General features: G+C 63.8%; 53 protein-coding genes (2 of these 53 cut by a window edge). 18 read left to right on the top strand and 35 right to left on the bottom strand.

What is annotated here, in order from left to right:
* The 5 genes from plsB to GEV39_RS05160 all read left to right on the top strand — a co-directional run.
* Positions 1-1515 carry the 3' portion of a glycerol-3-phosphate 1-O-acyltransferase PlsB gene (plsB, locus tag GEV39_RS05180; protein WP_054912882.1) on the top strand. The gene continues 972 nt to the left of window position 1, outside the view, so 1515 of the gene's 2487 nt are visible here — the last part of the coding sequence; the start codon falls outside the window, past its left edge; it ends in the stop codon at positions 1513-1515.
* Positions 1516-1587: 72 nt separating this feature from the next.
* Complete coding sequence (locus GEV39_RS05175; protein ID WP_173887779.1) at positions 1588-1947, top strand: YbaY family lipoprotein; 360 nt, start codon at positions 1588-1590, stop codon at positions 1945-1947.
* A gap of 66 nt (positions 1948-2013) precedes the next feature.
* Positions 2014-2412: a YbaY family lipoprotein gene (locus tag GEV39_RS05170; RefSeq protein WP_173887778.1), complete on the top strand. Its 399-nt coding sequence runs from the start codon at positions 2014-2016 to the stop codon at positions 2410-2412.
* A gap of 33 nt (positions 2413-2445) precedes the next feature.
* Positions 2446-3132: a DUF4197 domain-containing protein gene (locus GEV39_RS05165; RefSeq protein ID WP_173887777.1), complete on the top strand. Its 687-nt coding sequence runs from the start codon at positions 2446-2448 to the stop codon at positions 3130-3132.
* Positions 3133-3273: 141 nt separating this feature from the next.
* Positions 3274-3675 carry a hypothetical protein gene (locus GEV39_RS05160; RefSeq protein WP_173887776.1) on the top strand — a complete coding sequence of 134 codons (402 nt, stop codon included), beginning with the start codon at positions 3274-3276 and terminating at the stop codon, positions 3673-3675.
* A 57-nt stretch (positions 3676-3732) separates the two neighbouring features.
* Here the strand turns inward: GEV39_RS05160 and GEV39_RS05155 are convergent, their stop codons facing one another.
* Together GEV39_RS05155 and GEV39_RS05150 are read right to left on the bottom strand one after the other, a co-directional pair.
* Positions 3733-6789: an efflux RND transporter permease subunit gene (locus tag GEV39_RS05155; RefSeq protein WP_173887775.1), complete on the bottom strand. Its 3057-nt coding sequence runs from the start codon at positions 6787-6789 to the stop codon at positions 3733-3735.
* 6 nt (positions 6790-6795) lie between these two features.
* Positions 6796-7896 (bottom strand): efflux RND transporter periplasmic adaptor subunit, encoded by a 1101-nt coding sequence (locus tag GEV39_RS05150; protein WP_173887774.1) that lies wholly within the window; start codon positions 7894-7896, stop codon positions 6796-6798.
* A 164-nt stretch (positions 7897-8060) separates the two neighbouring features.
* Between GEV39_RS05150 and GEV39_RS05145 the strand changes: the two genes are divergently transcribed.
* Positions 8061-8702 carry a TetR/AcrR family transcriptional regulator gene (locus GEV39_RS05145; RefSeq protein ID WP_173887773.1) on the top strand — a complete coding sequence of 214 codons (642 nt, stop codon included), beginning with the start codon at positions 8061-8063 and terminating at the stop codon, positions 8700-8702.
* A 178-nt stretch (positions 8703-8880) separates the two neighbouring features.
* On the opposite strand, the gene GEV39_RS05140 is transcribed toward GEV39_RS05145, so the two are convergent.
* The gene (locus GEV39_RS05140; RefSeq protein ID WP_173887772.1) at positions 8881-9657 is read right to left on the bottom strand and encodes a class I SAM-dependent methyltransferase; all 777 of its coding nucleotides are present in this window, start codon (positions 9655-9657) and stop codon (positions 8881-8883) included.
* 103 nt (positions 9658-9760) lie between these two features.
* Between GEV39_RS05140 and GEV39_RS05135 the strand changes: the two genes are divergently transcribed.
* A complete protein-coding gene (locus GEV39_RS05135; protein WP_173887771.1) occupies positions 9761-10381 on the top strand; it encodes an energy transducer TonB in 621 nt (206 codons plus the stop codon).
* Between the two features lie 2 nt (positions 10382-10383).
* On the opposite strand, the gene GEV39_RS05130 is transcribed toward GEV39_RS05135, so the two are convergent.
* The 7 genes from GEV39_RS05130 to ppc all read right to left on the bottom strand — a co-directional run bounded on the left by GEV39_RS05130 (position 10384) and on the right by ppc (position 17661).
* Positions 10384-11070 (bottom strand): extensin-like domain-containing protein, encoded by a 687-nt coding sequence (locus tag GEV39_RS05130; RefSeq protein ID WP_173887770.1) that lies wholly within the window; start codon positions 11068-11070, stop codon positions 10384-10386.
* Complete coding sequence (locus GEV39_RS05125) at positions 11070-11900, bottom strand: isocitrate lyase/PEP mutase family protein (RefSeq protein WP_173887769.1); 831 nt, start codon at positions 11898-11900, stop codon at positions 11070-11072. The genes GEV39_RS05130 and GEV39_RS05125 overlap by 1 nt, the downstream gene beginning before the upstream one ends.
* 28 nt (positions 11901-11928) lie before the next feature.
* Positions 11929-12798: a DUF72 domain-containing protein gene (locus GEV39_RS05120; RefSeq protein WP_173887768.1), complete on the bottom strand. Its 870-nt coding sequence runs from the start codon at positions 12796-12798 to the stop codon at positions 11929-11931.
* A 3-nt stretch (positions 12799-12801) separates the two neighbouring features.
* Positions 12802-13089, bottom strand: coding sequence for a hypothetical protein (locus GEV39_RS05115; RefSeq protein ID WP_173887767.1), 288 nt, complete (start codon positions 13087-13089; stop codon positions 12802-12804).
* Between the two features lie 130 nt (positions 13090-13219).
* Positions 13220-13894 carry a tRNA (adenosine(37)-N6)-threonylcarbamoyltransferase complex dimerization subunit type 1 TsaB gene (gene tsaB / locus GEV39_RS05110; RefSeq protein ID WP_173887766.1) on the bottom strand — a complete coding sequence of 225 codons (675 nt, stop codon included), beginning with the start codon at positions 13892-13894 and terminating at the stop codon, positions 13220-13222.
* 231 nt (positions 13895-14125) lie between these two features.
* Positions 14126-14776: an adenylate kinase gene (gene adk, locus GEV39_RS05105; protein ID WP_029885102.1), complete on the bottom strand. Its 651-nt coding sequence runs from the start codon at positions 14774-14776 to the stop codon at positions 14126-14128.
* Between the two features lie 257 nt (positions 14777-15033).
* Positions 15034-17661 carry a phosphoenolpyruvate carboxylase gene (gene ppc / locus GEV39_RS05100; protein WP_054890345.1) on the bottom strand — a complete coding sequence of 876 codons (2628 nt, stop codon included), beginning with the start codon at positions 17659-17661 and terminating at the stop codon, positions 15034-15036.
* A gap of 262 nt (positions 17662-17923) precedes the next feature.
* Between ppc and GEV39_RS05095 the strand changes: the two genes are divergently transcribed.
* The 3 genes from GEV39_RS05095 (at position 17924) to lptF (ending at position 19832) form a co-directional block, all read left to right on the top strand.
* Positions 17924-18271, top strand: a complete 348-nt coding sequence (locus GEV39_RS05095) for a hypothetical protein (RefSeq protein WP_009686990.1) — start codon at positions 17924-17926, stop codon at positions 18269-18271.
* A 305-nt stretch (positions 18272-18576) separates the two neighbouring features.
* Positions 18577-18990, top strand: a complete 414-nt coding sequence (locus GEV39_RS05090; protein ID WP_009686991.1) for a DUF4398 domain-containing protein — start codon at positions 18577-18579, stop codon at positions 18988-18990.
* A 50-nt stretch (positions 18991-19040) separates the two neighbouring features.
* Positions 19041-19832, top strand: a complete 792-nt coding sequence (gene lptF / locus GEV39_RS05085; protein WP_173887765.1) for a lipotoxin F family OmpA-related lipoprotein LptF — start codon at positions 19041-19043, stop codon at positions 19830-19832.
* 64 nt (positions 19833-19896) lie between these two features.
* Here lptF and GEV39_RS05080 read toward each other — a convergent pair whose 3' ends face one another.
* From GEV39_RS05080 to GEV39_RS05010, 15 genes are all read right to left on the bottom strand, one after another.
* On the bottom strand, positions 19897-20223 hold the full coding sequence (locus GEV39_RS05080) for a PA3694 family proteiin (RefSeq protein WP_009686993.1): 327 nt from the start codon (positions 20221-20223) through the stop codon (positions 19897-19899).
* On the bottom strand, positions 20220-21143 hold the full coding sequence (locus tag GEV39_RS05075; protein ID WP_173887764.1) for an alpha/beta hydrolase: 924 nt from the start codon (positions 21141-21143) through the stop codon (positions 20220-20222). The genes GEV39_RS05080 and GEV39_RS05075 overlap by 4 nt, the downstream gene beginning before the upstream one ends.
* Positions 21115-22434 (bottom strand): flavohemoglobin expression-modulating QEGLA motif protein, encoded by a 1320-nt coding sequence (locus GEV39_RS05070; RefSeq protein ID WP_154211460.1) that lies wholly within the window; start codon positions 22432-22434, stop codon positions 21115-21117. The genes GEV39_RS05075 and GEV39_RS05070 overlap by 29 nt, the downstream gene beginning before the upstream one ends.
* Before the next feature lie 84 nt (positions 22435-22518).
* Positions 22519-23067, bottom strand: coding sequence for a hypothetical protein (locus GEV39_RS05065; protein WP_173887763.1), 549 nt, complete (start codon positions 23065-23067; stop codon positions 22519-22521).
* A 28-nt stretch (positions 23068-23095) separates the two neighbouring features.
* Complete coding sequence (locus GEV39_RS05060; protein ID WP_029888049.1) at positions 23096-23812, bottom strand: TetR/AcrR family transcriptional regulator; 717 nt, start codon at positions 23810-23812, stop codon at positions 23096-23098.
* A 150-nt stretch (positions 23813-23962) separates the two neighbouring features.
* Positions 23963-25465 carry a lysine--tRNA ligase gene (lysS, locus tag GEV39_RS05055; protein WP_173887762.1) on the bottom strand — a complete coding sequence of 501 codons (1503 nt, stop codon included), beginning with the start codon at positions 25463-25465 and terminating at the stop codon, positions 23963-23965.
* Positions 25466-25557: 92 nt separating this feature from the next.
* Positions 25558-26653, bottom strand: a protein-coding gene (gene prfB, locus GEV39_RS05050) for a peptide chain release factor 2 (protein WP_110678858.1) whose coding sequence is annotated in 2 segments (ribosomal slippage) — positions 25558-26580 and positions 26582-26653 — 1095 coding nt in all. Because the reading frame shifts where the segments join, the coding sequence is not laid out codon by codon here.
* Positions 26654-26781: 128 nt separating this feature from the next.
* Positions 26782-27786, bottom strand: coding sequence for a Wsp signal transduction system regulator diguanylate cyclase WspR (gene wspR / locus GEV39_RS05045; RefSeq protein ID WP_054890349.1), 1005 nt, complete (start codon positions 27784-27786; stop codon positions 26782-26784).
* 51 nt (positions 27787-27837) lie between these two features.
* Entirely contained in the window at positions 27838-28851 is a 1014-nt protein-coding gene (locus GEV39_RS05040; protein ID WP_110678860.1) for a chemotaxis response regulator protein-glutamate methylesterase, read from the bottom strand.
* Positions 28848-31160, bottom strand: coding sequence for a hybrid sensor histidine kinase/response regulator (locus GEV39_RS05035; protein ID WP_173887761.1), 2313 nt, complete (start codon positions 31158-31160; stop codon positions 28848-28850). Before GEV39_RS05035 ends, GEV39_RS05040 begins: the two co-directional genes overlap by 4 nt.
* On the bottom strand, positions 31157-31822 hold the full coding sequence (locus GEV39_RS05030) for a chemotaxis protein CheW (protein WP_173887760.1): 666 nt from the start codon (positions 31820-31822) through the stop codon (positions 31157-31159). Before GEV39_RS05030 ends, GEV39_RS05035 begins: the two co-directional genes overlap by 4 nt.
* Positions 31819-33093 carry a CheR family methyltransferase gene (locus tag GEV39_RS05025; protein WP_173887759.1) on the bottom strand — a complete coding sequence of 425 codons (1275 nt, stop codon included), beginning with the start codon at positions 33091-33093 and terminating at the stop codon, positions 31819-31821. The genes GEV39_RS05030 and GEV39_RS05025 overlap by 4 nt, the downstream gene beginning before the upstream one ends.
* Positions 33090-33596, bottom strand: a complete 507-nt coding sequence (locus GEV39_RS05020; RefSeq protein ID WP_173887758.1) for a chemotaxis protein CheW — start codon at positions 33594-33596, stop codon at positions 33090-33092. The genes GEV39_RS05025 and GEV39_RS05020 overlap by 4 nt, the downstream gene beginning before the upstream one ends.
* A gap of 5 nt (positions 33597-33601) precedes the next feature.
* On the bottom strand, positions 33602-35164 hold the full coding sequence (locus tag GEV39_RS05015; RefSeq protein WP_392509054.1) for a methyl-accepting chemotaxis protein: 1563 nt from the start codon (positions 35162-35164) through the stop codon (positions 33602-33604).
* 216 nt (positions 35165-35380) lie between these two features.
* On the bottom strand, positions 35381-36061 hold the full coding sequence (locus tag GEV39_RS05010) for a tellurite resistance TerB family protein (protein ID WP_173887756.1): 681 nt from the start codon (positions 36059-36061) through the stop codon (positions 35381-35383).
* 157 nt (positions 36062-36218) lie between these two features.
* Between GEV39_RS05010 and ydcS the strand changes: the two genes are divergently transcribed.
* The 6 genes from ydcS (at position 36219) to GEV39_RS04980 (ending at position 43094) form a co-directional block, all read left to right on the top strand.
* A complete protein-coding gene (gene ydcS / locus GEV39_RS05005) occupies positions 36219-37370 on the top strand; it encodes a putative ABC transporter substrate-binding protein YdcS (protein ID WP_173887755.1) in 1152 nt (383 codons plus the stop codon).
* A 102-nt stretch (positions 37371-37472) separates the two neighbouring features.
* Positions 37473-38510: an ABC transporter ATP-binding protein gene (locus GEV39_RS05000; protein ID WP_173887754.1), complete on the top strand. Its 1038-nt coding sequence runs from the start codon at positions 37473-37475 to the stop codon at positions 38508-38510.
* Complete coding sequence (locus tag GEV39_RS04995; protein ID WP_173887753.1) at positions 38507-39418, top strand: ABC transporter permease; 912 nt, start codon at positions 38507-38509, stop codon at positions 39416-39418. The genes GEV39_RS05000 and GEV39_RS04995 overlap by 4 nt, the downstream gene beginning before the upstream one ends.
* Positions 39408-40214 (top strand): ABC transporter permease, encoded by an 807-nt coding sequence (locus GEV39_RS04990; RefSeq protein ID WP_173887752.1) that lies wholly within the window; start codon positions 39408-39410, stop codon positions 40212-40214. Before GEV39_RS04995 ends, GEV39_RS04990 begins: the two co-directional genes overlap by 11 nt.
* A 17-nt stretch (positions 40215-40231) precedes the next feature.
* Complete coding sequence (locus GEV39_RS04985) at positions 40232-41656, top strand: gamma-aminobutyraldehyde dehydrogenase (RefSeq protein ID WP_173887751.1); 1425 nt, start codon at positions 40232-40234, stop codon at positions 41654-41656.
* Positions 41657-42035: 379 nt separating this feature from the next.
* Positions 42036-43094, top strand: a complete 1059-nt coding sequence (locus tag GEV39_RS04980) for an IS110 family RNA-guided transposase (RefSeq protein WP_173891654.1) — start codon at positions 42036-42038, stop codon at positions 43092-43094.
* Positions 43095-44416: 1322 nt separating this feature from the next.
* On the opposite strand, the gene GEV39_RS04975 is transcribed toward GEV39_RS04980, so the two are convergent.
* The 3 genes from GEV39_RS04975 to GEV39_RS04965 all read right to left on the bottom strand — a co-directional run bounded on the left by GEV39_RS04975 (position 44417) and on the right by GEV39_RS04965 (position 47978).
* A complete protein-coding gene (locus GEV39_RS04975) occupies positions 44417-45523 on the bottom strand; it encodes an NADH:flavin oxidoreductase/NADH oxidase (protein ID WP_173887750.1) in 1107 nt (368 codons plus the stop codon).
* Positions 45524-45717: 194 nt separating this feature from the next.
* Positions 45718-47427 (bottom strand): single-stranded-DNA-specific exonuclease RecJ, encoded by a 1710-nt coding sequence (recJ, locus tag GEV39_RS04970; RefSeq protein ID WP_173887749.1) that lies wholly within the window; start codon positions 47425-47427, stop codon positions 45718-45720.
* An 8-nt stretch (positions 47428-47435) separates the two neighbouring features.
* A complete protein-coding gene (locus GEV39_RS04965) occupies positions 47436-47978 on the bottom strand; it encodes a YaeQ family protein (protein ID WP_173887748.1) in 543 nt (180 codons plus the stop codon).
* A gap of 131 nt (positions 47979-48109) precedes the next feature.
* On the opposite strand from GEV39_RS04965, the gene GEV39_RS04960 reads away from it, so the two are divergent.
* Together GEV39_RS04960 and GEV39_RS04955 are read left to right on the top strand one after the other, a co-directional pair.
* Positions 48110-49309: a CaiB/BaiF CoA transferase family protein gene (locus tag GEV39_RS04960; protein ID WP_173887747.1), complete on the top strand. Its 1200-nt coding sequence runs from the start codon at positions 48110-48112 to the stop codon at positions 49307-49309.
* Between the two features lie 20 nt (positions 49310-49329).
* Positions 49330-50205, top strand: a complete 876-nt coding sequence (locus GEV39_RS04955) for a TIGR02285 family protein (protein WP_173887746.1) — start codon at positions 49330-49332, stop codon at positions 50203-50205.
* A gap of 103 nt (positions 50206-50308) precedes the next feature.
* Here GEV39_RS04955 and GEV39_RS04950 read toward each other — a convergent pair.
* The 7 genes from GEV39_RS04950 to xerD all read right to left on the bottom strand — a co-directional run.
* Positions 50309-51669, bottom strand: a protein-coding gene (locus GEV39_RS04950) for an IS3 family transposase (RefSeq protein ID WP_238706607.1) whose coding sequence is annotated in 2 segments (ribosomal slippage) — positions 50309-51201 and positions 51201-51669 — 1362 coding nt in all. Because the reading frame shifts where the segments join, the coding sequence is not laid out codon by codon here.
* Positions 51670-51998: 329 nt separating this feature from the next.
* Positions 51999-52280 carry a DUF3509 domain-containing protein gene (locus tag GEV39_RS04945; protein WP_009683450.1) on the bottom strand — a complete coding sequence of 94 codons (282 nt, stop codon included), beginning with the start codon at positions 52278-52280 and terminating at the stop codon, positions 51999-52001.
* Between the two features lie 94 nt (positions 52281-52374).
* Positions 52375-52752 carry a response regulator gene (locus GEV39_RS04940; RefSeq protein ID WP_173887745.1) on the bottom strand — a complete coding sequence of 126 codons (378 nt, stop codon included), beginning with the start codon at positions 52750-52752 and terminating at the stop codon, positions 52375-52377.
* Positions 52753-52929: 177 nt separating this feature from the next.
* Positions 52930-54339 (bottom strand): threonine synthase, encoded by a 1410-nt coding sequence (gene thrC, locus GEV39_RS04935; RefSeq protein ID WP_009683448.1) that lies wholly within the window; start codon positions 54337-54339, stop codon positions 52930-52932.
* Between the two features lie 168 nt (positions 54340-54507).
* Positions 54508-55812, bottom strand: a complete 1305-nt coding sequence (locus GEV39_RS04930; protein ID WP_009683447.1) for a homoserine dehydrogenase — start codon at positions 55810-55812, stop codon at positions 54508-54510.
* An 82-nt stretch (positions 55813-55894) separates the two neighbouring features.
* Complete coding sequence (locus GEV39_RS04925; RefSeq protein WP_029888038.1) at positions 55895-56638, bottom strand: DsbC family protein; 744 nt, start codon at positions 56636-56638, stop codon at positions 55895-55897.
* A gap of 152 nt (positions 56639-56790) precedes the next feature.
* Positions 56791-56889, bottom strand: the final stretch of a protein-coding gene (xerD, locus tag GEV39_RS04920; RefSeq protein WP_173887744.1) for a site-specific tyrosine recombinase XerD. Its footprint extends 798 nt past the window's final position; the window shows 99 of its 897 coding nt (coding positions 799-897); its start codon lies beyond the right edge, outside the window; it ends in the stop codon at positions 56791-56793.

Raw genomic sequence — 56889 nt, 5'->3', positions numbered from 1 at the left:
CGCAACGGCCTCACGCCACCGCACGTGGCCGCGGGCATCAACCTCAACATGCCGGTGGTCGGCAACCTGCTGCGCCGTGGCGGGGCGTTCTTCATGCGCCGCACCTTCAAGGGCAACCCACTCTACACCGCGGTGTTCAACGAATACCTGCACACCCTGTTCACCAAGGGGTTCCCGGTGGAGTACTTCGTCGAAGGCGGCCGTTCCCGTACCGGCCGCATGCTGCAACCGCGCACCGGGATGCTGGCCATTACCCTGCGCAGCTTCCTGCGTTCGTCGCGCACGCCCATCGTGTTCGTGCCGGTCTACATCGGCTATGAACGCGTGCTAGAAGGCCGCACCTACCTGGGCGAGCTACGCGGTGCCAGCAAGAAGAAAGAGTCGGTATTCGATATCTTCAAGGTGTTCGGCGCGCTGAGGCAGCGCTTTGGCCAGGTGTCGGTCAACTTCGGCGAGCCGATCCGCCTGGCCGGTTTCCTCGACCAGCAACAGCCCGGCTGGCGTGAGCAGGAGCATGGCCCGCAATACCGCCCGGATTGGCTCAACGCCACAACCCATCGCCTGGGTGAGACCGTGGCCCGCCACCTCAACGAGGCGGCGGCCATCAACCCGGTCAACCTGGTGGCCATGGCATTGCTGTCCACCAGCCGCCTGGCCCTGGATGAACGCGCCCTGGTCCGCGTGCTCGACCTGTACCTGGCCCTGCTGCGCCAGGTGCCCTACTCGCCGCACATCACCCTGCCCGAGGGTGACGGCCAGGCCTTGATCGAACACGTGCGCAGCATGAACCTGGTCGCCGAGCAGAAGGACGCCCTGGGCCGCATCCTGTACCTGGACGAAGGCAATGCGGTGCTGATGACCTACTACCGCAACAACGTGCTGCACATCTTCGCCCTGCCGGCGCTGCTGGCCAGCTTCTTCCTCAGCAGCTCGCGCATGAGCCGCGAACTGTTGGGGCAATATGTGCACGCGCTGTACCCGTATTTGCAGGCCGAACTGTTCCTGCGCTGGGCGCCGCAGCAATTGGACGACGTCATCGACCAGTGGCTGGCGGCGCTGGTCGAGCAAGGCCTGCTGCGCCAGGACAACGACATCTATGTGCGCCCGCCGCCGAGCTCGCGGCAGTTCGTGCTGCTGACCCTGCTCGCCCGTACCATCACCCAGACGCTGCAGCGTTTCTACATGGCCACGTCCTTGCTGCTCAATAGCGGGCAGAACAGCCTCAGCGCCGAAGCGCTGGAAGACCTGTGCGTGATGATGGCCCAGCGCCTGTCGATCCTGCATGGCTTGAACGCCCCGGAGTTTTTCGACAAGACGCTGTTCCGCCACTTCATCCAGACCTTGCTCCAGCAAGGCGTGCTGCATGCCGATGCCCAAGGCAAGCTGGGTTACCACGACAAGCTCGGCGAACTGGCCGAAGGCGTGGCCAAGCGCGTGCTGTCGGCCGAGCTGCGCCTGTCCATCCGCCAGGTGGCGCTGCATCGCGACGAGCCTTCAGACGTGGTGCAAGGGTAGCTTTTCTGTCTGCCGCCAGGCCTTGAGAGGGGACAGCATCGCCATGCTTTCCCCCTCTCAAGGAGTACCACCATGAACCAGATCAAATCGATCGACGTCGAAATCGTTTCTTCCAGCGACAACTACCTGCCAGCCTCCGCCCAGGTGCAACTGAGCCTGCTCGACGTGTCCCATGCCGACGCGCCGGCCGTCAGCCAGGCAGAGCTGCGCCTTCAGTGCGCCGGTGTAATGCCGATCAAGCTGCAACTGGCCTGCGACCTCAGCCAGCTCGACCCGCGCGGCAGCTACGTGCTGGCCGTGCGCATCGAGCAGAACGGGCAACTGCAGTTCATCAACACCACCCACCACGCCGTAAACCCTCACACCTTGTCTGGCACCGAACGCGTGGTGGTCGATAACGTGGCGACGCCCACGGTCGTACTCCATGATTGATTAGGGAAAATCCGCTAAAGTCCCTGGGGTTGGCCACAAGCCGGCTCCAAGGACAACGGAGATTCCATGAAAAAGCTCTTTATGCTGTGTTGCGCATCCCTGCTCGCAGCCTGCTCCAGCCAAACCCCGCCCGCCCAGGCCAGCCTGGATGGCGAAGTCTTCTACCTGCAGCGCATTGCCCTGCCGCCGGCCGCCACCCTGAGCGTCGAACTGCAGGACGTGTCGTTGATGGACGCCCCGGCCGTGACCCTGGCCCGCCAGGCAGGCCCGATCAAAGGCAACGTGCCGCTGCCGTTCCACCTCACCTACGATCCGCGCCAGGTCAAACCCGGCCACCGCTATGCGCTGAGCGCGCGCATCGAGCTGGGCGGCAAACTGCTGTTCATCAATACCGAACACCATGGCGTGCTGCTCGACGGCACCGCCCCGCAACCCCTGCGCGTCAAGCTCGACCAGGTTCGCTGATACCCGTATTCATCTGTTTACAAGGAACGCTTCATGATCCGCACTTCCCTGCGCTTCACCACTCTGTGCGCCGGCCTGCTGCTGTCGGCCAGCGCGCTGGCCCTGTCGCTGGGCGACTTGAGCCAGAAGGACGCCACCGGCGGCCTGAAAGATGCCCTCACCCAAGGCGCGCAACTGGCGGTCAAGCAACTGAGCGCCCCAGGCGGCTTCAGCAATAACCCGGACGTGCGTATCGAACTGCCGGGCAACCTGGGCAAGGCCGCCAAAGCGATGAAGATGTTCGGCAAGGGCGAGCAGGTCGAAACCCTGGAAACCAGCATGAACAAGGCCGCCGAAAAGGCCGTGCCGCAGGCTCAGGCGATTCTGGTAGATGCCGTGAAGAACATGAGCGTGACCGACGCCAAGGGCATTCTCAGCGGCGGTGACGACTCCGCCACCCAGTACCTGAACAAGAGCAGCCGCGAGCAGATTCGGGCCAAGTTCCTGCCGATCGTAAAGCAGGCCACCGACCAGGTTGGCGTGGCTCAGCAGTACAACGCCTTCGCCGCGCAGGCCAAAGGCCTGGGGCTGGTCAAGGATGACGCCAACATCGAGAACTACGTGACCGAGAAGGCGCTGGACGGCCTGTTCGAGATGATCGGCAAGCAAGAGCAGAACATTCGCCAGAACCCGGCCGCCGCAGCTACCAGCCTGGCCAAGAAGGTCTTCGGCACGCTCTGAACGCGTGGTGCCACGCCAGCGGCCTGCGTGAACCCGCGCGGCCGCTGCCTCTGCGTCGTTTTGCCTGTACCGCCTTTCCCCGCTCCCTCGGCCAACAGCAAGGTGCAGGATGGCGGCTCTTTTCGACGAGGAGTTTCCGCTATGCCCTGCACCCCACATTTCCAGATCTTCATCGACTGCGAAAGCCAAGACCGGATTACACCGGACGCTTCGGCGGGTTACGTATTGGTGCTGAGTGAAAAACTGGAGGGCTTCGGCGCTGCCAAAGGCAGTTCCGTCCTGCAGCCCGTGCTGACCATCGAGCAGCAAGGCGAACTGGCGCTGCCCCAGACCTTCAGTTTCATGATCGATGGGGCAACGCTCAAGGAAGGCCATGCTTACCAGGTGAGCCTGCGCTACCAGGCCACCAACGGTAACCCGCACGGCAAGCGCCTGGCCTGGAAAGAGACTTTCGTCGCTCAGGACCAGGCCCGCATTGCACCTGCCGCCGTCAGCGGCCATGGCCCGTGCAAAGGCCGCACCAACAGCTGCCTGAGCTGGTAAGGGCCGGCGCCTTCAACACCCAGGGCGCAAGCTGCCTGCATGCTCGCGCCTGGGTCTTCAACGCTGCTTTACCCTGAACCAGGCCGCGTACAACGCCGGCAGGAACAACAACGTCAGCACCGTGGCCACGATCAGGCCACCCATGATCGCAACCGCCATCGGCCCGTAGAATACGCTACGCGACAGCGGGATCATGGCCAGCACCGCGGCCAGGGCGGTCAGCACGATCGGCCGGAAGCGCCGCACCGTGGCCTCGATGATCGCTTGCCAGCGGTCCATCCCTGCCGCAATGTCCTGCTCGATCTGGTCAACCAGAATTACCGAGTTGCGCATGATCATCCCCGCTAGGGCAATGGTGCCGAGCATGGCGACAAAGCCGAACGGCTGGCCGAACACCAGCAGGAACAGCGTCACGCCGATCAACCCCAGCGGCGCGGTCAGGAACACCATCAGCGTGCGCGAGAAGCTGCGCAGCTGGATCATCAGCAAGCTCAACACCACCACGATGAACAGCGGCATGCCAGCGTTCACCGATTTCTGCCCGCGCTCGGCATCTTCCACTGTGCCGCCCACTTCCAGCAGGTAACCGTCGGGCAGCTTGGCGCGGATGCCCTGCAAAGAAGGCAGAATCTGCTTCACCAGTGTCGCAGGTTGCGCCTTGTCGTAGATGTCTGCCCGCACGGTCACTGTCGGCAAGCGGTTACGGTGCCAGATGATGCCCTCCTCAAAGCCATACTCCAGGGTCGCGACCTGCGACAGCGCCACGCTCTGGCCGTTGTCGGTCGGCAACGCCAGGCTGCCCAGGTTGCCCAGCTCGCTGCGCTCCTGGAGCGTACCGCGCAGCAGTATCTCGATCAGCTCGTTGTCTTCGCGGTACTGGCTGGCGGTGGTGCCGGTCAGCGAACTTTGCAGGAAACTCGCCAGGTGCGCGGTGCTCACGCCCAGCGCACGGGCACGGTCCTGGTCAATACTCAGAAACACCGCCTTGCTCGGTTCCTCCCAGTCCAGGTGCACATTCACCACATGTGGGTTCTCGCGAACCTTGGCCGCCACCTCACGGGCCAGTGCCCGCGCCTTCTCGATATGCTCGCCCGTGACCCGGAACTGCACCGGGTAACCCACGGGCGGGCCGTTTTCCAGGCGGGTGACCCGGGCGCGCAACTCGGGGAACTGCTGGTCCACCGTGGCGATCAGCCAGCTGCGCAGGCGCTCGCGGTCGTCCATCGACTTGGCCAGCACCACGAACTGGGCGAAGCTGGCGGCCGGCAACTGCTGGTCCAGTGGCAGGTAGAAGCGCGGCGAACCGGTGCCCACGTAGGCCACATAGTTGTCGATGCCATCCTGCTGCGCGAGCAGCGCCTCCAATTGCTTGACGCGCTCGGCGGTATTGGCCAGCGATGCACCTTCGGCCAGCTTCAGGTCGACCATCAGTTCCGGGCGCCCGGACGCCGGGAAGAACTGCTGGGGCACGAAGCGGAACAGCAGGATGCTGCCGATGAAAGCCGCGATGGTCAGCAGGATCACCGTTTTGCGGCGCCGTACACACCACGCCACAACCCGCCGCACACGCTGGTAGAACGGCGTGGCATAAGGGTCTGGCGCCTGGCCATGACGGGCGGCGTGCAGTCGGGCCAGGTCGGGCAACAGGCGCTCGCCCAGGTAAGGCACGAACACCACGGCGACCAGCCACGATGCCAGCAAGGCAATGGTCACCACCTGGAAGATCGAGCGGGTGTATTCGCCGGTGCTTGAGGCCGCCGTAGCGATGGGCAAGAAGCCTGCTGCGGTGATCAGGGTGCCGGTGAGCATCGGGAACGCCGTGCTGCTCCAGGCGTAACTGGCCGCCTTGAGGCGGTCGTAGCCCTGCTCCATCTTGATCGCCATCATTTCCACGGCAATGATCGCATCGTCTACCAGCAAGCCCAGGGCCAGTACCAGCGCCCCCAGCGAGATCTTGTGCAGGCCGATGCCAAAGTAATGCATGGCCGCGAAGGTCATGGCCAGCACCAGGGGGATGGCCAGCGCCACCACCAGGCCGGTCCGCAGGCCCAGGGAGAAGAAGCTGACCAGCAGCACGATGACCAGCGCCTCGGCCAGCACCTGAACGAACTCGCCCACACCGGCCTTGACCGCCGCGGGCTGGTCCGAAACCTTGCGCAATTCCATGCCGGCCGGCAGGTTGTGCGCCAGGCGTTCGAACTCGCTTTCCAGCGCCTTGCCGAGCACCAGGATGTCGCCGCCATCCTTCATCGACACCGCCAGGCCAATGGCCTCTTCGCCCATGAAGCGCATGCGCGGTGCGGGTGGGTCATTGAAGCCACGGTACACTTCGGCGACATCGCCTATGCGGAAAGTGCGGTCGCCCACCCGAATCGGGAACTGGCGAATCTGCTCGACGCTGTCGAAGCGACCGCTTACCCGCAGTTGCAGGCGCTCGCTGGGGGTTTCGAAGAAGCCGGCGGTGCTGACTGCATTCTGTTCGCGCAGGGCGTTCTGCACCGCTTGCAGCGGCACCCCCAGGGTGGCCAGCTTGAGGTTGGACAGTTCGATCCAGACTTTCTCGTCCTGCAAGCCGATCAGCTCGACCTTGCCCACGTCCTTGACCCGCTGCAGCTGGATCTGGATCCGGTCGGCATAGTCCTTGAGCACGGCGTAGTCGAAGCCCTTGCCGGTCAGTGCATAGATATTGCCGAAGGTAGTGCCGAATTCGTCGTTGAAGAAGGGGCCCTGGATTTCCGGCGGCAAGGTATGGCGAATGTCCGCGACCTTCTTGCGGATCTGATACCACAGCTCGGGAATGTCCTTGGAGTGCAGCGAGTCGCGGGCCATGAACGTGACCTGCGATTCGCCAGGCCGGGAAAACGAGACAATCCGCTCGTACTCACCGGTTTCCATCAGCTTTTTCTCGATGCGCTCGGTTACCTGGCGCGACACTTCCTCGGCCGTGGCACCGGGCCACAGGGTACGAATGACCATGGCCTTGAAGGTGAACGGCGGGTCTTCACTTTGGCCCAGCTTGGTGTAGGACATGGCGCCAATGGCCGCCAGCAGGATCATCAGGAACAGGACGATCTGGCGGTTGCGCAGCGCCCAGGCAGAAAGGTTGAAACCCATCGGGACTTACTCCTTGGCCGTCAGGTTCACTATGCGGTTGCTGCGGTCGACGGGGCGTACCTGCTGCCCCTCACGCAATACATGACCACCGGCGGCCACCACCCAGTCATCGGCGGCCAGCCCATCGAGCACGGGCACGCTATCGTTGCCGTACGCACCCAGGCGCACCACAGCCCGCTCCAGGCGGCTGTCCTTGTTCAACCGCCACACATAGGCCTGGCCGTCTTCGGCGGTAACCGCCGACAGCGGTACAGACAGTGGGATCAGGCCTTCGGTCGCAATGAATACCCGGGCGCTCTGGCCCAGCTCGGCCGGGGCAGCCGACGTGGTGAAGGCGATGCGGGCGGCGAAGGTGCGCGAGCGCGGATCGGCCGCGGGTGACAGCTCGCGGATGCGCCCCTGGAAGCGCGCCTGCGGGTGCGACCACAGCTCCACACTCACCGGTTGGCCGATGGCGACCCGGGCGAACTGCTGCTCTGGCAGGGCGATGGCCACCTCGCGCTCACCATCGGCGGCGAGGGTGAAGGCGGTTTGCCCAGCGGCAACCACCTGGCCCACTTCCACCTGGCGCTTGGCAATCACCCCGGCCTGGGGCGCGCGCAATACGGCATAGGCTGCCTGGTTCCCGGCCACGTCGAACTGCGCCTTGGCCTGCTTCAGGCGCGCCAGGCCGGCACGGTAGAGGTTTTCGGCATTGTCATATTGAGAATGGCTGACCATCTGCCGGTCCAGCAGCTTCTGGTAGCGATCACGCTCGGTGCGCACCAGTGACAGGTTGGCTTCGGCGGCGGCCAGTTGTGCGCGGTTAGCTTCCAGTTGCAAGCGTACGTCCTGCGGGTCCAGCTCGGCCAGCGGTTGCTCGGCCTTGACCCGCTGCCCTTCTTCGACCAGCCGCTTGCTGACCTTGCCGGCAATACGGAACGCCAGTTCCGGCTCGAAGCGCGCACGCACCTCACCGGGGTAACTGGCGGCCCCCGCTTCGGCTGGCTGCGGCTGCACCACCAACGCCGGGCGCGGGGCGGCAGGGGCGGCGGCTTCCTGTTCGCACGCCGCCAGAAGCACGGCGACGGCGGCGGGCAACGCGATGGACAAGGCCTGGCGCAACATGATGAATCCTTTCGCAGAGGGTACTTCGAATATTTGTACTGGCGGGTATATTAAGTCAGGGAACTGCTGCCGAGAAGCCAGCGTCGATAAGAAATCACCTGACGATGGCTACGATCACTGCTGGAAACCGCTCCAGCCGGTAATATGGGAGCTTGATCAACCACATGCAGACCACAATGCCCAACGACGCACCCATCGGCCCAGGCCGGCCCAAGGACCTGGCCAAGCGCGAGGCGATTCTCGAAGCTGCCAAGTCGCTGTTCTTAAGCCTTGGCTACGCCAACACCAGCATGGATGCGGTCGCTTCGGCGGCAGGTGTTTCTAAGCTCACCGTGTACAGCCACTTCACCGACAAGCAGACGCTGTTCTGTTCAGCGGTCATGGCCACGTGCCAGATCCAGCTGCCGGACCTGTTGTTCGAGTACCCCGCCGGTGCGCAGGTCGAAGACGTGCTGCTGAACATCGCCCGTGGTTTCCAGGCGCTGATCAGCAGTGACGAAGCGGTCAAGCTCAGCCGCCTGATCATGGCCCAGGGCAGCCTGGATGCAAGCTTTGGCGAGTATTTCTACGAGGCCGGGCCCAAGCGCGTGCTGGCAGGGATGGAAGCGCTGCTGCGCGAGGCGGATGAGCGTGGGCTGCTGCGTATCGACAACCCGCTGCGGGCAGCGGAGCACTTCTTCTGCCTGGTCAAGGGGGCGCCGGATTACCGGCTATTGCTCGGCTGTGCGGGGCCGCTGGAAGGTGATGCGGCAGAGGCGCATGTGCGCGAGGTGGTTGGGGTGTTCTTGCGCGCGTTTCAGCCTTGAAACAGACGCTGGCATTTGGCGGCAGCCATGTTGTCTCGAGTGCTGAATCTTGCTCAATGCCTGTGGGAGCGGGCAGGCCCGCGAACACGGGCGCAGCCCGTGCCAACCACTGCGGTGCCTGCTTCGCGGGCTCGCCCGCTCCCACCTCGACCGCGCTAGCCGGTCAGATAGGAGAAGGTCAGGCTTTAAGCGCTTTCTTCGGGTAGATGTCGTACCGGCTCGACTTGCCCTCAAGGCTATGGCTCGGTTTCGGCCCGTCAATGATCGGCGCCTTGCGTGGGCGCTTCACCACCACCCGGTGGCTGGCCAACGCCAGGGCGGCTTCAAGCAGGGCCGGGGCATCCAGGTCATCGCCGACCAAGGGCCGGAACACGCGCATCTCCTTTTTCACCAGGGCGCTCTTGTCGCGGTGCGGGAACATTGGGTCGAGGTAGATCACCTGCGGCGCCTCGCCTTCCCAACTGCGCATGCGCTCGATGGCATTACCGGTCAGCAGGCGCATGCGCCCGACAATCGGCCCCACTTCTTCATCCAGCCGGGCGCGCGCCAGGCCATCTTCCAGCAGCGCGGCTATCAGCGGCTGGCGTTCGATCAAGGTCATCTGGCAGCCCAGGCTGGCCAGCACGAACGCGTCCTTGCCCAGCCCCGCCGTGGCATCCAGCACCTGCGGTCGCACGCCTTGGACGATGCCCACGGCCTTGGCGATCATCTGCCCGTTGCCACCGCCAAACTGGCGCCGGTGCGCGGCCTGGCCTTCGACAAAGTCCACCCGCACCGGCCCCGGTGCCTGCGGGCCCAATTGCTGGATCTGCAAGCCATCAACGCCCACCTGCACGGCAAACCCGGCATCATCGTCCTGCAACGGCAGCGCCAGGCGCTCGGCCCATGCAGCGGCCTGCGCTGCGAATTCGGCCGTTAGCGCCTCGACCCGGATACCTGCGCCCTGCTCTTCCATCTTCAACACCTAGAAATTGAACCCGGCCCTTAAGGTATCGGCCGCCACGGCCGATACAGGCAATATCCCGCTATTCTGCCAGAGCACAACGCGCGCGACTGCCATGTCAGATACTCTTCCCATCGGCTTGACCTATTTGTCGCCTGTCGGCAACTACAGTCAGCACAACACCCAGGCACTCGGGGGCGTCAGCCACCTGTGGCAGGATTTTTTCGCCCGGGCCATGGCCGAGCGCCAGGAAGAGCCCGTAGACAGCATCAGCCAGTCGTTCGTGCAATACGACCAGGACAGCGGCGAACCGATCGGCGGCGCCCGCGCGCTGGCCATGATCGACGCCCAGCGCGCCTGCCCGGTGCAGGATACGCGCGTTGTCCCACCCGAGCCGCTGTTTCTGCCCAAGGCCGAGCTGGAAGCCAGCCTCTTGCCGCCGGCCCCCGAGCCTTTCAGTGCCATGGAACTGATCGAGCAGCAGCGCCAGCTCGACATCAACAACAGCTGGCTGCGCCCGGTGGTGATGAGCCAGGGTCAGCCGCTGCCCGACCCCGGACCGGGCCCTAGCCCGCGCCCGCTGTTCCTGCCCATCGCCGAACTGGAAAGCGACTTGTTGCCACCCGCCGCCGAACCGTTCGACGATGCCACGCTGAGCAAGCAGCAGACCGACCTGGCGTTCGACATCCACTGGGCGCGCCCAGTGGTGCTGAACAACGTGCGCGCCTACGCCTGACCTTAGCGGCAGACCTGCCAGCGGCCCATGTCCAGGTGGAAGTGATTGTGGTGCGCGGCGTTGTAGTCGGGCCCCAACACAGTGCTGAAGCTTTGGCAGGCAGCCTGCTGCACCTCGCGCAGGAATTGCGCCTTGGCCCCACCCGCCTGCCAGTCACGCGCCAGAACGATGCGCTGACCGTCCTGCAGGCGAAAGCCGCTGATGTCCAGGGCGTTGGCCGTCGCGTGCTGGCTCAGGCGGCCCTGCTTGCGGTGGTAGACGTTGCGGCAGGCAAAGCTGCCCAAATGGTCGACCTGGGTCACCGGCTGGCCCAACACCCGTTGCGCGACAGGCTGCAACGCGTGGTGTTCGAACAGCGCATACGCCACCGCCAGTGGGCAGCTGGCCAGAAAGCTGCTGCTCAGGCGCGCCTTGCCGGCTTCGATACGCCACACATTTTCCAGCGGGCAGTTGGCCGAGGCCGGGCTGTCGGCCTGTGCCCGGTAGCGCAGTTGGCTGGTGGCCAGTGCCTGGCGGCACAGCGCGGGGTCATCCCGCAGCCGCGACAGCTTGTAAGGGGTCAACCAATTGGGTGGTTGGCGCACATCCAACGGCGACCAGGGGTTCCAAGGCGCGGGCAAGCGCCAGCCCAGTTGCCAGGCAAGCACGGCCAACAACAGCAGGCCGGCCAGCAGCATCAGGGCCCGCATCAACGGCGGAACAGGTCGTTGAGCTGAGCGAACGGCAAAGCCTGGTCTGCGTAGCCGAAGGTGCCGTGGTCATGGACTTCCAGCGCGGCCCGCTGCAACGCACCCAGGGCCGCGCGGGCCAGCGACGAGCCCAGGCTGATGCGACGCACACCAAGGTCCTGCAACTGGTTGACGCTCAACGCCACGCCGGCCATGCCCATCAGCACGTTGACCGGCCGCGGGGCCACGGCCTGCACCACCGCGCGCACTTCTTCCGCCGTTCGCAGGCCAGGCGCATACAGCACATCGGCCCCCGCTTCGGCGTAGGCTTGAAGGCGCAGGATGGTGTCGTCCAGGTCCATGCGCCCGTGCAGCAGGTTTTCTGCACGGGCGCACAGGGTGAACGGGAACGGCAGGCTCCGGGCAGCCTGCACTGCGGCGCGTACACGCTCCACCGCCAGGCCGATATCATAGATGGGCGCATCATGGCGGCCGCTGGCGTCTTCGATAGACCCACCCACCAGGCCAACCTCGGCGGCACGCAGAATGGTCTGCGCGCAGTCCTCGGGCAGGTCGCCGAAGCCGTTTTCCAGGTCGGCCGCAACCGGCAACGCGGTGGCGTCGACGATTTCGCCGGCGTTGTCCAATGTGTCGTCCAGGCTCAAGGCCCCTTCGGCATCCGGGCGGCCCAGGCTGAAGGCCAGGCCGGCGCTGGTAGTGGCCAGCGCTTCGAAGCCCAGGCTCGCCAACAGCCTGGCCGACCCGGCATCCCACGGGTTGGGGATGACGAATGCACCGTCACGCTGGTGCAAGGCCTTGAAGGCTTCGGCTCGCAGGGTTTGCACATCCATGGTGGAACCTCCGGCAGTCAGGGAAGGGTCACAGTAGCCCCAGTTGTTCGACCTCGGGGGCGCGCGGCAATTCCGGCAGCGCGGCAAGGCCCGGCAAACGCAACATCAGGCGCTGGTGAAAATGCCGGGCAAGTGCCGCCGCCAGGCGGTTGTCCGAGGTATGCAGGAAGATATAGGGGTTGCGGCCTTCTTCGATCCAGCTGGCCACCTTGTCTACCCACGGGGTGAGAAACACGTCGTTGGCTTGCAGTTCCGGGTGGCCGATGAAGCGTACCTGCGGGTGTTGGGTAAAGGCGGCCGGGCGCGGCGGCACCTTGGGCTTTTTCGACTGCGCATGCAGCACGGCAGGGTCACGCGAAGTGCAGCTGAACAGCGCGCGCGGGTCGAGGCAGATACGCTCGACGCCGCGCTCGTGCAGCACCCGGTTGAGCATGCGCTCCTCTTCACCCTTGGCAAAAAACGCCTGGTTACGCACTTCAACTGCCACGGGCACCGCCAGCTCATCCAGAAAATGGCACAGCTCGCCCAGGCGCGCAGGGCCGAACTGGGCCGGCAATTGCAACCAGTAGGGGGACACACGCCCGCCCAATGGCGCCATCAACCGGGTGAAATCGAAGGCAGGCTCCAGCTGGTCGCGCAGGTCACCAGCGTGGCTGATGTCGCGGGGGAACTTGGCGGTGAACCGGAAATGTGCGGGCATTACCTGTGCCCAGCGGGCAAGGGTGCCAGGGGCAGGCCGGGCATAGAAGGTGGTGTTGCCCTCTACCGCGTTGAACACCTGGCTGTAGAAGCCCAGCATCTGGCCGCTGCTGGCGTCGGCGGGGTACAGGTAGTCGCGCCAGGCGTTTTCACTCCATGACGGGCAACCGAGAAAGTAAGGCAGGGGTGATGGACTCATCCATCAAATGTACAGGTCGAGCCCTAGTACTTCCATGTCCCAGTCGGTAAAACCGGCGGTGCTCAGGTAACTGGCCAAGGCATTGGCGGTACGCCGGTCACGGGCGCGAGGGAAAACCATGTCCTGCTGGCGGGCTGGCAGACCAGCGCCAAGGCGGCGAGCGGCGGGCTCGGGTGGCGCGGCTTCAAGGCCATCGACGACCTCTGCATCATCGACCGCATCCTCGCGCACCGCGGCCTTGCGCGGCGTGCGCTTGATCGGGTACTGCGATGAGAAACCGTCGATACGCATGGCATGGCACTCGGGATCAATGATGGCAATTTAGCAGCATCCGAGCTGCGTCGCTAATGCTTCATTGATAACTGGACCACAGAATGCGAAAAAGGTTTTAGCGTGATCGGCAATAACCGACGGACAGCAGTTATTGCTTTTTCGGAGTAGCTACATTGTCGCGCAGATAGACCGGCTGCGCCTGCTCGGCAGTGACTGCCTCGCCACGCGCCCAGGCAAAACCGGCCAGGGCAAGTACGTCCACAGCGCTGGGCAGGGCCTGGGCATCACTGGCCGCGACTGTCACTGCCAGGCGTTCGCCATAACCCCAACCCGTGCCGGCACCGAACCAGGCACCGGTACTCTCTACCGGCAGCGCCACCTGCTCGGGTGGCAACACGGCCTCCCTGCCGACCAGGCGCATTTCCCCCGCCGTGGCCTGGTAGCACCCCCAGTACACCTCCTCCATACGCGCATCGATGGCCGCGGCGACCTGCTGCACGCCCTGTTCGCGCAACGCGCCCTGGGCCAGCGCGGCAAGGTTGGAGACCGGCAGCACCGGGCGCTCGAGGGCGAACGCCAAACCCTGGACCACACCGATGGCGATACGCACACCGGTGAACGCACCCGGGCCCCGGCCAAAGGCGATGGCATCGAGCGCATTCAGTGCCACACCGGAATCGGCCAGCAACTGCTTGATCATCGGCAGCAGCTTCTGGGCATGCATGCGCGGGATCACCTCGTAATGGCTGGTTACCTTGCCGTTATGCAGCAGCGCGACGGAACAGGCTTCGGTGGCGGTATCCAGGGCCAACAGGGTGGTCATCGAACGGGTATCCAGGTGCGAAGAAAAAGAGCGGCATTATAGAGCAGCTGCGCCGTTGTGTCCCCAAGGGGCCGCTGTGTGGGCCCTGTGGGAGCGGCCTTGCGTCGCGAAAGGGCCGCAAAGCGGCCCCAGGGTGTCAGCGACGTGGCAAAAATTGATGGGGCTGCTGCGCAGCCCTTTCGCGACGCAAGGCCGCTCCCACGAAAAGCGGACCGTGCGCCAGGTGCTGGATCAGCTCAGGGCTGCCAGGACCTTGGCCGTGATGGCTTCAACCGAGCCTACGCCTTCGATGTGGCTGTACTTCGGCTTGCCAGCATTGGCCGCCGACAGCTTCTGGTAGAAGTCCACCAGCGGCTTGGTCTGGCTGTGGTAGACCGACAGGCGATGGCGAACGGTTTCTTCCTTGTCGTCGTCGCGCTGGATCAGGTCTTCGCCAGTGACGTCGTCCTTGCCTTCCACTTTCGGCGGGTTGTACTGAATGTGGTAGGTACGGCCCGAGGCCAGGTGCACACGGCGCCCCGCCATGCGGCCCACGATTTCTTCATCGTCTACGGCAATTTCAACCACGGCGTCGATATCGACACCGGCCGCAACCATGGCTTCGGCCTGTGGAATGGTCCGTGGGAAGCCGTCGAACAGGCAGCCGTTGGCGCAATCCGGCTGGGCGATGCGCTCCTTGACCAGGCTGATGATCAGCTCGTCGGACACCAGCTGGCCGGCATCCATGACTTTCTTCAGTTCCAGGCCCAGCGGGGTGCCGGCCTTTACGGCAGCACGCAGCATGTCACCGGTGGAGATTTGGGGGATACCGAACTTTTCGGTGATGAACTTTGCCTGAGTACCTTTACCGGCCCCGGGAGCTCCCAGCAGAATAACGCGCATCTTGTGCTCCTCAAATTTTTTTATGAACTTCAATGGATTCGGCGACCAGGGCCAAGTCCGGAAAATCGGGTATGACCATAATTCGGTCAGAGGGCTGCTCAAGATACACAGCGCCCGGCAGCCAGACAAGCGTCCCAAAGTTGCAGGAATGCGCCACTTGCGACCAAGCAGGCAGGTGGTTGCGCCTGGCGCAACCACCCTTTCGCTGCTGCCGTACAACCGTTATGGCATGCCGACTGCCGCACCCGGCCCTGCGCTCAACCGGTGTTGCGCAAGCCGGCGGCGATGCCCGCCACCGTCACCAGCAAGGCCTGCTCCAATGGGCTGTCCAGAGCGGCTTCGCGGCTGCGCGAGCGCGCCAGCAATTCGGCCTGCAGGCGGTGCAGCGGGTCCAGGTAGGTGTTACGCAAGCTGATGAATTCCAGTGTCTCGGGGCTGTGCGCGAGTAGCACCGGCTGCCCGGTCAGGCCAAGCACTATCTGGCAAGACTGCGACAATAGGTCGCGCAGGTGCGCCCCCAAAGGCAGCAGCTGCGGTTGCACCAGACGTTCGTCGTAGGCCTCGGCAATTTGCGCATCCGCCTTGGCCAGTACCATTTCCAGCATGTCGATGCGGGTGCGGAAGAACGGCCAGTGTTCGCGCATCTGCGCCAGCAGTTCGCCTTGGCCACGCGCCAGGGCATTGCTCAGCGCGGTTTCCCAGCCCAACCAGGCCGGCAGCATCAGCCGCGTCTGGGTCCAGCCGAAGATCCATGGGATGGCCCGCAGGCTTTCGATGCCGCCGGCGCGGCGTTTCGCCGGGCGGCTGCCCAGTGGCAGGCGCCCCAGTTCCTGTTCCGGCGTCGACTGGCGGAAATATTCGACGAAGTCCGGGTTGTCCCGCACCACACTGCGGTACGCCTTGACGCCATCGGCAGCCAGCTGGTCCATGACTTCGCGCCAGGCCGGCTGCGGCGGCGGCGGTGGCAACAGCGTGGCTTCGAGTACGGCAGCCAGGTACAGGTTGAGGTTTTGTTCGGCAATGCCCGGCAAACCGAACTTGAAGCGGATCATCTCGCCCTGCTCGGTGGTACGGAAACGCCCGGCCACCGAGCCCGGGGGCTGTGACAGGATCGCCGCATGGGCAGGCCCACCGCCACGGCCCACAGTGCCGCCGCGGCCATGGAACAGCAGCAGTTCGACCTGATGCTCGGCACAGATACGCACTAGGTTTTCCTGGGCACGGTACTGCGCCCAGGCCGCTGCCGTGGTCCCGGCGTCCTTGGCGGAGTCGGAGTAGCCGATCATGACCTCCTGCGGGCCGCGCAGCCCTGCACGGTAACCTGGCAGGCCCAGCAGGCGCTGCATCACCGGCCCGGCGTTGTCCAGGTCGGCGAGGGTTTCGAACAATGGCACCACGCGCATCGGCCGGGTCAGGCCAGCTTCCTTGAGCAGCAGTTGTACCGCCAACACATCCGAGGCAGCCCCGGCCATGGAGATGACGTAAGAGCCCAACGAGGCAGCAGGTGCACCCGCCACTACGCGGCAGGTGGCCAGCACCTCGGCCGTATCCGCCTGCGGCTTGAAGTGTGCCGGCAGCAGCGGCCGGCGGTTTTTCAGCTCGGCCTGGAGGAATTCGATGCGCTGCTCTTCATCCCAGTCGGCGTAGCGGCCCAGGCCCAGGTAATCGGTGATTTCGGTCAGGGCGTCACGGTGCCGGGCCGCGTCCTGGCGCACGTCGAGCCGGCCAAGGAACAGGCCGAATGTGACCGCGCGGCGCAAGCAGTCCAGCAGCGGCCCCTCGGCGATAACGCCCATGCCGCACTCGTGCAGGGACTGGTAGCACAGTTCCAGTGGGGCAATCAGGTCACGATTGTCGACCAGCACCTCGGCGCTGGGCGGCTGGCTGCTGTTCAACGCCGAGTGCGCCCAGGCACGCGTTGCGCGCAAGCGGTCGCGCAACTGCTTGAGCACCGCCCGGTAGGGTTCAGCGCTGTCGCCGGCCTGCTGGCGCAGGGCGGCGTTGGCCTGCTGCATGGACAACTCGGCGGCCAACGCATCTATGTCGCGCAGGAACAGGTCAGCAGCCATCCAGCGGGCCAGCAGCAGCACCTCGCGGGTCACCACGGCGGTCACGTTCGGGTTGCCGTCGCGGTCCCCGCCCATCCACGAGGCAAAGCGGATGGGGGCGGCCTCCAGCGGCAGGCGCAGCCCGGTAGCGTCCAACAAGGCCTTGTCGACCTTGCGCAGGTGGCTGGGGATGGCGTGCCATAGCGAATGCTCGATCACGGCGAAGCCCCACTTGGCCTCGTCGACCGGGGTTGGCCGGGTGCGTCGGATTTCCTCGGTGTGCCAGGCCTCGGCGATCAACCGGCGCAGGCGTTCACGCACGTGCTCGCGTTCTGCCGGGGTCAGGTCGCGGTGGTCCTGTGCAGCCAGCTGGCCGGCAATGGCATCGTACTTTTGGATCAGCGTGCGCCGCGCCACTTCGGTGGGGTGTGCCGTGAGCACCAGCTGGATATCCAGCTTGGCCAGCTGCCGGGCCAGGGCATCATTGCTGTGCCCGGCCTGCTTCAGCCGCGCCAGCAACTCAGGCAGCACCCGCGCTTCGAACGGCTCGGGCTGGTCGGCATCGCGTCGGCGGATCAACTGGTACTGCTCGGCCATGTTGGCCAGGTTGAGAAACTGGTTGAAGGCCCTGGCCACGGGTAGCAGGTCTTCTTCGGCAAGGTCTGCCAGGGTCGAACTCAGTTGCTCCCCGGGGCCGCGGCGGTCGGCCTTGGCGCTGTGGCGAATGGCTTCGATCTTCTGCAGGAATGCATCGCCATGCTGTTGGCGGATGGTTTCGCCCAGCAGTTCACCCAACACATGCACATCTTCACGCAAGCGCACATCGATATCGGTCATTGGCCCCTCTCTCCGTTGCATCCCTTCCAGGCTCCACGCCCTTCCTGTGGGGGGGCATGCCCGCGAAAAATCCAACCCGGTGGCTGGCACCGGCTTCGCCGGTGTTCGCGGGCATGTCCGCTCCCACATTGGGGCGGTGACATTCACCCAAGAGTGCCCCCAGCCAAGCAGCGATGGCAAGCAGGGATCGGCCAAAGCAAACTAAAGTGAAGGTTGAGCACTCCCATGCCATGCAGCCTTCGAGGCGTAACCAGAGGTCATCATGAAAATCCGTGAACTCGCCCAGCACTGGGAACAGAATGCCGCCGGCACCTTGAGCCGTACCGGCCATGTCCTGCATCTGGACCTGGAGTCCGAAGCGCGCCTGGCCGCGCTGATCGACATGTACCCCAAACGCACCGCCGAGGAACTGCTCGGCGAACTGGTCGCGGCCGCGCTTGAAGAAGTGGAAGCCAGTTTTCCCTATGTGCCCGGTCGCCAGGTCATCGCCACCGATGAAGAAGGTGACCCGATGTATGAGGATGTGGGGCCGACACCGCGGTTTTTGTCGCTGTCGAAGCAGCATCTGCACAGCCTTACCACCGAGGGCAGTGAAGAGCCAGGGGCGTAGGCCTTGCGCAGCCTTGAGCGATCTGGCGCCGCCCGCGCGGCGCCTGACCTCGGGCAGCAAACGCGCCGAGAAGAACATTGGCCGCGCCGTCCGCCACCCGCTTCAATTGCCTCGGGCACTCTGCAAAAACCCTCCGCGGGGTCAGAAATTTTTCGGAACTATCCAAAAAAACTCTTAGTCACAGCTAATAGCCATCACGCTAAAACCCTGCACACCTGCCGTTGTGCACCGTTGATCCCAAGCGCGCGGACTTGTCAGGGAATGAGCGATGGACTGCTACGGACATCGTTATCAGGAGTGATCCAATGGAGCTGACCACCATGAAAACCCGCACTAGCAAACCGTCATCCACTCATGTGCGCGGGTTCAAGCTGGCCGCGCTGGCCCTGGGCAGTAGCCTGGTCCTGGCCGGCTGTGCGGGTAACCCGCCTACCGAGCAATATGCGGTTACCCAGTCCGCCGTGAATTCCGCTGTCAGCGCTGGCGGCACCGAGTTCGCCGCCGTGGAAATGAAAGCCGCGCAAGACAAGTTCAAGCAGGCTGAAATCGCCATGCACGACAAGAAGTACGACGAAGCCAAGCGCCTGGCCGAACAGGCCGAATGGGACGCACGCCTGGCCGAACGCAAGGCCCAGGCGGCCAAGGCTCAGAAGGCCGTGCAGGATGCCCGCCAGGGCGTTCAGGACGTACGTGAGGAAGGCCTGCGCAGCGCTCAGTGAGCCCTGCCCCGCCAACCTTAGCCTTCGCACACGATCAAAGGATGAACACTATGCGCAATTACGTCATGATTCCCGCCCTGCTGGCCCTGAGCGTCGGTCTTGCTGCGTGCTCGCACGACCCTAACGCCAACCTGGAAGCCGCCCGCACCAACTTCTCGGCCCTGCAGAGCGATCCACAGGCGAGCAAAGTCGCCGCGCTGGAAACCAAGGATGCCCAGGATTGGCTGAACAAGGCCGACAAGGCCTACATGGACCGTGAAGACGAGCAGAAAGTCGACCAGCTGGCCTACCTGACCAACCAGCGCGTCGAAGTGGCCAAGCAGACCATTGCCCTGCGTACCGCCGAGGGTGAGCTGAAGAACGCAGCCGCCCAGCGTGCCCAGGCCAAGCTGGATGCCCGCGATGCCCAGATCGCCAAGCTGCAGAACAGCCTGAACGCCAAGCAGACCGACCGCGGTACGCTGGTTACCTTCGGTGACGTGCTGTTCGACTTCAACAAGGCCGAGCTGAAAAGCAACGCCTACCCGAACATCACCAAACTGGCCCAGTTCCTTCAGGAAAACCCTGAGCGCAAGGTGATCGTAGAGGGCTACACCGACAGCGTCGGCTCGGCCAGCTACAACCAGAGCCTGTCCGAGCGCCGCGCCAACAGCGTACGCATGGCCCTGGTGCGCGCCGGCGTAGACCCAGCGCGCATCGTGGCCCAAGGCTACGGCAAGGAGTACCCGGTTGCGGACAACTCCAGCAACTCCGGGCGTGCACAGAACCGTCGTGTGGAGGTGACCATCTCCAACGACAATCAGCCGGTGCAGCCACGCTCCATGAGCCAGGCCCAGCAGTAATACTGGCCAGCTGACAGAGAAAGCCCCGCGATCGACGCGGGGCTTTTTTTTGCTTCGCTGCCGCTCACTGTACCTGCTGCGGCGTTTCCTCACCCATGCAGCGCACTGCACGCTTGCGGTTGTCCACCAGCACGCCCGTCAGGCCTTTCTGCTGGGTATCGAACAGCACCAATACACCGTCCACGCACTGCGCCACTTGCGGTGCCGGGTCCAGCGAAACCTTGTAATCCTCGCCGGGGACGGTCTTGAGCATGGTGTAATCCTGCAACAACAGGGCATCCTCGGGTTTGGCGAAATGCAGGTAGCCGTAGTACCACAAGGCGCCCACCGTCACGATGATGCTGCCCACACCCGTCAGGATCAGCGGGATGGCGTTGCGTTCTTCACTCATTGGGTGTTCTTCTCGTCAGGGTAATCAGGCACTTCGGCGAGCCGCCGCAGGCCGTTGAAATGGCTAGGGTCATCGAGGAAGCGCAACATCACCTGGCGCCATGTAGGGTCGGCGAAGGTCTGCACATGGCCACCTCGAGTCAGTTGCAGCACCCGTGGCGGTGGCGCGTGCTGATACAGGCGGATACCGTTTTCCAGCGGCACCAGGTCGTCATCGATGCTCTGGAAAAACAGCTTGGGCGGGCTGCGCAGTTGCTCGATCGAGCGGATCGCGCTGTCGCCGTCGGGCACCAGCCACGACAGTGGCACCTGCAATGGCCAGGTCATCCACGAGGTGCTGAGGGCATAGCGCCCCACCGCCCGGTAGCTGGCCGGCACCCCGTCGAAAACCAGGGCAGCGAAGCGCTGGCGCTGCTCCGGGTGGCCTGCCAGGTAATGAATCGCCATGGCGCCGCCCAGGCTCTGCCCCAGCAACACCAGCGGCTTGCCCTTGGCCTCGGGCGCCTGGTCCAGCCAGGTCATGGCCGCGGCGATGTCGTGGTATACCTCTGGCAGGCTCGGTTTGCCCTCAGACAGGCCATAGCCGCGGTAGTCGACCATCAGCACCTGGTAACCCTGCTCCGGCAGCCAATAGCTACCACCCAAGTGCCCGGGCAGGTTGCCGCCGTTGCCGTGCAGGTGCAGCACCGTACCCTTGACCTCGACACCCGGCTTGGCCGGCAGCCACCAGCCGTGCAGGCGAACGCCATCGGCAGTGGTCAGGGTGACATCACGGTACGCCAGCTTGGCCCGTTCAGGGGTGAACGCCTGCCCACGCTCGGGGTAGAACAGCAGGCTGCTGCAGCCGCCCAGGGCCAGCAGCACCAGCCCCAGCAGCAGCGGGCGGCAGTACTCAGAGAATATTCGCGTAGTCGGCTTCAATGCGATCCAGGCTCAGGTGGTTGAGGAAGTTGGAGAAGCACATCCAGGCCGACAGCGCGTTGAGGTCACGGAACTGTTCGGGCAAGTACTTGGGCGGCTCGACCAGCCCCTCCTCGACCAGTTGACGCAAAGTGCGCATGTCTTCCAGGGTGGTCTTGCCACAGAACAGCAGCGGTATCTGCTCGAGCTTGCCCTTCTTCACAGCCAACTGAATGTAGTTGTAAACCATGATGAAGCCCTTGAGGTAGGACAAGTCCTTGGTAAATGGCAGGCCGTTGGGCACCGAGCCGCGGAATACCCGGCTGGCGTTGCTGTAGCTTTGCCCCATCTCGAAGCCCTGCTCGCGGAAGAAGCCGTACACCTGCATGAAGTCGGCGCCCTCCTCGACCATGTGGATGGCACGGGTGCGGTTGGTAAGCTTGCGCAGGCGGCTGGGGTAGGAGGCAAAGGCAATCACCTCCATGAGGATGGCCAGGCCTTCCTGGGTCACCGTCGACGAGGGCGGGCCCTTGGCCAGGAAGGTGCAGATCGGCTGGTTCAGGCCATTGAGCGTGGTGCCGACGTGCACCAGCCCTTCGTGCACTTCCAGCGCCCGCACGTCACGGGCATTGAACATGGCATCGGCGCGCACCTTGATATAGTCGGCGCCAGCGGCGGCGTCAGCGACAATGCCGTCGGACTCGAACACACGGATGGTGCCTTCGGCTTCACCGAACACCGTGTTCAAGCGCCGCTGAAGGGTATCGACAGCCTCCTTGGCGGTCAGGTTCTTCGGTTCGTCCTTCAGGTCGCCGCGGCCATCGATGTTGTTCAGATAGTCCGACAGCATCAGGCCGAGGTCGGCCAAGGTCGGGTCACCGGCATGAAAGGCGTCGGAAGCGGCGCCATACAACTCCTGGGAGATCAGGCCGAACTCCTCGGTGCCGCGGGCTTCGAGCATGCGCACTACCATGCGGTACTCGCGGCACATGCGCTTCATGATCTGCCCCACAGGGTTGAACTGGCCCAGCTGGCGAATGATGTCGCGCTCGATCCCCTGGAACTCGGCCTTGACGGCGCTGGAGTCGAACGACAAGGGCCGCGACTGGTAATAGGCGCGGTCGACCGCTGGCGGCTCCTTGCCCTTGCCCTGCAGGAAGCCCTGGCGAATGCTGTCGTCCCACTTCACCGCATCCAGCACCCGAATCGGTGTTTGTGCCGCGACGATGCGGTCGGACAGGGCGCGGATGGTCTGCTGGTATTCGTCCACCGGGGACTCCTTTCTAGTACAGAAAACCTGTACCGGCCTCATCGCCGGCAAGCCAGCTCCCACAGGTACAGCACAGGGCTCCAAGGAAGTGTGGGAGCTGGCTTGCCGGCGATGAAGCCAGCACGGTCATTTGCCGGACCGCTGGAACCGGGCCACTTCAACGAACAGGTCCGAGTTGGCCGGGTCGTCCAGGTACGCCAGCACCCGCGCTGGCGGGCTGTCGATCAACACACCGTCGCCGTTGTCTTCCGGCACCTCGGTACTGCGCCCGGTCAGTTCCTTATTCTCCACCGCCTGCTGCACCTGCTCGACATCCAGGTTGTACAGCACCAGTTCCTTGCCATCGACGATGTCAAAGCCGCCAATCAGGAAATTGCCGCCCAGGCGCTTAGGCACACCGGCCGACAGGTACCAGCGGTTACCGTGGCGCGACACCGTGAACATGTAGGTTTCCGGTGCCTTGCCTTTGGCCGTGGCAACTGCCTTGTAGGCATCGCCACTGCTGCGGGTGATGGTGAGCTTCAACGGCTCACCCCAGGCGTCCTTGCTGCTCCACTTGCCGAGCAAGGCCTTGGGCGCGGCCTGATTGCTGGGCAATGGCTCATGGAAGGTCACCAGACAACCGCCCAGCAGCAGGAATGACAAAGTCAACAACACCACACGCCAGGCTTTCATCAGGCTCTCCTCGAAAAGTCGGTCTCGCTCAGGCCGATGCAAGCACCAATTGCAGGTATCGGGTAAGCATAGCGAGCATCTGCCCATCGGCTTGCGCATTGGCATCCTTGAGCAGGCCCTGATATTCCATCTGCTCGATAATCGCCGTCAACATTTGGGCGTCCTGCTCCGGTTGCCGCGAGCCGACTACCTGCAGCAATTGACGGGTGCCGTGCAGCAGGATCTGCTCGTGCGCACAGACCAGTTCCGCCAGGCGCGGGCACAGCAGCGCCTCTTGGCGGAACGCCTGTTCGGCCATCAGGAAGTCGCGGCGGTTCAGCAACTGGCGCTGCACGTAGTCGGCGGTCATGCGTGCCACTTCGTCAGCCAGCCGTGCCCGCGCCTGCGGGCTGCCATCCCCTTGGGCCAGCAGCTGGCGCAGCACAACTTCGGTGTTGGCCCACAGTTTGGCCATGTAGGCGGCGCTGCGTTCGACGTACTGGGCGAAGGTATCGGTGAGCAGGTCCTCGATGTCCTTGAAATAGTAGGTGGTGGCCGACAAAGGCACACCGGCCTCGGCAGCCACCGCCCGGTGACGCACGCCGCGAACGCCATCGCGCACGACGATGCGCATGGCGGCATCGAGAATCTGCTGGCGACGCTGTTCGCTGCCCTGGCGGGCAGCTTTGCGGCCTTGGTATTGCACGCTTTCGGCGACGGCGGTGGCGATGCCGGCGGCGCCCTGGTGAGGGGTGGCGGGTGTCATAGGGGACCTCACGGAAGAAGCGGCAAGCTACAAGCGGCAAGCCACCAGAAAAAGCGGAATGCACGCGGACTGCCGTTTCTTGTAGCTTGCCGCTTATGGCTTGCCGCTCGCAAAGAAAAGCCGCCTGAAAAGGCGGCTCGTTCAGCTCACTCAGGCCTGCGGGCGCATGTGCGGGAACAGGATCACATCGCGGATCGACGGCGAGTTGGTCAGCAGCATCACCAGGCGGTCGATACCAATGCCTTCACCCGCGGTCGGCGGCATGCCGTACTCCAGCGCGCGAACGAAGTCGGCGTCGTAGTGCATGGCTTCGTCGTCACCGGCGTCTTTCTCGGCCACCTGGGCCAGGAAGCGCTCGGCCTGGTCTTCGGCATCGTTGAGCTCGGAGTAGGCGTTGGCGATTTCGCGGCCACCGATGAACAGCTCGAAACGGTCGGTCACGGCCGGGTTGTCGTCGTTGCGACGGGCCAGCGGGGACACCTCGAACGGGTACTCGGTGATGAAGTGGGGCTGCTCCAGCTTGTGCTCGACCAGCTCTTCGAAAATCATCACCTGCAGCTTGCCCAGGCCTTCGTGGCCCAGCACCTTGGCACCGGCCTTGCGGGCGATGTCACGGGCGCGGTCGACGTCCTGCAGGTCGGCAGCGGTCAGCTCCGGGTTGTACTTGAGGATCGAGTCGAACACCGACAGGCGGGCGAACGGCTCGCCGAAGTGGAACACCTTGTCGCCGTACGGCACGTCGGTGCTGCCCAGAACCAGCTGCGCCAGCTCGCGGAACAGTTCCTCGGTGAGGTCCATGTTGTCGCGGTAGTCGGCGTAGGCCTGGTAGAACTCGAGCATGGTGAATTCCGGGTTGTGCCGGGTCGAAACACCTTCGTTACGGAAGTTGCGGTTGATCTCGAACACTTTCTCGAACCCACCCACGACAAGCCGCTTGAGGTACAGCTCCGGCGCAATGCGCAGGAACATGGCCATGTCCAGGGCGTTGTGGTGGGTTTCGAAGGGCTTGGCCGCAGCACCACCCGGGATGGTTTGCAGCATGGGCGTTTCGACTTCGAGGAAGTCACGCTCGATGAGGAACTTGCGAATGTGCGAGATCACCTGCGAGCGCACACGGAAGGTGTGGCGGGTTTCTTCGTTGACCATCAGGTCGACGTAGCGCTGGCGGTAGCGCTGCTCGGTATCGGTCAGGCCGTGGTGCTTGTCGGGCAGCGGGCGCAGCGACTTGGTCAGCAGGCGCACGTTGGTCATTTCGACGTACAGGTCGCCTTTGCCGGAGCGGGCCAGGGTGCCTTCGGCGCTGATGATGTCGCCCAGGTCCCAGGTTTTGACTGCGGCCAGGGTTTCTTCCGGCAGGGTCTTGCGGTTGACGTAGACCTGAATGCGGCCGGTCATGTCCTGGATCACCATGAACGAGCCACGGTTGAGCATGATGCGGCCCGCCACCTTGACCGGAATCGCGGCTGCTTCCAGCTCTTCCTTGGTCTTGTCCGCGTACTGCTTCTGCAGGTCGTTGCAGTAGCTGTCGCGACGGAAGTCATTGGGGAAGGCATTGCCCTTGGCACGCTCGGCGGCAAGTTTTTCCTTGCGCAGGGCGATCAGGGCATTCTCTTCCTGTTGCAGGTCTTGCGATTCGGTCTTGAGGTCGCTCATCTGGTCATTTTTTCCATCAGGTATTCGTTGCCCTTTTCGGGCAGGGCACGCGCCAGCGGCGGTTGGCCGATGGCGCGGCGGTGGAGTACGGCTTACAGGCCCTGCTTCAGGCTTGCTTCTAGGTACTGGTCGAGGTCGCCGTCCAGCACCTTCTGGCAGTCGCTGCGTTCCACGCCGGTACGCAGGTCCTTGATACGCGAGTCATCCAGCACGTAGGAACGGATCTGGTGGCCCCAGCCGATGTCCGACTTGCTGTCTTCCAACGCCTGCGAGGCGGCGTTGCGCTTTTGCATTTCCAGCTCGTACAACTTGGCCCGCAGCATTTTCATGGCGGTGTCCTTGTTGGCGTGCTGCGAACGTTCGTTCTGGCACGCCACCACGGTATTGGTCGGTACGTGGGTGATACGCACCGCCGAGTCGGTGGTGTTGACGTGCTGGCCACCGGCACCGGAGGAACGGTAGGTGTCGATGCGCAGGTCGGACGGGTTGATCTCGATTTCGACCTTGTCGTCGATTTCTGGCGAAACGAACACCGCCGAGAACGAGGTGTGGCGACGGGCGCCGGAGTCGAACGGGCTTTTGCGCACCAGGCGGTGCACGCCGATTTCGGTGCGCAGCCAGCCAAAGGCGTACTCGCCCTTGATGTGCACGGTGGCGCCCTTGATACCGGCTACTTCACCTTCGGACAGTTCGATGATGGTGGCGTCAAAACCACGCTTGTCGGCCCAGCGCAGGTACATGCGCAGCAGGATGTTGGCCCAGTCCTGCGCCTCGGTGCCGCCAGAGCCGGCCTGGATATCCAGGTAGGCGTTGTTCATGTCCATCTCGCCGCTGAACATGCGACGGAACTCAAGCTGGGCCAGGTTTTCTTCCAGGCCTTCCAGCTCGGTCACAACGTCGCCGACGGCGCCTTCGTCATTTTCCTCGACAGCCATGTCGAGCAAGTCCTGGCAGTCGCCCAGGCCGTTGGACAGCTTGTCCAGGGTCTCGACCACCTGTGCCAGCATGGCACGCTCGCGGCCCAGGGCCTGGGCGTACTCGGGCTTGTTCCAGACGTTGGGGTCTTCCAGCTCGCGGTTGACTTCGATCAGGCGGTCATGCTTGTGATCGTAGTCAAAGATACCCCCGAATTGACTGGGAACGCTCGGTGAGGTCCTTGATGGTGTTCAGGATCGGTTGGATTTCCATGGGCTGGCTACTCGCACGAATTCGGTGAAAAGCCTGCGAGTATAACCGAGTCCGCCGCAGGGCGGCAGACCCGCCGGGCGGTAGCCTGTACATGAGCTACCACGAGGGCCGGTGCTGTTATCGGCACGTCAGGCAATGCCGACCTGGTTGCGCCCGCCATTCTTGGCCAGGTACAGGCCCTTGTCGGCCGCCGAGATCAGTTGCCGGCAATGGCTGCCGATACTCGGGGTCTGGGTGGCCAGGCCAATGCTCACGGTCAGGAACGCATCAGCCGCCGGTGCAGTGTGCGGGATCCCCAGGCCATGCACGGTCTGGCGCAGCTTTTCGGCCACCAGCCGTGCCCCGCCAGGCGAGGTGTTGGGCAGCACCAGGGCGAATTCCTCGCCACCGTAACGCGCGGGCAGGTCACTGGGCCGCGAGCACGAGCCGCGGATCGACTCGGCCACCTGGCGCAGCGCCTCGTCACCGGCCAGGTGGCCGAAGCTGTCGTTGAAGGCCTTGAAGTAGTCCACGTCGATCATCAGCAGCGACAGTTGTTGCTGCTCGCGCATGGCCCGGCGCCACTCCAGTTCCAGGTATTCGTCGAAGTGCCGGCGGTTGGACAGTCCGGTCAGGCCGTCGGAGTTCATCAGCCGCTGCAGCATCAGGTTTGAATCCAGCAGCTGCTGCTGGCTGACGCGCAGGGCGCGGTAGGCCTCGTCGCGCTGCAGCAGGGTCAGGTAGGAACGCGAGTGGTAGCGAATGCGCGCCACCAGTTCGATGGTGTCCGGCAGCTTGACCAGGTAATCATTGGCCCCGGCCGCAAACGCCGCGCTCTTGACCAGAGGGTCTTCCTTGGTGGAGAGCACGATGATCGGAATGTCCTGGGTCACCGGGTTGTTGCGGTACTCACGCACCAGGGTCAAACCGTCCAGGCCCGGCATGATCAGGTCCTGAAGGATGACCGTGGGCTTGATGCGCATGGCCTGGGCCACCGCCTGGTGGGGGTCGGCACAAAAGTGGAAGTCGATGTTGTCCTGGTTGGCCAACCCTCGCCTCACGGCCTCGCCGATCATGGCCTGATCGTCGACCAGCAGTACCATCGCCGAGTTTTCGTTGGTGGTCGCGAAACCTTCGATCGGTAAATCATCCATACATGGTCACCCGATCACTACCGGCGTGGCGGCGTGATTCAATACGTGTCGTCATTTTCCAAAAATTTCCGTCAAGCGCCCGGCGATGCGGTCCAGCGGGCGAATTTCCACGGCAGCATCAATGGCTGCGGCGGCCTTGGGCATGCCGTACACCGCGCTGCTGGCCTGGTCCTGGGCAATGGTCAGGAAACCCTGCTGACGCATCAACTTCAGGCCTTGGGCACCGTCGCGGCCCATGCCGGTGAGCAATACCCCCACCGCATCGCCGTGCCAGTATTGGGCCACGCTCTCGAAAAACACATTGATCGAGGGCCGGTAGATTTCGTTCACAGGCTCGGGAGTGTAGGCCAGTTGGCCGTTCTTTAGCAGGCGGATATGGTGATTGGTGCCGGCCAGCAGCACCACGCCCGGCTGTGGCGGCTCGCCTTCACGGGCCAGCCGCACCTGCCGGTTGGCGGCATTGCCGAGCCACTCGGCCATGCCTGCGGCAAATACCTGGTCCACATGCTGGACCAGCACGATGGCCGCCGGAAACGCCGGCGGCAAGCCCTTGAGCAACACCTCCAGGGCTGCCGGGCCACCGGCCGACGAACCAATCGCCACCAGGCCACGACGCTGTGAAGCTTCGCGCAGCGGCAGCTCAACCGGGCGCGCAACCGGTGCACGCTGCTGGCCAATCAGCCAGCCGATATTGAGGATCTTGCGCAGCAGCGGGGCCGCCGCTTCGCGGGGATCACCCGCGCCCAGCGCTGGGGTGTCCACCACATCGAGCGCGCCATGGCCCATGGCCTCGAACACCCGGTGCACGTTCTGCTTGCGGTCGACCGTGACGACGACGATGGCACATGGGGTTTCGGCCATGATCCGCCGGGTCGCCTCCACGCCGTCCATCACCGGCATGATCAGGTCCATGAGGATCAGGTCCGGAAGCTGCTCGGTACAACGCTGCACTGCCTCGGCGCCATTGCTGGCCACCCACACCAGCTCGTGCGCGGGCTCAAGGGCGACTGCACGGCGTAGGGCCTCGACCGCCATGGGCATGTCATTGACGATGGCGATCTTCATCCCTGAGCCCCCCCGATCAGTTCCACCACAGCATCCAGCAACGCGTCGTCGTGGAAACTGGCCTTTGCCAAATAGTAGTCGGCGCCGGCGTCCAGGCCACGCCGCCGGTCTTCCTCACGGTCTTTGTAGGACACCACCATCACTGGCAAGCCTTGCAGGCGCTGGTCGCGCCGCACCAGGGTGACCAGTTCGATACCGTCCATGCGTGGCATGTCGATATCGGTGATCAGCAAATCGAAGTCTTCACTGCGCAAGGCGTTCCAGCCGTCCATGCCGTCTACCGCTACCGCCACGTCGTAGCCACGGTGGCTGAGCAGCTTGCGCTGCAGCTCGCGCACGGTCAGTGAATCGTCGACCACCAGGATGCGTTTGTGCGCCACCCCACGGGTGCCGCCGCTGCCGCGTTCGATACGCTCCAGGCTGCCGGTGCTCAGCAGTTTATCCACCGAGCGCAGCAGGTCTTCGACATCGACGATCAGCACCACTGAACCATCATCGAGCAAGGCCCCCGAAGAAATGTCCTGCACCTTGCCCAGCCGTGGGTCGAGCGGCATCACCACCAGCACGCGTTCGCCTACCAGGCGCTCCACGGCCACACCGTACAGTTGTTCGCGCTCACGGATCACCACGACCCGCAGGCTGCTGCCGTCGCTTTGCCCCAGCGGGCGGTTGAGCAACTGGCTGGCCGCAACCAGGCCGATGTGCCGGCCCTCGTGCCAGAAGTGCTGGCGGCCTTCGATCTGCACGATCTGCTCGGCGGTGACGTCCAGGGTGCGCTCGATATGCGCCAGCGGAAAAGCGTAAGCCTCGCCACCGACCTCGACGACCAGGCTACGCACCACGGACAGGGTCAACGGCACCTGCAGATGGAAGCGGCAGCCCTGCCCTGGCTGCTGGCTCAGCTCGATCGAGCCGCGCAGTTCGCGAATCATGTGTTGCACCGCATCCAGCCCGACACCGCGCCCGGACACTTCGGTCACCTTGTCGCGCAGGCTGAAGCCGGGCAGGAACAGGAATGTCAGCAGTTCCGCTTCGCTCATGCGCGCCACGGTGTCGGCCGGCGACAGGGCGCGCTCGACGATGCTGGCGCGCAGGCGCTCCAGGTCGATACCGGCGCCATCGTCGATCAGTTCCAAGCTGAGCATGCCAGCCTGGTGCGAGGCACGCAGGCGCACCAGCCCTTCCGCTGGCTTGCCCGCCAGCAGGCGCCGTTCCGGAAGTTCGATGCCGTGGTCCACGGCATTGCGCAACAGGTGGGTCAATGGCGCTTCAAGCTTTTCCAGCACATCACGGTCGACCTGGGTTTTTTCGCCCTCCACCACCAGCCGTACCGGCTTGCCCAGCGAACGGCCGAGGTCTCGGACCATGCGACTCTGCCCGGCCAGCACATCGGCGAATGGCCGCATGCGGCAGGCCAGCGCCGTGTCGTACAGCAACTGCGCACGCTGACTGGCTTGCCAGCCGAACTCATCGAGGTCGGCGGCCTGCTGTTGCAGGATCTGCTGGGTCTCGACCAGCAGGCGCTGGGTTTGCGCCAAGGCTTCGAGCACTTCACTGTTGTGGCCGCTGTCTTCCAGCTGCATGCGCACGCCGTCGAGCGCCTGCATCCCTTGGCCGTGCATGCGTTTGAGGCGCTGCAGGGTGGCCAGGTAAGGCTTCAGGCGCTGGGTTTCCACCAGCGACTTGCTGGACAGGTCGAGCAGGCTGTTCAGGCGGTCGGCAGTGACCCGTAACACCCGTTCGCCGGCATCACCGACGCGCTTGCCCGCTTTGCGCCGCAGCGCTGGCTCGGGCTCGGGCTCGGGCTCGGGCTCGGACAGCTCACTTGGCAGCACCAACGGTGCCGGGGGCTGGCTGACCGGCGGCGACGACGGCAATGCTGCGCCTGCCGCCAGGGGCAGCGGGGGCACGCCGGCGCCGCCTGGGTCGAGCAGGCTGGCCATCTGCGCAAGAAACACCGGCAGGGTCGCCTGCGCCGCGCTGTCGCCCGGTGTGGCAATGCGCATCAGCAAGTCGGTCCCCTGCAACAGCGCATCGATATGCTCGGCATTCAACCGCAGGCGCCCCTCCTGGGCGGCTACCAGGCAATCCTCCATGACATGCGCGACACTGACGCCCGCGTCCACGCCAACGATACGGGCGGCACCCTTGAGCGAGTGGGCCGCGCGCATGCACGCCTCGAGCTGGTCAGCCTGGGTAGGGTTGCGCTCGAGCGCCATCAGGCCAGCGCTGAGCACCTGGGTCTGCGCTTCGGCCTCCAGGCTGAACAGCTCGAGCAACGAGGCGTCGCGCATTTGCTCTGGGGTCATGACAAGCTCCGCTGCACGGCAGCCAGTAAGTGTTGATCGTCCAGTACCCGCACGCTGCGCCCGCGCCATTGCAGCACCGCCGCGGTATAGCGGGTGGCGTCCTGGCCACTGCCCAGCAGCAGCGGGTCGAGCCGGTGGATGCCGTCGATTTCCTCGACCGCCACCACCACCGGGCCGCCCTCGCTGGCCAGGATCAGCATGCGCGGCATCGCCCGGCCGCTACGCTGCTCGGCAGCACCCGCCTGAACCCCCAGCAAGTCAGCCAATGACAGGCACGGGACCAGCGCCCCACGCACGTTGGCGACCCCCTGCAACACCCGCGATCGCTGGTGCGGCAACGAATGCACGGCCTGCAACGGGGCTATTTCGGCCAGGCAGGCGGTCGCCAGCGCCAGCCATTCCTCACCCAGACGGAACAGCAACATGGAGCGACCGGTGTGCTCTTGCAGCGGCGCCTGCTCGGCCCCCGAGTGCTCCTGCGTCAATGCATAGCGGTCAAGCAGGCGGCTAGCCGCAGCGGCGTAGACATCGCAGTTGCGGCAATGCACATGCCGCTCCAGGAGCGGGCATTGCTTGTTGCCATGCACACCAATGCGGTTCCAGCAGTCGTCGATGAGCGCCTCGTCATCGGCCAGCAGTTGCATCGCGGATTCACCGTTCACCGTTCAGACTCCCGCCCAGCCCGCGCTGCCCGTTCCTGCAGGCGCCGGGCCCCGGCCAGGTCACCCTGGGCCGCAAGCAGGGCCGCCAGGTGCAGCAACGCCTCGGGGTGTTGTGGCTCTAGATACAGCGCTTTGCGGTAGTGGGTCAGGGCTTGCTGCGCATCGCCCTCGGTATCGCTGAGCAGCCCCAGCCAGTAATACACCTGCGCCGACGGCGGGTACTGGCCCAGGTAGCGCTGACATTCGTGGCGAGCCTGTGCGCTGGCGCCGGCATTGGCCAGCCGGGCGATGCCGGCCAGCAGTTCGCTGGGGCCCTCGCCCCCAAGCTCGCGGGCCGGCGTTGGCCGGGCCACCACCGGCAGCGCACGCTGCGGCCGCGGCACTGGCAAGGCCGGCTGCGAATACCCGGCAGGCCCCGGCGCCGGCCAACTGCGCCTGGCAGGTGCTGCCGCTGCCGCCGGCGCAGGTGTGCTGCTGCCTGGGTCTCGTACGTAGGCAAACGACTGGGCGATCCCCAGCGGGCGCATGCCCAGGCGCGCCAACAGGCTGCCCTCGGCCGGACCGATGAACAGCACCCCCTGTGGGTGCAGCAGGCGCTTGAGCACTTCAAAGACGTGTTGCTGGGTCGGCACGTCGAAGTAGATCAGCAGGTTGCGACAGAACACGAAGTCATACAGGCCATCGCGGCTGGCCAGCAGCGGGTCGAGCACATTGCCTACCTGCAGGCTGACTTGCTGGCGTACCCGCTCGTGCAGGCGATGGCCTTCGTCGACCACATCGAAGTAACGCTCGCGAAAACCCAGCTCGCTGCCGCGAAAGGCATTGCGGCCATACACGGCCTGCCCGGCCTTGGCCACCGAGCTGGGGCTGATGTCCATGCCATCGACCAGGAACGCCCCCGGCGCCATGCCGGCATCAAACAGGGCCATGGCCAGCGAGTACGGCTCCTCCCCCGTCGAGCACGGCAGGCTGAGCAACCGCAGCGGGCGCGCGCCGTCCAGTTCGGCACGGCGCTTGTGCGCCAGGCCCGCCAGCGCGGTGAAGGACTCGGGGTACCGGAAGAACCACGTCTCTGGCACGATCACCGCTTCGATCAATGCCTGCTGCTCTTCGCCGCACTGCTGCAGGCGCAGCCAGTAGTCGTCCAGGTCGGCGGCGCCCACCGCTACGCAACGTTGGCGCAGTGCACGCTCGACCATCGGCGTGCCGACAGACTCCACATCCAGGCCAATACGCTCACGCAAGAAGCGGAAAAAACGCTGTTCGGTCATGTCGGCCCCCCGGTCGGGTACTGCGTGTACAGCAATGCGTGCACGGCGTCGGGCAGCAGGTCATTGACTTCGATACGCTGCAGCATGCCAAGGGCATCCTGACGCACCGGCCCCAGGTAAGGGGCTTCGCCCGTGTCTACACCATAGGGCTGGAACTCATCGGGCCGGCAGCGCAGGGTCTCGGTTGCCTGCTCCAGCACCAGCCCCAACTGCAGCCCACCCCGGTAGTGCACCAGTACCAGGCGGGTGCTGGTGCGCTTCAGCGCCGGCTGGCCGAAGCTGAGCGCGGCCAGGTCGATGACGGGTATGAGCAGGCCACGGTGGGCCAGAATACCCTCCACCCAGGCTGGCGCCCGGGCAATGGGCTTGAGTGGCCGAAGTGGCAGCACTTCGATCACCTCGTGCATACTCAGGGCAAACCGTTGGTCCCTGATACGAAACTGCAGGTACAGCGCCCCTTTGGCGTTACCCGGCTGTGCGGCCGGCGCTTGCAAGTCGGTCATCGCGGTCAGACTTTGAAACGCGACACGCCGCCACGCAAGCCTGCGGCCACCTGGCTAAGCTCATCGATGGCAAAGCTGGCCTGGCGCAGCGACTCGACCGTCTGGGTACTGGCATCACTGAGCTGGGCCAGCGCCTGGTTGATCTGCTCGGCACCGGTGGCCTGGGCCTGCATGCCTTCGTTGACCATCAGCACGCGCGGTGCCAAAGCCTGTACCTGGTGAATGATCTGGCTCAGTTGCTCACCGACCTGTTGCACTTCGAACATGCCCCGGCGCACTTCTTCGGAAAACTTGTCCATGCCCATGACCCCGGCCGACACCGCCGACTGGATCTCGCGCACCATCTGCTCGATATCGTAGGTGGCCACGGCGGTCTGGTCGGCCAGGCGCCGCACCTCGGTGGCCACCACGGCAAAGCCACGGCCATACTCGCCAGCCTTTTCCGCCTCGATGGCGGCGTTGAGCGACAACAAGTTGGTCTGGTCGGCCACCTTGACGATCGTCACGACCATCTGGGTAATGTTGCTGGCCTTCTCGTTGAGGATGCCCAGCTTGGCGTTGACCAGGTCGGCGGCGCCCATCACCTGGTGCATGGTCTCTTCCATGCGGGCCAGGCCCTGCTGGCCGGAGCCGGCCAGGCTGGACGCCTGGTCGGCGGCCGAAGTGACTTCAGTCATGGTGCGCACCAGGTCACGCGAAGTGGCGGCAATTTCCCGCGAGGTGGCGCCGATTTCCGTGGTGGTGGCTGCGGTTTCAGTGGCAGTGGCCTGCTGCTGCTTGGACGTGGCGGCGATCTCGGTAACCGACGTGGTAACCTGCACCGACGAGCGCTGGGCCTGGGCCACCAGGTTCGCCAGCGCTTCGGCCATTTCGTTGAAGCCGCTCTCGATGGCGCCGAACTCATCCTTGCGTTCCAGGCTCAGGCGCACGCTCAGGTCACCCGAACGCAGCTTGTCCAGGGCGTGGACGATACGCTGCATGGGCGCTGTGATCGCGCGCATCAGCAACAGGCCGCACACCCCGGCCGCGACGATGGCCAGCAACAGCGAGACGATCATGCTGCCTTTGGCGGTGGTCACGGCACTGACGATATCGCGGGTGGCGGCATCAGCGGAGGCGCGGTTGTTCTCGATGACGTCGTTCAGGTGCGTGCGACCGTCGACCCAGGCGGGTGTGAGTACGTCGTTGATCAGGCGCTGGGCTTCGGCGTAGTTGCGCTGACGGTAGGCATCAAGCACCTGGCCGACGATCTTCATGTAGTTTTCTTCAAGCTGCACGAAGCTGTCGAAGCGGACCTGGTCGTCATTGTCCTGGATGGTGCTCTGGTAGCTGGCCATGTATTGCTTCAGCCGGCCTTCGAAACTTTTGAACAGTTCCATGTCGGCCGAGGTGATTTCCCGGTGGTTGGACAGCCCGACCAGCTGTTGGCTGGTGACGTAGCTGTCGACCCAGGCGCTGCGGATCATCGAGCTGTAGTAGACCCCGGGAATGCTGTCTGTACCGACGGCCTCTTCGGCGGTTTCGATGGCGGCCAACCGCGAGTAGGCGGCCACGATCATCAGCAGCATGATGGCGATGATCACGGCGAAACTTGCCAGGATCCGTTGGCGCAACGTCCAATTCTTCACATTCAGCCCTCAGGAATTCACAACGAGCGGGGAAAATCGCCGAAGTATAGCCTAGAGGGCGTGTGCTTATGCGGTGCTTGCCGCCTGGAATTTTGCGCCTGCCAGTTCGAGCACCGCACGCCCGGCGCGCGAACTGGCAGGCGCTGAACATTGCGGCTAGCCCTGTGCCAGCTGCACCTGGCTTTCCAGCTCCTGACGCAAGCCTGGGTCCAGGCGCAACTGGCGGGCCAGCTCATCGAGGTAGGCGCGCTCCATGAAGTTTTCCTGGTCGACCATCATCGTGCTGGCCAGGTACATCTCGGCAGCCATCTCGGGCGTCTGTGCGGCGCGGGCGACTTCAGCCGGGTCCAGCGGCTTGTTCAGTTCGGCGTGCAGCCAATGCTGCAACTCGCGGTCGCTGTCCAGGCGGGTGAACTCACCTTCGATCAGCGCCCGTTCGCGTTCGTCGATATGGCCGTCGGACTTGGCCGCAGCCACCAGCGCCCGCAACACCGCCTGGCTGTGCTGCTCGACCTGGGCCGGCGGCAAGCGGTCGACCGTCTGCGGCTCGCTGGCAGCCACCTGCTGGCGCGCCTGCCAGTTGCCGTAGGCCTTGTAGGCCAGCACCCCGAGTGCCGCGAGGCCACCATAGGTCAGGGCCTTGCCCCCATATTTGCGCGCCTTCTTGTTGCCCAGCAGCACGCCCAGTGCGCCACCGCCCAGCAAGCCACCACCGGCCCCGGACAACAGGCCACCAAGCCCGCTGGCGCCAGCACCGGGTTTGCCGGAAGCAGACGATTTGTTCAGCAACTCCTGGCCAGATTTGAGCAGTTGGTCCAGCAAGCCACGGGTGTTCATGTGCAAGTCTCCAGGCATGGGAAGTCATCCGCCAGAGTAAGGCCTGCCCGGTAAAGGACCATGCGAGGATTTGCTTCTGGATGTTGCATTGACTGGCAAAAAGCCAACTAGACTCGACCACTGCCGCGACCACAATCTCCAACAAGAGGGAACACCCATGCCCGTGCACAAGACCGCATTGCTCGGCGCCACCACCTGTGCCGTGCTGGCCAGTACCGGCCTGCTGGCCGCCGAACCGCCCAAGGCCCTGGGGCCTGGCGAAGGGCGCCTGGACATCGTCGCCTGGCCCGGCTACATCGAGCGCGGTGAAAGCGACAAGGCGTATGACTGGGTGACCGGCTTCGAACAGCAAACCGGCTGCAAGGTCAGCGTGAAAACCGCTGCCACCTCGGACGAAATGGTCAGCCTGATGGCCAAGGGGGGCTACGACCTGGTTACCGCCTCGGGCGATGCCTCGTTACGGCTGATCGCCGGCAAACGGGTGCAACCGATCAACACCGCCTTGATCCCCAACTGGAAAAACATCGACCCGCGCCTGCAGAACGGTGGCTGGTATGTGGTCGACAAACAGGTCTATGGCACCCCGTACCAGTGGGGGCCGAACGTGCTGCTGTACAACACCAACACGTTCAAGCAGGCACCGACCAGCTGGGGCGTGGTGTTCGTGCCGCAGGACCTGCCCGATGGCAAGCCGAACAAAGGCCGCGTACAGGCGTATGACGGGCCGATCTACATCGCGGACGCGGCGCTGTACCTGAAGTCGGCCAAGCCCGAACTGGGCATCCAGGACCCGTATGAACTGACCGAAACGCAATACCAGGCGGTGCTCGAACTGCTGCGCCAGCAGCAACCGCTGATCCATCGCTACTGGCACGACGCCACAGTGCAGATGAGCGACGTGAAGAACGAAGGCGTGGTCGCCTCCAGTTCGTGGGGCTACATGGTCAATGGCCTGAAGGCCGAGCACCAGCCCGTGGCGTCGACCATCCCCAAGGAGGGCGCTACCGGCTGGGCCGATACCACCATGCTGCACGCCGACGCCAAGCACCCCAACTGCGCCTACCAATGGATGGACTGGTCGCTGCAGCCGAAGGTCCAGGGTGACGTGGCCGCCTGGTTCGGTTCGTTGCCCGCGGTGCCTGCAGCTTGCAGTGGCAGCGAATTGCTCGGCGCCGAGGGTTGCAAGACCAACGGCTTCGACAACTTCGACAAGATCGCCTTCTGGAAAACCCCGCAGGCCCAGGGTGGCAAGTTCGTGCCCTACAGCCGCTGGACTCAAGATTACATCGCCATCATGGGTGGGCGCTGAGGGTATCTTCGCCTGTTCCGGCCCTGTGGTGTGATCCCTGTGGGGTCGGCTTGCCGGGGCCAGGGCCGATACAGGCAACACAAGAACAACAGAGAACCGCGTATGTCCCTAGCCGTCCAGTTCACCCAGGTTTCCCGTAGCTTCGGCGAGGTCCAGGCCGTCGACCGGGTCAGCATCGACATCAGCGATGGGGAGTTCTTCTCCATGCTCGGCCCGTCCGGCTCCGGCAAGACCACCTGCCTGCGCCTGATCGCCGGCTTCGAGCAGCCAAGCAGCGGCTCGATCCGTATCCACGGCCTGGAAGCTGCCGGCGTGCCGCCCTACCAGCGTGACGTCAATACCGTGTTCCAGGACTACGCGTTGTTCCCGCACATGAACGTGCTCGACAACATCGCCTATGGCTTGAAAGTCAAAGGCGTGGGCAAGGCCGAACGCCACAGCCGCGCCGAGCAAGCCCTGGCCATGGTTGCCCTGGCCGGCTACGGCGCGCGCAAGCCGGCGCAGCTTTCGGGTGGCCAGCGCCAGCGTGTGGCCCTGGCGCGGGCACTGGTCAACCGGCCCCGCGTGTTGCTGCTGGACGAGCCATTGGGCGCGCTGGACCTCAAGCTGCGCGAACAGATGCAGGGCGAGCTGAAGAAGCTGCAACGCCAGCTAGGCATCACTTTCATCTTCGTCACCCATGACCAGACCGAGGCGCTGTCGATGTCGGACCGGGTCGCGGTGTTCAACCGCGGCCGCATCGAACAGGTCGACACCCCGCGCAACCTGTACATGAAACCCGCCACCACCTTCGTCGCCGAATTCGTCGGAACGTCCAACGTGATGCGTGGCGAATTGGCGCTGGCGCTCAACGGCCACCCGGCGCCGTTTTCCATCCGCCCTGAGCATATCCGCCTGGGCGACCTGGTGGTCACCAGCCACGAAGTCCAGGTCAGCGGCCTGCTGCGCGATGTGCAGTACCAGGGCAGCGCCACCCGTTACGAGTTGCAACTGGACAATGGCCAACTGTTGGCGGTAACCCAGGCCAATGACCGCTGGCAGGCACAGCCCCAGGCCTGGCAACCCGGGCAGCGGGTGCAGGCGCACTGGCCGCGCGAGGCGATGACCGTGCTGCAGGAAAGCGCAGGGCCATTGCCATGAGCGCGCTCCGAGGCCTGGCCGATGTGCTGTACCGGCGCCCCAACCTGTACCTGGCCCTGCTGCTGATCCCGCCGCTGACCTGGTTTGGCGCCATCTACCTGGGCTCGTTGCTGAACCTGTTGTGGCAGGGTTTCTACACCTTCGACGACTTCACCATGGCGGTCACCCCGGACCTGACCCTGGGCAACTTCGCCGCGCTGTTCAACCCGTCGAACTTCGACATCATCCTGCGGACCCTGGGCATGGCGGCGGCGGTGTCACTGGCCAGCGCGGTACTGGCGTTTCCCATCGCCTACTACATGGCGCGCTACACCCGCGGCAAGACCAAGGCATTTTTCTATATCGCCGTGATGATGCCGATGTGGGCCAGCTACATCGTCAAGACTTACGCCTGGACCCTGCTGCTGGCCAAGGGAGGGGTGGCCCAGTGGTTCGTCCACCAGTTGCACCTGGATGCGCTGCTGCAAGCCGTGCTGACGGTGCCGGGCGTGGGCGGCAGCACGCTGTCGACCTCGCACCTGGGGCGCTTCATGGTGTTCGTGTACATCTGGCTACCGTTCATGATCCTGCCGATCCAAGCCTCGCTGGAGCGCTTGCCGCCGTCGCTGTTACAGGCCTCGGCAGACCTTGGCGCACGCCCCGGGCAAACCTTCATGCAGGTGATACTGCCGCTGTCGATCCCCGGTATCGCCGCCGGCTCGATCTTCACCTTCTCGCTTACCCTTGGCGACTTCATCGTGCCGCAGTTGGTTGGCCCACCCGGCTACTTCATCGGCAGCATGGTCTATGCCCAGCAAGGAGCGATCGGCAACATGCCGATGGCGGCGGCATTTACCTTGGTGCCGATCGTGCTGATTGCGCTGTACCTGTTGATCGTCAAGCGCCTGGGGGCCTTCGATGCACTCTGAACAAGCCTCTACAGGGTTGCGCCTGGCGGCCTGGGGCGGGCTATTGTTCCTGCATTTCCCGATCCTGATCATCTTCCTGTACGCCTTCAACACCGAAGACGCAGCGTTCAGCTTCCCGCCCACGGGTTTTACCCTTAAGTGGTTTGCCGTGGCCTTTGCCCGCACCGATGTGCTGGAAGCGATCAAGCTGTCGTTGCAGGTCGCCTGCCTGGCGACCTTGATCGCCCTGGTGCTCGGCACACTGGCATCGGCCGCACTGTACCGGCGCAGCTTTTTCGGCAAAGAGGCCATATCGCTGATGCTGATCCTGCCCATCGCCCTGCCCGGCATCATCACCGGCATCGCCCTGCTCTCGGCGTTCAAGACCTTGGGCGTGGAGCCCGGGGTGTTCACCATCGTGGTCGGCCACGCCACATTCTGCGTGGTGATCGTCTACAACAATGTGATCGCCCGCCTGCGGCGCACCTCACACAGCCTGATCGAGGCCTCCATGGACCTGGGTGCCGATGGCTGGCAGACCTTTCGCTACATCATCCTGCCGAACCTCGGCTCGGCACTGCTGGCCGGCGGTATGCTGGCCTTTGCCCTGTCGTTCGATGAAATCATTGTCACGACCTTCACCGCCGGCCACGAACGCACTTTGCCGATCTGGTTGCTCAACCAGCTCAGCCGGCCGCGCGACGTACCGGTGACCAATCTGGTTGCCATGCTGGTGATGCTGGTGACCATGTTGCCGATCCTTGGCGCCTATTACCTGACCCGTGGCGGCGACAGCGTTGCGGGCAGTGGCAAATGACCCTGGAGGAGTACCCGATGCAAACGCAGATGCTGATCAATGGCCAACTGGTCGCCGGCCAAGGCCCGACCTGGACCGTGCTCGACCCGGCGCTGGGCACCGCCCTGGCGCAGATCAATGAAGCCAGCGAAGCCCAGGTGGACAGCGCCGTGCGTGCCGCCGACCATGCGTTCGACAGTTGGTCGCAAACCAGCCCCAAGGACCGCGCCCAGGCGTTGTTGACCCTGGCAGACACCATTGAGGCGCATGGCGATGAACTGGCTCGGCTGGAATCGCAGAATTGCGGCAAACCCTTGAGTGCCGCGCGCAACGACGAGATTCCGGCGATTGCCGACGTGTTTCGTTTTTTCGCCGGTGCGGCGCGTTGCCTGTGCGGCTCTGCGGCAGGTGAATACCTGCCGGGCCACACGTCGATGATCCGTCGCGACCCCTTGGGCGTGGTGGCATCGATCGCGCCGTGGAACTACCCGCTGATGATGCTGGCCTGGAAGATCGCCCCGGCCCTGGCGGCCGGCAACACGGTGGTGATCAAACCCTCCGAGCTGACCCCGTTGACCGCTTTGCGCCTGGGGGAACTGGCTCAGGACCTGCTGCCGGCCGGGGTGCTGAACATTCTGTTTGGCCGTGGCCAGACGGTCGGCAACCCACTGGTTACGCACCCCAAGGTCCGCATGGTGTCGCTGACTGGCTCGATCCCCACCGGCGCCCATATCATCAGCGCCACCGCCGACAGTGTGAAGCGCATGCACATGGAGCTGGGCGGCAAGGCACCAGTCCTGGTGTTCGATGATGCCGACATCGATGCCGCGATCGAAGGTATTCGCACCTTCGGTTTCTACAACGCCGGCCAGGACTGCACCGCGGCTTGCCGCCTGTATGTGCAGGCCGGTATCTATGAGCGCTTCGTCGAGCGCCTGGGGGAAGCGGTAGCCAGCATCAAGCCCGGCCTGCAGGAGGCCGAGGGCACCGAACTGGGGCCGCTGATCAGCGCCCAGCACCGCGACAAGGTCGCCGGCCTGGTACAGCGTGCCATCGCCCAGCCGCACATTCGCCTGGTGACCGGTGGCAAGGTAATCGAGGGCGATGGGTACTTTTTCGAGCCGACGGTGCTGGCCGACGCCCTGCAGGATGATGAGATCGTGCGCAACGAAGTGTTCGGCCCGGTGGTGACGGTAACCCGTTTCAGCGACGAAGCGCAGGCGCTGGAATGGGCCAACGACTCCAACTATGGCTTGGCCTCCTCGGTCTGGACCCGCGACACCGGCCGCGCCCACCGCCTGGCAGCCCGCCTGCAATATGGCTGCACCTGGGTGAATACCCATTTCATGCTGGTCAGTGAAATGCCCCATGGCGGGCAGAAACACTCGGGGTACGGCAAGGACATGTCGATGTATGGGCTGGAGGACTACACCTGTGTGCGGCATGTGATGATCAAGCATTGATTATCATGCTCGGTCACGCTGGGTCCGCTCAACCGCGTTCAAGATAGGGAGCAACTGTCTTTCTCAAAATTTGAAAAGCCTGCGCGATTCATTGTAGGAGCGGGTTCACCCGCGAAAGGGCCAGGCCTGCGGACCGATTTCTGCCAGGCATTGTGCGTTGCTGGCACCACCGTATTCGCGGGTGAACCCGCTCCTACATCGATCGATAATGCCGGCCCAACCCCGCAGAACTACCGGCCACCCCCGCCCGTTGTAATCGATGGACTCGCCCCCGCCGAGGCATCACAGTGCCACGGTGGCGTTCGAAGAAGCCAACGGCAGCGAGGGCGAGACCATGAAAAAGCATAGTTCCAAGCAAGCTTCTCTGTCTTCCACTGATGTGGAATCTTGCACCACCATTGCGATCGACCTGGCCAAACAGGTCTTTCAATTGGCAGGTGAGGATGCTACTGGCAGGGTTATCTACGAAGATCGCATTAAATCGCGGCAAGCTTTCCACGATTTCCTGATCAGATTGCCCTCCACAATGGCCGTCTTGATGGAGTGCGGCCCTGGTGCACAAGCCTGGGCAAGGCTGTTGCAGACCCAAGGTAACCCAGTGCGTATTCTTCCTGCGCAGCGCGTTGCCGAACACCGCAGCGGTGCAAAGAACGACCGCAACGACACCCATGCCATTTTGCGTGCCGGCCGAGATAGCAGCATCGCGGCGATACCCATCAAGAGCACCGCAGCATTGGCCATCCAGGCCCTGCACCGTGTTCGGCGCGGCAGCATCAAGCGGCATACAGCCTTGGGTAATCAGATGCGTGGCTTGCTGCTTGAGCACGGCGTATCCATGCCGCAGGGCGATGCAGCGATCATCAAGCATGTGCCGCGGTGCCTGGAGGATGCTTCTTTGCCTTTGCCAGACTTGTTGCGCGAGCTGCTCGATGAGCTGTTGGCTGACTGGCTGTCCCTGGGTGAGCGCATCGCCCGGTTGAGTAAGCGGCTGGAAGCGACAGCTCGCGAGGACAAGGTTGCGCAGAGACTGATCACCATTCGTGGCGTCGGCGCCATCACCGCCACCGCGATTGTCGCGAAGCAGACAGAGCCCAGCCGTTTCGCCAGTGGCCGAATGTATTCAGCCTTCTTCGGCATCGTGCCCGACCAGCACAGCAGCGGAAACAAGGTCAGATTGGGCAGGATGAGCAAACGAGGTGATGGCTACATACGCAGCCTGATGATTCAGGGCGCGCATGCTGTCTTGAGTCAGCTAAAGCCTGATTCCGATCAGCCAGACGATCGCCGCCTCTTACGCTGGCTGTCTCGCCTTGGACGCAAGGAGGCGGCGATCAGACTGGCTAATCGGAATCTGCGCATCATCTGGGCGCTATTGCAGAGCGATCAGGTTTATCAACGCAAACCGAACAGCAAGCCGGAGGCGGCTATGAGCCTCTGACCAACCGAGTAATGCCACCGGGGCGCTAAGCGCTCCAACCCCTGCTAGTGAACATCGACCCTTGGTAAGACCGTCGCAGATTGATGCCTCCGCTCCTACAGGCCTGTTAGTGGCCTCAATGTAAACGGCACTCTGCGAGCTCACCACGATGGTGGCCAGAAGCAAAAAGCTTCCTCGAATAGGCCTGATACATAGATGCAACCGGGTTCCTATGTTCAAAAGCAGCTAGACAGTGTGGGCGAGTCCATACATAGGAGCGGGTTCACCCGCGAAAGGGCCAGGCCTGCGGACCGATTTCTGCCAGGCATTGTGCGTTGCTGGCACCACCGTATTCGCGGGTGAACCCGCTCCTACATCGATCGATGATACCGGCCCGGCCCCGCAGGGCTGCCGGCCACCCCCGCCCGTCGTAGGAGCGGGTTCACCCGCGAAAGGGCCGGGCCTGCGGACCGATTTCTGCCAGGCATTGTGCATTGCCGGCACCACCGTATTCGCGGGTGAACCCGCCCCGACATCGATCGATAATGCCGGCCCAACCCCGCAGAACTACCGGCCACCCCCGCCCGTTGTAGGAGCGGGTTCACCCGCGAAAGGGCCGGGCCTGCGGACCGATTTCTGCCAGGCATTGTGCATTGCCGGCACCACCGTATTCGCGGGTGAACCCGCCCCGACATCGATCGATAATGCCGGCCCAACCCCGCAGAACTACCGGCCACCCCCGCCCGTTGTAGGAGCGGGTTCACCCGCGAAAGGGCCGGCCCTGCGGACCGATTTCTGCCAGGCATTGTGCATTGTCGGCACCACCGTATTCGCGGGTGAACCCGCCCCGACATCGATCGATAATGCCGGCCCAACCCCGCAGAACTACCAGCCGCCCCCGCCCGTTGTAGGAGCGGGTTCACCCGCGAAAGGGCCGGCCCTGCGGACCGATTTCTGCCAGGCATTGTGCATTGTCGGCACCACCGTATTCGCGGGTGAACCCGCCCCGACATCGATCGATAATGCCGGCCCAACCCCGCAAAACTACCGGCCACCCCAGCCCGTTGTAGGAGCGGGTTTACCCGCGAAAGGACCGGGCCTGCTAGCCGATTTCTGCCAGGTATTGTGCGTTGCCGGCACCACCGTATTCGCGGGTGAACCCGCTCCTACATCGATCAATGATGCCGGCCCGGCCCCGCAGGGCTACCGGCCACCCCGCCTGCTGTAGGAGCGGTCTTCAGTCGCGAATTGGGCGCGCAGTGCCCCAGGTATTTTTCGTGGTTAGACTGAGGCCCTGGGGCCGCTGCGCGGCCCTTTCGCCACACAAGGCCGCTCCTTCAGAATCAGTCGCGCAGATCCGACTCATGAATCGGGTTGGCCCGGCTGGTAGCGCGCTGGTACTGCGCCGGCCAGGTGGCCTTGTTACCGCCCAGGTCGTCGTCGGCATGCAGCGGCCAGTAAGGGTCGCGCAGCAGTTCGCGGGCAAGGAAGATGAGGTCGGCCTGGCCGGTACGCAGGATATGCTCGGCTTGCGCCGGTTCGGTGATCATGCCCACGGTGCCGGTGGCAATTTCAGACTCTTTGCGCACGCGCTCGGCGAAACGGGTCTGGTAGCCGGGGCCGGTAGGTATTTCGGCGTTTACCGAAGTGCCGCCAGAGGACACGTCGATCAAATCGACGCCCAGGTTACGCAGGCGCCGGGCCAGTTCGACGGTTTCATCCGGGTTCCAGCCGTCTTCCACCCAATCGGTTGCCGATACCCGCACGAACAGGGGCAATTCGGCAGGCCATACCTTGCGCACCGCTTCCACCACTTGCAGGGTCAGGCGGATGCGGTTTTCGAAGCAACTGCCGTATTCGTCACGCCGCTGGTTGCTCAGCGGTGACAGGAACTGGTGCAGCAGGTAGCCATGGGCGGCGTGAACCTCGAGCACTTTGAAGCCGGCCTGCAACGCGCGCTCGGCTGAGGCAACGAAGGCACCGACCACCTCCTGGATATCGCCCGGGGTCAGCTCGCGTGGCGCTGTATGTTGCGGGTCGAAGGCAATCTTCGAGGGCCCCACCGGCTGCCAGCCACCCTCCTCGGGTTTGACGCTGCCGTGCTTGCCCAGCCAGGGGCGGTAGGTGCTGGCCTTGCGCCCGGCGTGCGCCAGCTGGATGCCGGGCACGGCGCCCTGGGCGGTGATGAAGCGGGTGATGCGTTGCAGCGGGGCGATCTGTGCGTCCTCCCACAACCCAAGGTCTTCGGCGGTGATGCGGCCATCGGCGGTAACCGCCACGGCCTCGGTGATCACCAGGCCCGCGCCACCCACGGCGCGGCTGCCCAGGTGAACGAGGTGCCAGTCGTTGGCCAGGCCATCGACTGCAGAATACTGGCACATCGGCGAAACGGCGATGCGGTTGGGCAACGTCAGTTGACGCAGGGTGTAAGGCTCGAGCAGCAGGCTCATGAGGGCACCTCCCAAGAACTCCAATGGTGATCCGGCCCGGACACTCAATAGCACGTCCCTGGCCTGGGTCCGGTCATACTTCAGACTAGACCAGAATGCCTGGGGGGAAGGTTCCATGGGATTTTGGGCAAGTTGTTCACAGACGCCTGTGGCCAGCCGCTGCCGCCTTCATGGGGCGCACCTCAGGATTGCGGTCAACGCGGCTCCATGTGGGCAATCATCAACTGCACACTTTCATTGCCACGAAACTCGTTCACATCCAGCTTGTACGCCAACTCGACCCAGCGCACCGTCGGGTTCGGCCATATTTCACGGTCGATGCCGAAGGCAATGCCATCCAGCCGCACCGAGCCACACTCGCTCTTCAGTACCACTTTCAAGTGCCGTTCGCCCACCACGCGCTGCTCCACCAATTGGAACACGCCATGAAACAGCGGCTCAGGGAAATGCTGGCCCCATGGCCCGGCATTGCGTAGCGCCTTGGCCAGATCGAGGTGGAATTCTTCCACCGCCAGGCTGCCATCGGACAGCAAGCGCCCGGTCAGGTCGTCTTCACGCAGCTGGCGCCGTACCTCTTCGTCGAAAGCCTCGGCAAAGGCCGCGAAATTTCCCTCTGGCAACGACAAGCCAGCGGCCATGGCGTGGCCGCCGAACTTGCTGATCAATTGCGGGTGGCGCGCCGCCACGGCATCCAGCGCATCGCGAATATGGAACCCTGGCACAGAACGCGCCGAGCCCTTCAGCATGCCAGCGCCCGCATCGGCGAAGGCAATGGTCGGCCGGTGGTAACGCTCCTTCAGCCGCGACGCCAGGATACCGATCACGCCCTGGTGCCAGTCGGCATCGAACAGGCACAAGCCGTAAGGCATCGACTCGACCGGCAGGTCCTTGAGCTGGGCCAACGCCTCGCGCTGCATGCCCTGCTCGATGGACTTGCGGTCCTGGTTCAGGTCATCCAGCTGCTGCGCCATGTCCTGGGCCAGCGCCGGGTCTTCGCACAGCAGGCATTCGATGCCCAGGCTCATGTCGTCCAGGCGCCCGGCAGCATTCAGGCGTGGGCCAAGAATGAAACCCAGGTCGGTGGAGGTGATGCGCCGGTGATCGCGGCGGGCCACCTCAAGAATGGCCTTCAAGCCCGGGCGGGCACGGCCGGCACGGATGCGCTCCAGGCCCTGGTGCACCAGGATGCGGTTGTTGGCATCCAGCGGCACCACATCGGCCACACTGCCCAGGGCGACCAGGTCGAGCAGTTCACCGATGTTCGGCTGGGGTTGTGTCGCGTAGCGGCCCAGGCTGCGCAGGCGCGCGCGCAGGGCCATCAGCACATAGAAGATGACCCCGACCCCGGCCAATGCCTTGCTCGGGAAGCTGCAACCCGGCTGGTTGGGGTTGATGATGGCGTCGGCATCGGGCAGCTGTTCGCCCGGCAGGTGATGGTCGGTCACCAGCACTTTCAGCCCAGCGGCCTTGGCAGCGGCCACCCCGTCGACACTGGAAATGCCGTTGTCCACGGTAATCAGCAACTGCGGCTGGCGCTGCAGGGCAACTTCGACGATTTCCGGGGTCAGGCCGTAACCGTATTCAAAACGGTTGGGCACAAGGTAGTCGACATGGGCAGCCCCCAGCAAACGCAAGCCCAGCACCCCAACCGTACTTGCGGTGGCACCGTCGGCGTCGAAGTCGCCGACAATGAGAATGCGCTGGCGCTGGTCTATGGCAGCGACCAGCAGGTCGACGCCGGCCTCGATGCCCTTGAGCTGCTGGTAGGGCAACAGCCGCGCAAGGCTTTTGTCCAGCTCGGCCTCGCTTAGCACGCCGCGTGCGGCATACAAACGGGTGAGCAAGGGTGGCAGGTTACCCAGAAAAGGCAGGGGCGCAGGCAGGGGGCGAGGTTCGATACGCATGGGTTGCTTCAGCCACGCTCACCCAGTAACCACTGCAGTTGCACTTCGTGCTGGCCACGGTCGTCGGTGACGAAGACCGTACCTTCGCTGATCATCACATCCCACTTGATGGCGCGCGGCATGTCGGCGGCCAGGGTTTCCAGCACCTCCTGCGGCACTGCGGCGATGTTCAGGTTCTTGAGGTTCCTGACCGCGCTGACCACCTTGCCTTCCCACACGCGCAGGCTGCCATAGGCCAGCAGGCTGGTGCGTTCGGTGCGCCGCGAGCACCAGGTCAGGCGCTCGGCATCGGGTTGGCCCACTTCGATCCAGTGCAGCACGCGGTCGTCCAGGCTCTTTTCCCACAGTGCCGGCTCATCCACATCCGACAGGCCACGGCCGAACGACAGGTTCTCGTTGTACCAGAGCGCGTAGGCCAACAACCGCACCGCCATGCGCTCTTCGGTTTCCGAGGGGTGGCGCGCGATGGTCTGCTTGACGCTTTCGTAGACGTTACGGTCAAGATCGGTGAGATTCAGTTCGAACTTGTAGGTGGTGGACGGCTGGGCCATGGTCGACGGGCTTCGTGCAAAAGAAAAGTCGCACAGTCTAACCCATCCGCACTCGCCATGCGCCGCAGCAGTACCCGGCGAAACCGCCGTGTGATAAAACCACCGCTCTGCCCAACTGCCACGGATGCCTCATGTCGACGCCCAGCAAACCCCTCGCCGGCCTCAAAGTTGTCGAACTCGGCACACTGATCGCCGGGCCATTCGCCTCTCGCATCTGCGCCGAATTCGGTGCTGAGGTGGTCAAGGTCGAATCGCCCGATGGCGGCGACCCGCTGCGCAAGTGGCGCAAGCTGTACGAAGGCACCTCCCTGTGGTGGTTCGTGCAGGCGCGCAACAAAAAGTCGCTGACCCTCAACCTGAAGCACCCCGAAGGCCGTGAGGTATTGCAAAGGCTGCTGTCCGACGCCGATATCCTGATCGAGAATTTCCGCCCGGGCGTGCTCGAAAAACTTGGCCTGGGCTGGGATGTGCTGCATGCGCTCAACCCGGGGCTGGTCATGGTGCGCCTGTCGGGCTTTGGCCAGACCGGGCCGATGAAGGACCAACCAGGTTTTGGTGCCGTAGGCGAGTCGATGGGCGGCCTGCGCTACATCACCGGCTTCGACGACCGGCCGCCGGTGCGCACCGGCATTTCGATCGGCGACTCGATCGCCGCCTTGTGGGGCGTTATCGGTGCGCTGATGGCGCTGCGCCACAGGGAGGTCAACGGCGGCCAGGGCCAGGTGGTGGACGTCGCGCTGTACGAAGCCATCTTCGCCATGATGGAAAGCATGGTCCCGGAATTCGATGTATTCGGTTTTATCCGTGAACGCACCGGCAACATCATGCCCGGCATTACCCCCTCCTCCATCCACACCAGCGCCGACGGTAAGCATGTACAGATCGGCGCCAACGGCGATGCGATCTTCAAGCGCTTCATGCAGGCCATCGGGCGTGCCGACCTGGCCGACGACCCAGGCCTGGCCAGCAACGATGGCCGTGACCTTCGCCGTGATGAACTGTACGGGGTGATCGACCGCTGGGCCAACAGCCTGCCGCTGGACACGCTGATGCAGGTGCTGACCGCCGCCGAGGTCCCGGCCAGCCGGATCTACTCCGCCGAGGACATGTTCAGCGACCCGCAGTACCTGGCACGGGAAATGTTCCTCCAGGCCAAGCTGCCCGACGGCAAACCATTCAAGATGCCTGGCATCGTGCCCAAGCTGTCGGAAACCCCAGGTTCCAGCGAATGGGTAGGTCCGGCCCTGGGCGAGCACACCGAGGCACTGCTGGCCAGCCTTGGCTATGACGCGGCAGCCATCGCCAGCCTGCGCGCCGCAGGCACGGTCTGAACCAGGCGCAGCCCGGCCGCATGCGCGCCGCCCGCCACCTACGCCCGGTGGTCCTGCTTTGCGGGCTGATGGCCGCATTGCTGGTGCACCCTGCCAGTGCCAAGGAGCGCCTGACCTGGCTGGTGCGTGACCTGCCGCCATTCACCATTTTCGACGGCCCGGAGCAAGGCCGAGGGGTGATCGACCAACTGCTGCCCCTGTTGATTGCGCAGATGCCCGAGTACGATCACATCATCCAGCGCGTCAACCGTGCCCGCGGAATCCAGATGCTGCAGGACCGCAACACCTTCACCTGCGACCCGACGCTGCTGTGGACACCCCAACGTGAGGAATATGTGCGGTTCTCCCTGCCCTTCCTGGGCGTGCTCAGTGGCGGCCTGGTGGTCCGCAAGGAAAACCAGGCACTGCTGCGCCTCTATCTGCACGGCCAGCAGGTGGACCTGCATGGCGTGCTGAGCAACACCGCACTGAAACTGGGAGTCGTTGCCGAACGCAGTTATGGCGTGCAGATCGACAGCATTCTGCATCAGCTGCCAGACACTGCGCTCAGCCGCCATTACGGTAACGAAGCCACCGCCAACCTGCTGCAGATGCAGCAGTTGGGGCGCCTGCGCCTGGTGCTCGGCTACTGGCCTGAGGTGCGTTACCTGATCCAGCAGCAAGGCGCCGCGCTGGCCGATTATCAGTTCTATCCAGTGCAGGGGGTGGAGCGCTACCAGTTTCTGCACGTGGGGTGCTCGGACAGCGAACTGGGGCGCGCTGCAGTGGCGCATATCGACCAGTTGCTGCCTGCGTTGCGACGGGACGTGCTGCCTGGGCTGTATGCCCACTGGCTGGATCCGATCTCGCGCAAGAACTACCTGGAAGAAAGCCAGCGGTTCTTTGAAGCACATTAAACGCCTGCACCGGCCCTATCGCCGGCAAACTAGCCGTCATAGGCAATGCATCACTTATTGATCTAGCAGGGACTTTGGACTGCCCCCAATAAGTTGGACAGTTTCAGCTAGCAGCCCCTGCAGCATGAGCCCTGTATTTCACAGGGCTCATGCCATTGAGCTTTAGCTTGATGCGGTCATGGTTGTAGTAGTGGATGTACTCATCCAGACCGGATTTCAGTTCTTCAACGCTCTTGAAGCGCTGCGGGTAGAAAAATTCGGACTTAAGCGTACCAAAAAAGCTCTCCATAGCCGCATTATCCAAGCAGTTTCCTTTGCGTGACATGCTCTGCTTCACCCCTTGCTCGGCCAGTTTGTGGCGGTACTGCGAGTGTTGGTAGTGCCAGCCTTGATCCGAGTGGAGTACCAGTTTCGGCTTGTTTCCCAGGCGCTTGAAGGCCTTGCCCAGCATGTTGGTAACCAGCCCAAGGCATGGCCTGCTGGCCACTTCGTAGGCCACAATTTCGGCGTTGTACAAGTCCATCACGGGGGAGAGGTAGACTTTTTCCTGAGCCACTTTGAACTCGGTCACATCGGTCACCCACTTCTGATTCGGGCGCTGGGCGATAAAGTTTCGCTCCAGCAGGTTGGGCGCGATGGTGCCGACGACTCCCTTGTACGACCGATATTTTTTCGGCCGCACGAGTGAGCGAAGATCAAGCTCGATCATCAAACGCTCCACCACTTTTTTGTTAACCAAGGTCCCGCCATTGCGGATCACGATCGCAACGCGCCGGTAACCGTAAAGCCCTTTTTCCTCGTGATAGACACGCTGAATCATCTGCTTCAGAGCAGCATGCTTATCAGGTTTGGCCTGCGCTTGAAGCTGGTAATAGAACGTACTGCGCGGCAGATCCGCCAACTCCAGAACAGCGGCCAAGGGAAACCTGTCCTTGAGCGCAGACACGATCAGGGTTTTTTGGGCTGCCTTCGCTCCTGCTTCTTCAACTCTTCCAGCTTTTTTAGGTAAGCGTTCTCCATGCGCAGCCATTCAAGCTCAGCCAGCAACTGGTCGCGGCTTTTATCGGTGTCATCAGAGGTTGTGGGTTTGATGGGGTAAGGCTTTTTCGACATGGCAGCAGGTTTTCTTCTCTTGGGAGCAGGCGAAGCCGGACTTCCACTGTAGTACTGCCGCGCCCAAATGCCTATCTGCGAAGACTGACCAAGACCAAAATGGGCGGCGGTCTGGCGCAAGGAAAGCTGATGCTTGTGCATGTACTCAAGGACTGAGCGCTTGTAGGTCGCACTGTACCGCTGGCCTGGTTTACGCAGACTGAACTGGCCATGTTTCTGGAAGCTGGAGACCCAGCGCCGCAGCAGGCTGAAGTCCACTGCAAGTCGCTGGGCTACTTTTCGGAAACCTTCACCACCCTCCAGGTAGGCATGAACGGCTGTAAGCTTGAATTGGTCTGAGTACTTGCTCATATGGACACCCCAAGAAATTGGATTGGTGTCCAACTTCTTGGGGGCAGTCCACTTTGTGGGAGCGGGCATGCCCGCGAAAAATCCAGAGCGGTGGCTGGCACCGGCTACGCCGGTGTTCGCTGGCACGCCCGCTCCCACACAGGCCGCGTCGCGCTTACGAATTGAGTCCGCGGCGACAGGGCCGGTAGAGAACCCAGAAAAAAGAAACCCCGGGCGCTGGGGAAGGACGCCCGGGGTCAAGCGAAAGCCCTTGAGGACTTCCCGTGGCAGCTTTGCCAACGCCGGAGCAAAGCGCTGGCTGGCTGCCCCTACTGTGTCAGATGAATCCTTTAGGCAAAGGTTCCCTGCGGTTGCTGGCGTTGTTGCAGCGCAGCGATCACGCAAGGCTGCAACCGCCCTTCGGCGATCTGCAGGTCACGGTGCAAACCGTCCACCAGGTCGATCAACAGCCGGTGTTCCTGTAACTGGCGCTCGCTGACAGTACGCTGCAAGGTCACCCCTGTGAGGCCGCCTTGAACCGTGAGCTGGCGATTACCGTTGGCATCGGCAACGCCGAGGTGGGTCTGATAAGGGCTCAGTGCATCGTTGAGCAGGCTGCAGATTCTTTCCATCCGGTTCACTCGCTGCGTGGTGGGATATAGAGCAACTGACCCGCGCGAACAGCGGAAAGTTCGCCATGCTGTGGCTGTTGACCGAATGCCCGCGCTAGAGGCGTGGCTGCAGCGTTTGCAGGGCGCGCTGCAGGCGCGGCATCGACAACGGCCAGGGCAGCTCGGCGAGTACCCATAGGCCTTGCTTGCGCGCCTCTTGGGCCAGGTCGAAACGCTGCGGCGCAGGCTGGCCGACGAACAACAGGGCACGGGCCTGGGGCGGCCGGGCAAGCAAGGCACGGCCGGCCCTGGTTGGCATGGCATGGTCGAGGATCAGCAGATCCGGGCGGCGTTCGGCGCCAAGGCCGGCATCCAGTTCAGCCGTGGTCGCGCTGATGCGCACAGCGAACACGCCTTGGGCGTTGAGGGCCTGGTGCAGCAGGATCTGGTGCGATGGGCGTGCTTGATGAATCAACACGACGGTCTGGTGCATGAGCCGCTCCTGATGGGAGGACCGGCTAATTTAGGCGCTGGTGAATGCCGCCTGAATAGGATGATTCTGATTAAGCTGCGGGAACTGGCTATACCGCGTCAGCTGAAGCCAACGCGGTTGCCTGCAGGAGCGGCCTTGTATCGCGACGGGGCTGCGCAGCAGCCCCAGGCACACCCATTACAATGGCTTGCCGCGGTTGCCATGCTGGCTGACAAAGCCCTGTACCGCTTTCAGGTCATTGGCCAGCACCGTGCAACGCTCCTCACGGCTGAACAGGTCGCTGAGGTGCGCCGGCAGCTCGAGTGCCTTGCCCACACCGGCCTTTTCTACCGCTTCAGGGAACTTGACCGGGTGCGCGGTACCCAGCACCACCATCGGCGTGTCCAGGTTGCGGCGGCACTCACGGGCGGCCTTGACGCCGATCGCGGTGTGCGGGTCGAGGACCTCGCCAGTGGCAGCGAACACCTCGGCGATGGTCTCGCAAGTCTGCTCGTCGCTGACGGCCAACGAATCGAACAGCTTGCGGGCTTCGGTCCAGCGGTCCTGCTCGACGCTGAAGCCGCCACCCTGCTTGAAGTTGGCCATCAGTTCGGCAATTGCGCCACCGTTGCGGCCGTGCAGGTCGAACAGCAGGCGCTCGAAGTTGGACGACACCATGATGTCCATCGACGGCGACAAGGTGGCGTGCAGGGTTTCCTTGACGTACTGGTTGCCGCTCATGAAGCGGTGCAGGATGTCGTTGCGGTTGGTGGCGACGATCAGCTGGCTGACCGGCAGGCCCATGTTGCGCGCCAGGTAACCGGCAAAAATGTCGCCAAAGTTGCCGGTCGGCACCGAGAACGCCACGGAACGCGACGGCCCACCCAACTGCAGGGCGGCATGGAAGTAGTAGACGATCTGGGCCATGATGCGCGCCCAGTTGATCGAGTTCACGGCCACCAGGCGGGTGCCCTTGAGGAACGACTGGTCGGCGAAGCTGGCCTTGACCATTTCCTGGCAATCGTCGAAGTTGCCTTCGATGGCGATGTTGTGGATGTTGTCACCGAAAATGGTGGTCATCTGCCGGCGCTGTACTTCCGACACGCGCTGGTGCGGGTGCAGGATGAAGATGTCGACGTTGTCGCAACGGCGGCAGCCTTCGATGGCCGCGGAGCCGGTGTCACCACTGGTGGCGCCGATGATCACCACGCGCTCGTTGCGCTTGGCCAGCACGTGGTCGAGCAGGCGCCCGAGCAGTTGCAAGGCAAAGTCCTTGAACGCCAGGGTTGGGCCGTGGAACAGCTCGAGTACCCATTCGTTGCTGTTCAGCTGGCGCAGCGGGGCCACCGCTGCGTGGGCGAACTCGCCGTAGGTTTCTTCGAGGATCTTCTTGAAGTCGGCGTCGGCGATGCTGCCTTCAACGAACGGGCGCATGACCCGGAAGGCCAGTTCGTGGTACGGCAGGCCGGCCCACGAAGCGATTTCTTCCTGGGTGAAACGTGGCAGGTTTTCCGGCACATACAGGCCGCCGTCACTGGCCAGGCCAGCCAGCAGCACGTCTTCGAAATTCAGGGCCGGTGCCTGGCCGCGGGTACTGATATAGCGCATGGGTGCAAACCTTTGATTTGAGCGGCAAGCTACGAGCGGCAAGCTACAAGAAAAGCCGACTGGCCTTGCTCTTGTGCTCTGCATCTCGCTGTTGCCGCGAATTTACTCTGTTCGAAGCCTCAAAACTGCACTGCCCTCACTTGCACCTTGCAGCTTGAGGCTTGCCGCTTAGTTGAGCTGCTCGACGCGAATGCGCACAACCTTACCGACCACGTCCTGCAGGGCTTCCAGGGCGACGATGGCATCATTGATGCGCTGCTCGACCACGCCGTGGGTGACCAGGATCATCGGTACCAGGCCGTCCTGTTCCTCGGCTTCCTTCTGCATGATCGACTCGATGTTGATACCACGCTCGGAAAGGATGCTGGCCACCTGGGCCAGCACGCCTGGGTGATCCTTGGCCTGGATACGCAGGTAGTAGGCGCTCTCGCAGGCTTCGATCGGCAGGATCGGGTGGGCCGACAGCGAATCGGGCTGGAAGGCCAGGTGCGGTACGCGGTTTTCCGGGTCGGAGGTCATGGCACGGACCACGTCGACCAGGTCGCCAACCACCGACGAGGCGGTTGGCTCCATGCCGGCACCGGCACCGTAATACAGGGTCGAACCGGCGGCGTCACCGTTGACCATCACGGCGTTCATCACGCCGTTGACGTTGGCGATCAGGCGGTCGGCAGGGATCAAGGTCGGGTGCACGCGCAACTCGATGCCTTCAGCGGTGCGCCGAGCCACGCCCAGGTGCTTGATGCGGTAGCCGAGGGCCTCGGCGTAGTTCACGTCAGCGGTGGTCAGCTGGGTGATGCCTTCGGTGTAGGCCTTGTCGAACTGCAGCGGAATACCGAACGCGATGGAGGCGAGGATGGTCAGCTTGTGCGCAGCATCGATGCCTTCGACGTCGAAGGTAGGGTCGGCTTCGGCGTAGCCCAGCGCCTGGGCTTCGGCTAGCACGTCGGGGAAGGCCCGGCCCTTCTCGCGCATTTCGGTGAGGATGAAGTTGCCGGTACCGTTGATGATGCCGGCCAGCCAGTTGATGCGGTTGGCTGACAGGCCTTCACGAATGGCCTTGATCACCGGGATACCGCCGGCCACGGCCGCTTCGAAGGCGACGATCACGCCTTTTTCGCGGGCCTTGGCAAAGATTTCGTTGCCGTGCACGGCGATCAGCGCCTTGTTGGCGGTGACCACGTGCTTGCCGTTCTCGATGGCCTTGAGCACCAGGTCGCGGGCAATGGTGTAGCCGCCGATCAGCTCGATGACGATGTCGATCTCGGGGTTGCTCGCAACGTCGAACACATCAGCGGTAATGGGGGTACCGGTAATCTGGCAGTTCGGGTTCTGCGAGCGCATGGCGATCTGTGCCACTTCAATACCGCGCCCGGCACGACGGGCAATCTCCTCGGCGTTGCGCTGAAGTACATTGAAGGTTCCGCCACCGACGGTCCCCAACCCACAGATGCCTACTTTGACCGGTTTCACTGTGAACTCCCCATTGAACGGCCGGCACCTTGCCGACCGTGAAACATGCCGTCACCCCATGACGACGGCGTACTGAATTGGATTACTTGGCCAGTGCCAGCTTGGCGACCTGTGGTGCCGGCTGGTAGCCCGGAATGACCTGGCCGCTTTCCAGCACGATGGCCGGCGTGCCGTTGACACCGATCGACTGGCCCAGCTGGAACTGCTTGCCGACCGGGTTGGCGCACTTGGCCGCCTTGATTTCCTCGCCTTCGACCATTTTGTCCATCGCCGCGCGGCGGTCGCTGGAGCACCACACCGCCTGCAATTGCTGGTCACCCGGCGAACCGAGGCCCTGGCGCGGGAAGGCGACATAGCGCACTTCGATACCGCGGCGGTTCAGTTCAGGCACTTCGGCGTGCAGCTTGTGGCAGTACGGGCAAGTGGTGTCGGTGAAAACAGTGATATGCGACTTGGTTTCGCCCTTGGCAGGATAAACCACCATCTCGGCGGCTGGAATGCCGTTGATGAGCTTGGCAACGCCTTGGCGTTCGGTTTTTTCGGTAAGGTTGACCGGCTTGCCGTTCTGGATCTGGAACAGATACCCCTGCATCACGAACTGGCCATCGGCGCTGGCGTAGAGCACCCGGCCGCCCTGCAGCTTGACTTCGTACAGGCCGTTCAGCGGGCTGCTGGCCACGCTTTCCACGGGTACTTCCAGCTCAAGGTTTTGCAGTGATTTACGGATGGCCTGCTCGGCACCGGCATTGCTGTCGGTTGCCGCGGCAAGCGCAAAGGTACTGGCCAGCGCCAACGCGGCGGCGGCGAAAAACTGGGTCACGCGCATGGGAACTCCTGAAGGCGGACAGGGACCGGAGGGCGCCACCGGCGAAAAAGAGCGGTGAGCGTGCGGCCCTTGGTGCAAACCGCCCAAGCCTACCACATCACGCTGCTGGTGAAGGGCCTGGCAAGGACCGGTCGGCGGAACATGAAAAACATTCATCCACGCGGGTGGTGCTGGGCGTGCAACTGTTGCAGGCGAGCCTTGGCCACATGGGTGTAGATCTGCGTGGTCGACAGGTCGCTGTGGCCCAACAG

The organism is Pseudomonas sp. NY5710 (assembly GCF_013305665.1).
In the GTDB taxonomy this organism is placed as follows: domain Bacteria; phylum Pseudomonadota; class Gammaproteobacteria; order Pseudomonadales; family Pseudomonadaceae; genus Aquipseudomonas; species Aquipseudomonas juntendi.
Note: the sequence above shows the minus strand (reverse complement) of the source record. Positions and strands in the feature narration are given on the sequence as shown.

Bases quoted from the DNA above. Each gene is read 5' to 3' on its own strand.
- GEV39_RS05175 (WP_173887779.1), top strand. From the start codon at position 1,588: ATGAACCAGATCAAATCGATCGACGTCGAAATCGTTTCTTCCAGCGAC.
- GEV39_RS05170 (WP_173887778.1), top strand. From the start codon at position 2,014: ATGAAAAAGCTCTTTATGCTGTGTTGCGCATCCCTGCTCGCAGCCTGC.
- GEV39_RS05165 (WP_173887777.1), top strand. From the start codon at position 2,446: ATGATCCGCACTTCCCTGCGCTTCACCACTCTGTGCGCCGGCCTGCTG.
- GEV39_RS05160 (WP_173887776.1), top strand. From the start codon at position 3,274: ATGCCCTGCACCCCACATTTCCAGATCTTCATCGACTGCGAAAGCCAA.
- GEV39_RS05155 (WP_173887775.1), bottom strand. From the start codon at position 6,789: ATGGGTTTCAACCTTTCTGCCTGGGCGCTGCGCAACCGCCAGATCGTC.
- GEV39_RS05150 (WP_173887774.1), bottom strand. From the start codon at position 7,896: ATGTTGCGCCAGGCCTTGTCCATCGCGTTGCCCGCCGCCGTCGCCGTG.
- GEV39_RS05145 (WP_173887773.1), top strand. From the start codon at position 8,061: ATGCAGACCACAATGCCCAACGACGCACCCATCGGCCCAGGCCGGCCC.
- GEV39_RS05140 (WP_173887772.1), bottom strand. From the start codon at position 9,657: ATGGAAGAGCAGGGCGCAGGTATCCGGGTCGAGGCGCTAACGGCCGAA.
- GEV39_RS05135 (WP_173887771.1), top strand. From the start codon at position 9,761: ATGTCAGATACTCTTCCCATCGGCTTGACCTATTTGTCGCCTGTCGGC.
- GEV39_RS05130 (WP_173887770.1), bottom strand. From the start codon at position 11,070: ATGCGGGCCCTGATGCTGCTGGCCGGCCTGCTGTTGTTGGCCGTGCTT.
- GEV39_RS05125 (WP_173887769.1), bottom strand. From the start codon at position 11,900: ATGGATGTGCAAACCCTGCGAGCCGAAGCCTTCAAGGCCTTGCACCAG.
- GEV39_RS05120 (WP_173887768.1), bottom strand. From the start codon at position 12,798: ATGAGTCCATCACCCCTGCCTTACTTTCTCGGTTGCCCGTCATGGAGT.
- GEV39_RS05115 (WP_173887767.1), bottom strand. From the start codon at position 13,089: ATGCGTATCGACGGTTTCTCATCGCAGTACCCGATCAAGCGCACGCCG.
- tsaB (WP_173887766.1), bottom strand. From the start codon at position 13,894: ATGACCACCCTGTTGGCCCTGGATACCGCCACCGAAGCCTGTTCCGTC.
- adk (WP_029885102.1), bottom strand. From the start codon at position 14,776: ATGCGCGTTATTCTGCTGGGAGCTCCCGGGGCCGGTAAAGGTACTCAG.
- ppc (WP_054890345.1), bottom strand. From the start codon at position 17,661: ATGACCGATATCGATGTGCGCTTGCGTGAAGATGTGCATGTGTTGGGT.
- GEV39_RS05095 (WP_009686990.1), top strand. From the start codon at position 17,924: ATGAAAATCCGTGAACTCGCCCAGCACTGGGAACAGAATGCCGCCGGC.
- GEV39_RS05090 (WP_009686991.1), top strand. From the start codon at position 18,577: ATGGAGCTGACCACCATGAAAACCCGCACTAGCAAACCGTCATCCACT.
- lptF (WP_173887765.1), top strand. From the start codon at position 19,041: ATGCGCAATTACGTCATGATTCCCGCCCTGCTGGCCCTGAGCGTCGGT.
- GEV39_RS05080 (WP_009686993.1), bottom strand. From the start codon at position 20,223: ATGAGTGAAGAACGCAACGCCATCCCGCTGATCCTGACGGGTGTGGGC.
- GEV39_RS05070 (WP_154211460.1), bottom strand. From the start codon at position 22,434: ATGAGGCCGGTACAGGTTTTCTGTACTAGAAAGGAGTCCCCGGTGGAC.
- GEV39_RS05065 (WP_173887763.1), bottom strand. From the start codon at position 23,067: ATGAAAGCCTGGCGTGTGGTGTTGTTGACTTTGTCATTCCTGCTGCTG.
- GEV39_RS05060 (WP_029888049.1), bottom strand. From the start codon at position 23,812: ATGACACCCGCCACCCCTCACCAGGGCGCCGCCGGCATCGCCACCGCC.
- lysS (WP_173887762.1), bottom strand. From the start codon at position 25,465: ATGAGCGACCTCAAGACCGAATCGCAAGACCTGCAACAGGAAGAGAAT.
- wspR (WP_054890349.1), bottom strand. From the start codon at position 27,786: ATGGATGATTTACCGATCGAAGGTTTCGCGACCACCAACGAAAACTCG.
- GEV39_RS05040 (WP_110678860.1), bottom strand. From the start codon at position 28,851: ATGAAGATCGCCATCGTCAATGACATGCCCATGGCGGTCGAGGCCCTA.
- GEV39_RS05035 (WP_173887761.1), bottom strand. From the start codon at position 31,160: ATGACCCCAGAGCAAATGCGCGACGCCTCGTTGCTCGAGCTGTTCAGC.
- GEV39_RS05025 (WP_173887759.1), bottom strand. From the start codon at position 33,093: ATGACCGAACAGCGTTTTTTCCGCTTCTTGCGTGAGCGTATTGGCCTG.
- GEV39_RS05020 (WP_173887758.1), bottom strand. From the start codon at position 33,596: ATGACCGACTTGCAAGCGCCGGCCGCACAGCCGGGTAACGCCAAAGGG.
- GEV39_RS05015 (WP_392509054.1), bottom strand. From the start codon at position 35,164: ATGCTGCTGATGATCGTGGCCGCCTACTCGCGGTTGGCCGCCATCGAA.
- GEV39_RS05010 (WP_173887756.1), bottom strand. From the start codon at position 36,061: ATGAACACCCGTGGCTTGCTGGACCAACTGCTCAAATCTGGCCAGGAG.
- ydcS (WP_173887755.1), top strand. From the start codon at position 36,219: ATGCCCGTGCACAAGACCGCATTGCTCGGCGCCACCACCTGTGCCGTG.
- GEV39_RS05000 (WP_173887754.1), top strand. From the start codon at position 37,473: ATGTCCCTAGCCGTCCAGTTCACCCAGGTTTCCCGTAGCTTCGGCGAG.
- GEV39_RS04995 (WP_173887753.1), top strand. From the start codon at position 38,507: ATGAGCGCGCTCCGAGGCCTGGCCGATGTGCTGTACCGGCGCCCCAAC.
- GEV39_RS04990 (WP_173887752.1), top strand. From the start codon at position 39,408: ATGCACTCTGAACAAGCCTCTACAGGGTTGCGCCTGGCGGCCTGGGGC.
- GEV39_RS04985 (WP_173887751.1), top strand. From the start codon at position 40,232: ATGCAAACGCAGATGCTGATCAATGGCCAACTGGTCGCCGGCCAAGGC.
- GEV39_RS04975 (WP_173887750.1), bottom strand. From the start codon at position 45,523: ATGAGCCTGCTGCTCGAGCCTTACACCCTGCGTCAACTGACGTTGCCC.
- recJ (WP_173887749.1), bottom strand. From the start codon at position 47,427: ATGCGTATCGAACCTCGCCCCCTGCCTGCGCCCCTGCCTTTTCTGGGT.
- GEV39_RS04965 (WP_173887748.1), bottom strand. From the start codon at position 47,978: ATGGCCCAGCCGTCCACCACCTACAAGTTCGAACTGAATCTCACCGAT.
- GEV39_RS04960 (WP_173887747.1), top strand. From the start codon at position 48,110: ATGTCGACGCCCAGCAAACCCCTCGCCGGCCTCAAAGTTGTCGAACTC.
- GEV39_RS04955 (WP_173887746.1), top strand. From the start codon at position 49,330: ATGCGCGCCGCCCGCCACCTACGCCCGGTGGTCCTGCTTTGCGGGCTG.
- GEV39_RS04945 (WP_009683450.1), bottom strand. From the start codon at position 52,280: ATGGAAAGAATCTGCAGCCTGCTCAACGATGCACTGAGCCCTTATCAG.
- GEV39_RS04940 (WP_173887745.1), bottom strand. From the start codon at position 52,752: ATGCACCAGACCGTCGTGTTGATTCATCAAGCACGCCCATCGCACCAG.
- thrC (WP_009683448.1), bottom strand. From the start codon at position 54,339: ATGCGCTATATCAGTACCCGCGGCCAGGCACCGGCCCTGAATTTCGAA.
- GEV39_RS04925 (WP_029888038.1), bottom strand. From the start codon at position 56,638: ATGCGCGTGACCCAGTTTTTCGCCGCCGCCGCGTTGGCGCTGGCCAGT.